Origin of the sequence: Pseudoalteromonas piscicida, assembly GCF_000238315.3 — a bacterium.
GTDB lineage: Bacteria > Pseudomonadota > Gammaproteobacteria > Enterobacterales > Alteromonadaceae > Pseudoalteromonas > Pseudoalteromonas piscicida.
This window is the reverse complement of sequence record NZ_CP011924.1, coordinates 2872501-2930171: the sequence shown is the minus strand read 5'-3', so window position 1 is coordinate 2930171 and position 57671 is coordinate 2872501. Positions and strand designations below refer to the sequence as shown.

Below are 57671 nucleotides of genomic sequence, written 5' to 3'. Positions count from 1 at the left end.
GATAGGTGGGAGGCTTTGAAGCAGAGACGCTAGTTTCTGTGGAGCCGACCTTGAAATACCACCCTTGTAGTGTTGATGTTCTAACTTAGGCCCCTGAATCGGGGTTGAGGACAGTGCCTGGTGGGTAGTTTGACTGGGGCGGTCTCCTCCCAAAGAGTAACGGAGGAGCACGAAGGTTTGCTAAGTACGGTCGGACATCGTACGGTTAGTGTAATGGTAGAAGCAAGCTTAACTGCGAGACAGACACGTCGAGCAGGTACGAAAGTAGGTCATAGTGATCCGGTGGTTCTGAATGGAAGGGCCATCGCTCAACGGATAAAAGGTACTCCGGGGATAACAGGCTGATACCGCCCAAGAGTTCATATCGACGGCGGTGTTTGGCACCTCGATGTCGGCTCATCACATCCTGGGGCTGAAGTCGGTCCCAAGGGTATGGCTGTTCGCCATTTAAAGTGGTACGCGAGCTGGGTTTAGAACGTCGTGAGACAGTTCGGTCCCTATCTGCCGTGGGCGTTTGAGAATTGAGAGGGGCTGCTCCTAGTACGAGAGGACCGGAGTGGACGAACCGCTGGTGTTCGGGTTGTGATGCCAATTGCATTGCCCGGTAGCTACGTTCGGAACTGATAACCGCTGAAAGCATCTAAGCGGGAAGCAGGCCTCGAGATGAGTTCTCACTTTGACTTAGAGTCAACTGAAGGGCCGTTGAAGACTACAACGTTGATAGGCGAGATGTGGAAGTGCTGTGAGGCATTAAGCTAACTCGTACTAATTACCCGTGAGGCTTAACCATACAACGCCAAAGTGGTTTAAGTGACAGAAGTTAATAGACTAAAGTAGACAAAAGAATTTAATAGCTTTTTCCGGATTTACATTGATGAGGGAGACTTCATTGATGAACAGAATTTCCTGGTGACTATAGCGTTTTGGACCCACCTGACCCCATGCCGAACTCAGAAGTGAAACAAAACAGCGTCGATGATAGTGTGGATTACCCATGTGAAAGTAGAACATCGCCAGGGCCAAATAAGAGAAACCCGTTGCAGCAATGCGACGGGTTTTTTGCTGTTTGGGGTATAGAAAACCTCGCGAGGTAAACTCGCTCCCACCACAGTATCAGCACAGCGCAATATGGTAGGGGGTGGTTCACCCACCGATAGGTTGCAATGAAAGTTTCCAGCCGATGATAGTGTGGATTCCCCATGTGAAAGTAGAACATCGCCAGGGCCAAATAAGAGAAACCCGTTGCAGTAATGCGGCGGGTTTTTTGTTGTTTGGGGTATAGAGGTTTTTCTATACCTAAGTGAATGCACTCCCAGCACAGTATTAGCACAATGCAACATGGTAGGAGGTAGTTTATCAGCCCAAAATCTTAATAATCTATTTCTTATTGCTTAGGGTCGTAGGTTATGCTTTGAGGCACAGACTTCGCTTCTTGTTAAATGCTACTCTAATTAATGCTATCAGCAAGTACACTTAAAATATGTCGAATAAAGAAACATTTGCGATTTTTTTTGAGCTGTATATACTTACAGTAAATAAACCACTGTATGGAACACCAGTTAATGCGTCCTCTAACAAAACGACAAGAACAAATCTTTGAATTAATAAAAGTATTCATAAAAGATACTGGCATGCCTCCAACTCGTGCAGAAATAGCTGATGCTTTGGGTTTTAAGAGTGCAAATGCAGCGGAAGAACATCTTAAGGCGCTTGCGAAAAAGGGAGTTATCGAAATGGTCCCTGGTGCAAGCCGAGGGATTCGACTTGTAGAGGATGAATCCGAACAACTTGGTTTACCTATTATCGGTCGTGTTGCTGCTGGTGAGCCTATTCTGGCAGAGCAACATGTAGAAAGTCACTGTAATGTAGATGCGAGTTTTTTTAAACCTAATGCTGATTATCTTTTGAGAGTTAATGGTATGAGCATGAAGGATATTGGCATTATGGATGGTGATCTACTAGCTGTTCACAGTACTCAAGTGGCTGAAAATGGCCAAGTGATAGTGGCTCGTGTAGAAGAGGACGTGACAGTTAAACGTTTTGAAAAGAAAGGAAAGAAAGTCTTATTGCATGCTGAGAATGAAGAGTTTAATGCGATTGAAGTGGATCTTGAGCATCAAAATTTCTCCATTGAAGGGTTAGCCGTCGGCGTTATCCGAAGTGCTGACTGGATGTAGTTTTTGAGAGCGAGCGTAGCGTTAAAGATAAAGTTGCGCTTGCTTTAACTATATTTTGTTTAAAAAGTGATAATTAACTTTTCTAACTATGTGAAAGTAGGATGATTATAGTGACTTTAATCATTTAGTAATATTTTTAGTTTTCTGATCTTTATACACTATTTTTCATCATTCTTCGTTTTAATCCCTATAGTCCCCAGTTTTGATTCTAAAGTCGGTCTTCTCAAAAATCTTGCAATTTGTTTGTTTTTTGACTAATTGGTTAATAGTCGTGCAGTAAGTCTATGTACAAATAGACAATATGACAGTCATCCAATAATAACAAAAGACAACCACGAGTTGTCTTGAAGGAGACGTCAAATGAAAATTTGTCGATTAGTTGTAGCATTCATCGCAGTGCTAATCGCCATGCCCTCACTTGCTAACAGCGCTTATAATATGAGGCAAGGTGTTACAGACATTAGTCATCAAGTGTATGAGCTTCACATGACCATATTTCTAATATGTTGTGTCATAGGTGTGATTGTGTTTGGGATTATGTTTTGGGCGCTTATAAAACACAGAAAGTCAAAAGGCGTTGTTGCAGCGCAATTTCATGAAAGCACCAAAGTGGAAATACTTTGGACTGCAATTCCCTTCCTGATACTCATTGGTATGGCAATACCAGCCACAAAAACGCTTATTGCTATGGAAGACACGAGTAAAGCTGATCTGACCATTAAAGTCACAGGTTCTCAGTGGAAATGGCACTATGAGTATATGGGGCACGATGTTGAGTTCTATTCCTTACTCTCTACTTCGAAAGATGAAATTAGTGATCTTAAAGAAAAAAATGAAAATTACCTGCTTGAAGTTGATAAGCATTTAGTTATTCCCACCGATAGGAAAGTTCGCTTTTTGATGACCTCAGATGATGTCATCCATTCTTGGTGGGTGCCTGATTTTGCGGTGAAGAAGGATGCCAATCCAGGCTTTATAAACGAGGCATGGACAAAGGTCAACGATGAAGGAATTTACAGAGGCCAATGTGCTGAATTATGTGGCAAAGATCATGGCTTTATGCCAGTCGTCGTCGAGGCTATAAGTCCTGATAAATTTGATAGTTGGCTTAACGATGCTAAAGCTGAAAAAGCAAAAGCAGAAGCTGAGTCACAAGCAGTAGCCCAACAAACTCTTTCGAAAGAGGAGTTAATGGAGGTTGGTGAACAAACTTACATGGCTTATTGCGCAGCTTGCCATCAACCAACGGGGCTTGGGCTACCAGGTGTCTTCCCTGCAATGAAAGGGAGTAAAGTCGTCACTGGAGATATTAAAGCTCATATAGATATTCTCCTTTTAGGCCGCCCAGGAACTGCGATGCAATCTTTCGCAAAGCAATTAACAATCAAGCAGATCGCGGGGGTTATCACCTATAAAAGAAATAGCTGGGGTAATGACACCGGCGATGTTATTCAGCCAAGTCAAATACAGCGTGAGATAGATGCATTAGAGGAGGGTAAGTAATGAGTGCCATCGTAGAAGAACATTCACAACATACAGCTCCCAAAGGCTTAAAGCGCTGGCTGTTTACCACCAATCATAAAGACATTGGAACACTGTATTTATTGTTCTCACTAAGCATGTTTTTAATCGGTGGTGCTATGGCGATGGTGATCCGAGCCGAGTTATTCCAACCAGGGTTGCAGCTTGTAGATCCGCATTTTTTTAATCAAATGACGACAGTACATGGACTAATAATGGTATTTGGCGCAGTCATGCCCGCATTTACAGGCCTTGCCAACTGGATGATCCCAATGATGATTGGTGCTCCTGATATGGCGCTACCTAGAATGAATAACTGGAGCTTTTGGATACTACCCTTTGCATTTGCAATTTTACTGATGTCGTTATTTTTGGAAGGCGGCGGGCCTGCTTTCGGTTGGACTTTTTATGCGCCACTATCTACAACGTATAGCAATGACAATACAGCATTTTTTGTTTTTGCGATCCATATAATGGGCATTAGCTCTATTATGGGTGCTATCAACGTTATCGTGACCATTGTCAATCTTAGAGCTCCAGGTATGACATGGATGAAGTTGCCTTTATTTGTCTGGACTTGGCTGATCACTGCATTTCTTCTGATTGCAGTTATGCCCGTACTCGCTGGCGCTGTGACTATGGTATTGACTGATAAGTTCTTTGGAACGAGCTTTTTTGATGCAGCAGGTGGTGGTGATCCTGTTATGTTCCAGCATATATTCTGGTTCTTTGGTCATCCTGAAGTGTACATCATGATATTACCTGCCTTCGGCATAATCTCTACGATAGTACCGACATTTTCAAGAAAGAAACTGTTTGGCTATGCATCAATGGTTTATGCAACCGCGTCGATTGCTCTGTTGTCGTTCGTCGTTTGGGCTCATCATATGTTTACTACGGGTATGCCTTTAGCTGGTGAGTTGTTTTTTATGTATGCAACTATGCTCATATCTGTGCCTACTGGCGTTAAGGTTTTTAATTGGGTAGCTACAATGTGGCGAGGTGCTATTAGTTTTGAGGTGCCCATGCTTTTTGCCATTGCGTTTATCGTACTTTTCACAATTGGCGGATTTTCCGGTTTGATGTTAGCAATTACGCCCGCAGATTTCCAATATCACGATACCTACTTCGTTGTCGCGCATTTCCATTACGTGTTGGTTACGGGTGCAGTATTCTCAATAATGGCCGCCGCATATTATTGGTTACCAAAGTGGACAGGTCACATGTTTGATATCAAATTGGCTAAATTTCACTTTTGGCTCTCTTTGGTTAGTGTGAACGTATTGTTCTTCCCTATGCACTTTGTTGGTCTTGCTGGCATGCCAAGGCGGATCCCTGATTATGCTCTACAGTTCGCTGATTTCAACGCGATCATTAGTATCGGAGGGTTTGCTTTCGGTCTTTCTCAACTGTTGTTTGTTGCAGTGGTTTATAAATGTATAAAAGGTGGAGAGCAGGCCCCAGGGAAAGTGTGGGATGGGGCTGAGGGATTAGAGTGGCAAGTACCATCTCCGGCTCCTTATCATACCTTTTCAACGCCACCGGAGATTAAGTAATGCAACATGGACGCCTGCTTAAGAAGCTAATTTTGTTGACGCTAGGTATGTTTGCTTTTGCCTTTGCACTGGTTCCTCTATACGACGTTTTTTGTGATGTCACAGGCCTAAATGGTAAGCCATCCATGGAAATCGCCAAGCAGAGCGAGTCAATTGCGCAAAGTCGACAAGTAGATGTGAGCTTCACAACGCATAGTCAAAGCCAGGCGCCATTTAAAGTCGATGCAGTCGAGCATTCGGTTAGAGTTCAACCCGGTAAGCTAACCGATGTCAAATTCATTGCAAAAAATTTGAGTGATAGTGAGCGTGTGTTGCAAGCGATCCCTTCAGTGTCTCCAGGGAAAGCGGCAAAGTATTTACACAAAATGGCCTGCTTTTGTTTTGATCAGCAACCAATGAAAGGCAAAGAAGAAGTTGAGTTTGTCTTGAGGTTCTATGTAGATACGGAGCTCCCAAGTGATGTTGAGGAACTCACGCTTTCATATACGTTGTTTGATATTACAGAGCGAGTTAGCAAACAAGACAGTGATGGACTGAATATGCTGGCCGCTCGAGAGGAGTTCAAATATGAACCATGAACAAGAAAAATATTACGTGCCTGAGCAAAGCCCATGGCCAATCGTAGGGGCTTTTGCGCTTTTCTTTATCGCGGTCGGCGCTGGCTTAACAATTATTCAACTTAAATCAACCAGTAATAGTGGAGTAATGCTACTGCTCGTTGGTATTGCTGTGCTGATCTATATGATTTTTGGTTGGTTCAGGAATGTGATCCAAGAATCTCAAACTGGATTATATTCTGCCCAAATGGATCGTTCGTTCAAGCAAGGAATGGGATGGTTTATCTTTTCCGAAGTTATGTTTTTTGCTGCTTTTTTTGGCGCACTTTTTTATGCTCGAATGATAGCTGTGCCGTGGTTAGGCGGTGCAAGTAATAACGCTAGTACCAATGAGGTTTTGTGGCCTCAATTTGAAGCTGTATGGCCATTGCTCACAACTCCAGATGGAACTGTAACTCAAGCTATGGGTTGGCAGGGACTTCCGCTGATCAATACGATTATTCTATTAGCATCATCAGTAACCCTTAGCTTTGCTCACGTAGCTTTAGAAAAAGAGCAAAGGGCGAAAGTGAAGGCGTTCTTAGGATTAACAGTACTACTTGGCGTCGCATTCTTAACCTTGCAAGTGGAAGAGTATATTCACGCTTACCAAGATCTGGGGCTAACTCTCCAGTCGGGAGTTTACGGTAATACGTTCTTTTTGCTGACAGGATTTCATGGTTTTCACGTCACACTTGGCGCGATCATTCTTTTCGTTATATGGATAAGGGTATTAAAGGGCCACTTTACCGCTAAGAATCACTTTGCTTTTCAAGCTGGGGCTTGGTATTGGCATTTTGTTGATGTTGTTTGGTTGTGCCTGTTTGTATTTGTTTATGTGTTGTAACAACGGGTGAAGAGTGTAGCTTTATAAAGCCAAATTGAGCGGCAAGACAGATTAGAAGTACGACAGCTATTGATGCATAAACTCTTTGTTGCAATAGCCTCGCCATCGACTCTTGTTGCTCTGACTTGAGCATGACTAGCATAGCTCTAAATAGATTTAGAAAAACGAGTAGTAGCAATACAACAATAATAATTTTAATCATAAGGGGTGTCCGATGGATTTAGGTGCACTTTTTAAAGGTAGATCAAAACCCCCCATATTGGCAGCATTAATCGTTGTTCTTTTATGTGGCTCGCTCTCTTATTGGCAGTGGCAAAGAGCGCAGCAAAAACATGTGTTGCAGCATAAAGTTGAGATTGAAAAATCGCTAGGCGTGGCTAATGAGCAGCAAGTAACATCCCAGCCGCTCACGCAATATGTTAATGCTGAAGTGTCGATTACAGGGAATTTTGTAGGCGATGCGGTTTGGTATTTAGATAATCAAGTCGTGAAAGGCCGAGTCGGTTTTGATGTAATTGGCATTATAAAAATTTCCGAAACTGATGAGTATCTAGCTGTTAATTTAGGTTTTGTGCCTCAGCAGGTTAGTCGCGTGCCTACCGTTTACTCTCTTCCAAGTGGCACCGTTTCTCTACCTGTCTATATCAAATCTAGTGCTAGTAAGCGGTTCACCTTAGCTAAGTCTGCGGCTGAGGAGACAACAAAACAATCTGTGATTCAGTATATTGATGTTGATTACTTGTCTGCGGAGTCAGGTAAACCTCTTTTACCTCTAATTGCCTACATGACTAAAAATAGACTTGCTGGGACTGAGCCCCATTATCAACCGGTCGTAATGTCACCGCAAAAACATGAAGCTTATGCATTACAGTGGTTGCTTATTGCCTTGGCCGCGCTAGTAATTGGCTGGAAACTTTCAAAAAAGGAGAATAAAGATGTCTAAAAGCGCGGCATGGTTTATAGGGCTGTTCGTATTCCCCTTACTATTGGCATTTGTTGCCTTGAAGGTCGGCTGGATACCACATAGTACGACTAATCACGGTGAATTTTTAAGTCAGGAGGTTCGCCAATCAGAGCTGGTTTTAGATACTGAGTGGAGTATCGTTTATCAGCGACCAAAGCAGTGTAATAAGCAATGTTCTTTACTACTAGATAGCTTACCTAATTTGTATTTAGCGCTGGGGAAAAACCAGCAGAAAGTATCGCTTGTGGTATTACAAGAGCGAAATGAAAAAGGTATTGAGTACGCTACTTCTTTGCCGATATACCTCAAGCAGTTAGACGACAACTATCTCTATTTGGTTGATAAAACAGGGTTATTTGTACTTAAATATGCACCAGTAGCAAGCTTAGAAGAAATGCGAAGTGTACAAAAAGGGCTACTGAGTGATCTGAAGAAATTATTGAACTACTCTCGTTCAAGTTAGGAGGTAAATATGTCCAAGGTAAGAATAAAAATCGCAATATTTGCCTGTTTCGTCGCAATAACGGTAGTGACACTTGGCGCCTTCACACGTTTAAGTGATGCGGGACTTGGGTGTCCAGATTGGCCTGGGTGTTACGGCTTTTTAACAGTACCAAATGAGACTCATGAACTATCTGCGGCGAAAGACAATTTTCCACATTTAGAAGTGGAAGCAGAAAAAGCTTGGATTGAAATGATCCATCGCTATTTTGCCAGCTTCCTCGGGTTACTTATTTTGGCACTTGCATGCATAAGGCTATTCAAGAAGCAAAAAACAAAAAACCCTAATCGTCACTACTACTTACTGCTATTGCTTGTGTTATTTCAAGGGGCACTTGGGGTGTGGACCGTGACGATGAATTTACAGCCAGTTATTGTGATGGGTCATTTACTAGGTGGGTTTAGTATTCTTGCATTGCTGGTGTTATTGGTTTTAAGGCTGAAATACACCACTATTACTGCTAGTGTAACTAGCCTTACCTGTCGTTTATGTTATGTGGCTCTTGGTGTGTTGATTATACAAATTGCGCTTGGTGGGTGGCTTGCAGCCAATTATGCTGCTCCACATTGTACAGGCTTGCCGCTATGTGACAATCTGCAACTTTTCTCTTGGCAGAGTTTATTTACGCTTCCTGAAGCTTCAGCGACTTATGAGTTTGGTGTTTTGCCATTCGAATCTAGAGTATCTATTCACTTTATCCATCGGATATGGGCAGTTATTACCGTTTTAATGTTACTTGCTGCATGCTGGCCACTGCTTAAAGCAAGTCAAAACCGAGTACTCCGACACTCAGCGCTTGTCGTTTTAGCTTTAGTTTCTATACAAGTTTTGGTTGGGGCTGCAATAGTACATTTTCAGTTTCCTCTATTGTTGACACTATTCCATAACTTCATGGCAGCTATGGTGTTATTAGCAATGGTGAGATTGTGCTTTTTTATCAGCTTGGCGCAAAAAGTAGGGGTGAAATATGCTTCAATTAACTAATTTTTCAGAGCTTCAAAAAGCAACTACGCTATTACAAGCCTACTTTGGCATGTGTAAGTTCAAAGTAGTATGTATGTTAGTTATTACTGCTTGGGTCGGGATGATGTTAGCACCGCAAAGTGATAAAACATTATTGGCACAGTTAATGAGTTTGTTTGGCATTGGTTTACTTTCAAGTAGTGCAGCAGCTGTAAATCATATCGTGGATAGAGAAATAGATAAAAAGATGGCGCGAACACGAAACCGACCGTTAGCGACAGACTCCGTTTCTGTATCATCAGCTTTAATCTTCGCGACGGGCCTCGCAATTTCAGGATATGCTCTATTAACTATTTTTGCCAATCAGTTATGTGCGCTACTTACCTTAGCCGCGCTATTCGGTTATGCCGTGGTTTATACGTTATTGTTAAAGCGCGCAACACCTCAAAACATAGTAATAGGGGGGTTAGCAGGAGCGATGCCACCTCTGTTAGGTTGGGTCAGTGAGACTGGTCAGCTTGGTGCAGAGCCTTGGTTGTTAGTAATGATCATTTTTGCTTGGACACCTCCCCACTTTTGGGCATTAGCTATTGCTCGTAAACGAGATTACGAAAAAGCCGAAGTCCCCATGTTACCAGTAACGCATGGAAACGAATTTACAAAACTCTGTGTGCTATTTTATACCATCATTTTGACTTTAGTCTGTTTGCTACCTTACCTAGTGGGAATGTCTGGTTGGATCTACTTGCTGGTCTCCGGCATAGCAAATGTCGCTTTTATTTACAAAGCCACAAAGCTTATGAGAACAAATAGTTTAGAGTATGCTATGAGGGTATTCTATTTCTCTATCTGGCATCTTTTGATAGTGTTCATTGCACTCTTTGTGGATAAAGCATTTATATGAAAAAATTTTTCTTAATTATCTCTATGTTAATTCTGTTTGGTTGTGGGCCTGCGCCAGATGTGTCGGAAAAAGTGGTTTGGTACCCTAAGCCTAAGGACGTGAAAGCGTTTGAATTAAGGGATCAATACGGTGAGGTAGTCTCAAATCAAGACTTTACCGATAAATGGAACTTGCTGTTTTTGGGTTACACTAGCTGTCCCGACGTGTGTCCTATGACGCTGTTGAAGCTAACTCACGTATATCAATCCGTAAAAAACAAAAGTGACTTACAAGTATGGTTTGTATCGGTCGATCCTAACCGAGATACTGAAGAGAGGCGTTTAGCCTACATCAAGCACTTTGATCCTAATTTTAAAGCGGTATCTGCCGATCATTCGGCTTTATTTCCTTTTGTGAGAGATCTCGGTTTAATCTACGCAATAAATCAGGAACAGACAGAAGAGTATTATGTTGATCATAGTGCGTCTGTAGCATTAATTAACCCTAAAGGCCAGCTTGAGGCTATTTTCAAACCTACACATACAGCTGGAGCTGTCCCTACAATCGATGACAAACTACTTCTCGCTGACCTTGAGAAGATCATCAATTAGTCTTATATCGGCACTGGTCGACCCCAGTGTCGCTGTACTATCTTACCTCTAACGCTTTAATTATTTGCGGATTTTTAATCAATCTTTGTGGCATTTTTACCATCACGGTCTAAGCTAATTTTATTACTCATTTTTACAAGGATAGTCTTCAGCTCATGTTGAAACTCCCACCTGAAATGGCGATTAACCATGTGGAAAGCCTGTACCATCAGATTTTCCAAGACTCTATGGAAACATCAGACATCACGATTGATATTAGTGAAGTGCAAAGAGCCGACACAGCGTCTATACAACTGCTCTGTGCCGTACAGAAACACTTGCTCTCTTTAGAACATAAAATTGTATGGCATGGTGAAAGTGATGCTTTAGCGCAGGCGGTAGATGAGTTGGGATTAACCCATTATTTATTCCATAGTATTGAAAATTAAGAGGTGAATATGAAAAAGATTTTAGCTGTGGATGATTCGGCGTCAATGCGCCAAATGGTTGGCTTTACTTTGAAAAAAGCAGGTTTTGATGTCACGGAAGCCAAAGATGGCAGTGAAGCGCTATCTATTGCCAAGCAACAAGGGTTCGATGCCGTGATCTCTGATGTAAATATGCCTGTAATGGATGGGATCACTCTTATTAAAGAGCTGCGCAGCTTACCCAACTATAAGTTCACCCCTTTACTGATGCTGACAACTGAGTCGGGGTTAGATAAAAAAACAGAAGGTAAAGCGGCGGGAGCAACAGGTTGGATAGTGAAGCCATTCAACCCTGAACAACTACTAGCGGTATTGAAAAAAGTCATAAGATAGATACAGAGAGGCGTCGATATGAGTATTGATTTAAGCCAATTTTTTGATGTCTTTTTTGAAGAGAGCTTTGAAGGTCTAGACATAATGGAAGCTGAGCTGCTGAATTTACAGCCAGGCCATGAAGACTCAGAAACGATCAATACTATATTTCGCGCAGCACACAGCATTAAAGGTGGCAGTGGAACATTTGGTTTTACTTCTGTCGCTAACTTCACGCATGTTTTGGAAACCTTACTCGATCAGATCAGGGATGGGCGTCGACAGTTGACCGCTGAACATGTCAATTTGCTGCTCCAATCCGTTGATTGTTTAAGGGCCTTATTAACCGCATTACAAGCCGAAGAAGAGCCAGATCTTTCCAATGCGAATGAGTTGAAAGTTAAATTTGAAGAGATTTTAGGTGGTAAAGAGAGTGCTAGCTCAGATACTGCCGATAGCACACCTCAAGGGCAAGAATCTCAAACCTATCAAATAGACTTTAAACCGCTCCCTCATTTGTTTAAAACCGGTAACGAGCCGCTTTATATGTTAAGTGAGCTGTCAGAATTGGGGGATTTAGAAACTCATGCGTTTTGTGATGCTATACCTGAGATTGATGACTTCAATCCAGAGGATTGCTACCTCAGTTGGAGGTTATACTTAACAACCAGTCATCCAGAATCGGCGATTAAAGAAGTATTTGAGTGGGTTGAAGATGATGCTGAAATTTCTATTACCTTATGTGGTGGTTTATTTGAAGATGATGTGAGTGTCTCCACAACGCCAGAACCAGAGAGTGAGAAGAAAGAAGCGTCGAGCAACGACACTCAAAATATTGATGTACCAAAAACACCCTCAGCGACAAAAGCTAAGCCTGAGGCTAGCAAGAAATCAGCAGAATCGACTTCGATCCGTGTTGGGATTGATAAAGTTGATTCGCTTATCAATATGGTAGGGGAGTTGGTTATTACCCAAGCTATGTTGACTCAATTAGGCGAGCAAGAACCGACTGAAAATACGCTTGCTGCGATGCAAGAAGGCCTCGCTCAATTAGCCCATAACACGCGCGATTTACAAGAAAATGTAATGCGTATCAGGATGTTACCTATTAGTTTTGTCTTCAGCCGATTTCCCCGTTTAGTAAGAGATACGTCACAGAAGTTGAATAAACAGGTTGAGCTAAAACTGCTAGGAGAGCAAACAGAATTAGATAAAACCGTGATGGAAAAAATTTCCGATCCTATGGTTCATTTAGTAAGAAACTCTTTGGATCACGGCTTAGAAACACCGGAAGACAGAATAAAAGCCGGAAAAGATCCCGTAGGTACGGTGACACTGAATGCTTTCCACCAAGGTGGAAATATTGTGATTGAAATCATGGATGATGGCAGAGGCTTGAATACCGAAAAAATAAAAAGTAAAGCAATTGCCAATGGCCTAATTCAAGCAACTGATGAGCTGACTATTGAAGAGGTTAATGAACTTATTTTTAGGCCAGGGTTTTCAACAGCTGATGAAGTGAGTGATATCTCTGGTCGCGGCGTAGGTATGGATGTTGTTCGACGAAATATTCAAGCATTAAACGGCAGCGTCGAAGTGACCTCTGCAAAAGGGGTTGGCTCGACATTTACGATTAGGCTGCCATTAACGCTGGCCATTCTTGATGGTCAACTGGTTAAAGTTGCAAAGCATACCTACATCATTCCACTTATTTCTATTGTTGAGTCTTTACAAATAGATATTAAAAAAGTGAGCAAAGTAGGTAATGGTTTAGAGGTGCTTCGGTTACGAGATGAATACATACCAATACTAAGGCTATATCAACTATTTAACCATGGTGGTGCAATAGAAGAGTTGGATAAAACACTGTTAGTAGTTGTAGAGAGTGATAATCACAAAGTGGGATTGTTGGTGGATGATTTACTAGCGCAACAACAGGTCGTTATTAAAAGTCTCGAAGCGAATTATCAGAAAGTAAATGGGATCTCAGGGGCGACAATTTTAGGTGATGGAAGAGTCTCTTTAATTGTTGATATTAGTGGTCTTATCAAACTGAGTGGCTTAAAGCGTCCAGGAACTCAAGAGTTATTAGTAGAACAAGAGTTAGATGAGGTGGTGTCATGATCACTGAAAAAGCCTCGATTAATGAACAAGTCATGCTTGCAGACAGAGATGACGATACACAATTTCTCACCTTTATGATGGCGGGAGAAGAATATGGCATGGATATTCTGGCCGTACAGGAAATCAGAGGGTGGGAAGAAGTCACTGCAATTCCAAATGCTCCTAAGTATGTGAACGGTGCGATTAATTTACGTGGCACGATAGTGCCAATCATAGATTTAAGGGTTCGATTCGGCTTACCGCAAATCGAATATGGAGCTCTAACTGTGGTTATCGTTGTCTCCGTTGTAATAAAAGAGGCAACAAAAATTATGGGGTTAGTTGTTGATGCGGTATCTGACGTATACAGCATCAACGAAGAAACAGCGAAGGATGTTCCAGATTTTCAAGACTCGGAAAATAGTCAATTTGTACAAGGACTTGTAAATGTTGGTGAAAAAATGGTCGTACTTTTAAATTTGAAAAAGATATTAGATCTTGAAGTAAAGCAGAATGAGCAATTGGTTGTCGGGGGATAACATGAGCGATCAAGCATTAGCAAGTCAACTCAACAATAGGGTTCTGATAGCGGGTGCCATAATATTTGTGGGCTTGGCAATTAGTGTTCAAATGTTGAATATTAATATGTCTACACAAGCCTATGTGGCGATGGTTATAGCAGCTGTTAGTGTGGTGCTGGCAATTTTACTACTTAAGCAAAGCGCAAACATTCTGCTTTCTAAGTTGCAAGATGTTGAGGAAATTGTTCCCGCGATCGAGAGCAAAGATGCTAGCTTGCTCAATGCAAGTAATGCGTCACGTCAATCATCTTTATACAAAGCAGTTGCTAATTTATTAAGTGGTGACGCGGTAGATAGTCAAGACCATAGCCATAGTTTGTTGCTAGCTTTAAAGGTCTGTCAGGCCAATGTTATGCTTGCAGATGCCTCTCTCAACATTGTGTATTTGAACGACTCCGTAACCAGTATGCTGCGTAAAAATCAGGCTAAGTTACAGCAAGAGTTACCTGGTTTTAATGTTGATAGCTTGATTGGTGCCAACATTGATACGTTCCATAAAAACCCGAGCCATCAGAGAGGCATACTAGCTAATTTGACCCGTCCATATGTCACACAAATCAAAGTGGCAGGTTTGACCTTTGATCTTATTGCCACGCCTGTTTTCGATGATGAAGGACAAAGGATCGCGACTTTAGTTGAGTGGAAAGACCTTACAAGAGAATTAGCGTTAGAGAAAAAGCAGGCGGATTTGGCGAGCCACAATGCTCGTATATCGAGCGCGCTGGACGTTTGTCAGGCAAACGTAATGCTAGCGGACGAAGGGTTGAATATTATTTATGTTAATGATTCGGTTGTGCGAATGCTCAGAGACAATCAAACGCAGCTTAGAAAATCATTACCGAACTTTGATGTGGATACACTTGTAGGGCAATGTATTGATGTATTTCATGCAAACCCCAGCCATCAAAGAAACCTCCTTGAGAAGCTGAGCGATGTATACAGCACAGATATCAAAGCTGCTGGCTTTACCTTTGGCTTAATTGCGACCCCGGTGTTTGATGAAGAGAAAAAGCGGATTGGTACCGTCGTTGAGTGGGACGACAAAACAGAGCGTTTAGTTCGTGAAGAGGAAGAAAAAACTGCCGCAGCTGAAAACTTGCGCGTCCGAAGAGCATTAGATAACGTTTCAACGAATACGATGATAGCAAATGAGCAGTTTGAGATCGTTTACTTGAATCGTGCAGTGAAAGATATGATGAGAAATGCTGAAAGCGATTTAAGGCGTGACCTGCCTAATTTTGATAGTAACCACCTTATGGGAGCGAATATTGATGTATTCCACCGTAATCCAAGTCACCAACGCAGTATGCTCTCTCGACTTGAAACCGAGTATAAAACGGAAATCGTTGTCGGCGGAAGAACCTTTGGCCTAGTCGCTAATCCGATATTTGATGGTAATAACGAACGCGTAGGCACCGTTGTCGAATGGGAAGATAGAACCAAAGAAGTCACAATTGAGAAAGAGGTGAATGGCCTAGTTCAGTCGGCTAATGGCGGTAATCTTAGTGTTCGTTTATCAGAAGATGGGAAAGATGGCTTCTACTTACGACTAACCAAAGGGTTAAATAATTTAGTGTCTACAGTTGATGAAACGGTTACAGATATGGGGGACATGTTAGACGCCTTAGCAACTGGTAATTTAACCAGACGTATTGAAGGTGAATACCGTGGGGCATACGAAAAACTTAAAAAAGATGCCAATACTACCGCTGAGAAGTTAACTGAGGTACTTGGCCGGATCCGTACTTCTGCAAACTTGGTTGCTAGTGGTGCTGATGAAATCTCCCAAGGTAACGCGGATTTGAGTCAGCGAACTGAAGAGCAAGCCTCCTCACTAGAAGAAACAGCTTCTAGCATGGAAGAAATGACGAGCACAGTTAGACAAAATGCAGATAACGCGAAAGTAGCTAATGAGTTGGCCGAAGAGACTTGTGATAAGGCGACCAAAGGCGGTGAAGTAGTCACACGCGCAGTTGAAAGCATGTCTGAAATTAATGATTCAAGTAAGAAAATTGCCGACATTATAGGCGTTATTGATGAAATCGCTTTCCAGACAAACCTATTGGCATTAAACGCAGCCGTTGAAGCTGCCAGAGCCGGAGAACAAGGTAGAGGCTTTGCAGTGGTCGCGGGTGAGGTCCGTAATCTAGCTCAGCGTTCTGCAGCAGCGGCGAAAGAGATTAAAGATCTGATCAGAGACAGTGTAAGTAAGGTTGAAGATGGTACGTTACTGGTTAATGAATCTGGTGAAACGCTAAAAGAAATAGTTGAGTCTGTTAAGCGGGTGACAAACATGATTTCTGACATTGCTGAAGCGTCGATTGAGCAGAGTTCAGGTATTGAGCAGGTTAATAAAGCAGTGTCACAAATGGATGAAATGACGCAGCAAAATGCTGCCTTAGTTGAAGAAGCGTCAGCCGCAGGGGAGTCGATGGCTGAGCAAGCAAATGATATGAGAAGATTATTAAACTTCTTCACTCTTGATGAATCTTCACACCGTAGCTTAGAAATGTCTGAGTCACCGAAGAACTATAAAGCGCCAGAAAAGCAATTACCAAAACGGACAATGAACTCTAATAAGCCCCCTCAGCAAAACACGAAAAGTAATCAGTTTGCAGATGACTCGGAAGAGTGGGAAGAGTTTTAGGGTTAGGCAATAGATCAATTCCGTAGTGGGGGTTGGCTGAAGGAATACGACGATGCGAGAGTTTCTGTTGACCGATAAGGATTTTTCCGAAATTTCGGCTCGAGTCTATGACACATGCGGCATAGTACTCGGGCCGCATAAAAGGGAAATGGTTTACTCAAGGTTGGCAAGGCGCATAAGAGCCAATGGGCTAAAATCATTTGAGGCGTACTTGTCGTTTTTGGAAGAAAATCAAGATGTTGAATTTAGTCATTTTATCAATGCAATTACGACCAATTTAACCTCATTTTTTCGGGAAAATCATCACTTCGAATTTCTAACAAAGAAAATAGTTCCCGAAATTATTGCCAGACACAAACACGACAGAAGAGTCCGGATCTGGTCTGCCGGGTGCTCCACAGGTGAAGAACCCTATAGTATTGCGATGACCATTGCGAATGCTTTTCCTAATGGTTGGGATGTCAAAGTACTGGCAACAGATTTAGATTCCAATGTCTTAGGCAAAGCGAGTCTTGGAGAATATACGGCAAATAACGTCACGGGTTTAGACGAAGATAAGCTCAAAAAATGGTTTCTTAGAAGTGCTGATGGAGCAATGTATAAAGTGAAGCCTAAATTGCAATCCTTCATCCATTTTAAACGACTTAATCTTCTAGAACCATGGCCAATGAAAGGGCCCTTTGATGTTATTTTCTGTCGTAATGTTTTGATTTATTTTGATAAAGAAACAAAAGATAAATTGTTTGAGCAATATCATGACATGTTAGTTCCCAATGGTTACTTACTTATAGGGCACTCCGAAACGATGGGAAAAGAGCACCTAGAATTTAAAAATTTAGGTAAAACCATTTATCAAAAAGGCCAGTTGAATGAGAGAGTTTAGACCCGTTCTCAGAGGCTTCGAGCATGTAAAACGCTTTTGGGATTCAGGGCGTGCCAAAGTCGTTGCAAAAGTACTTCCGGGGGAGTTTTATGTATCTAAGCAGGATGAACTGATTTCGACTGTACTAGGTTCCTGCATTGCCGCTTGCGTATATGATGAGAAATTGGGGATAGGTGGTATGAATCACTTTATGTTACCTGGAGCAAAGGCACTAAGAGAAGTGCATGCGGATGACCTAAATTGCCGTTACGGTAACTGGGCGATGGAGTATCTGATAAATGAAGTACTCAAAAATGGGGCGTCTAGAAGCAATTTAAAAATTAAACTTTTTGGCGGCGGAAAAATTATTAGCGCTATGACTGATATCGGAGAAGGTAATATCAGGTTTGCTCAAGCCTATGTGGAAGAGGAAAGTTTAAATTTGATTTCACAGGATGTAGGCGGCCCCTGGCCAAGAAAAGTTATCTTTCATCCTCAAAGTGGCAAAGCGCAAGTGAAAAAGTTACGAACCATGCACAATAACACAATTGAACAACGTGAAGTGCGTTACTTACATGACATTGAGGCTCAAGACAATAAAACGGATATTGAGCTATTTTAGGTGTGAAATATGATCAAAGTTCTGATTGTTGACGACTCGCCGTTAATTCGTGGGTTGTTAAAAGAAATTTTAGGTCAGGCGGATGGTATTAAAGTCGTTGGCACCGCGGAAGACCCTTATGAAGCTAGAGAGCTCATTAAGTCTACTTCGCCTGATGTATTAACTTTGGATATAGAAATGCCAAAAATGAATGGCATTAATTTTCTTAAAAATTTAATGCGCTTAAGGCCTATGCCTGTTGTGATGATCTCTACGTTGACCCAAGAGGGCTCACCCGCCACGATAGAAGCACTAGAATTAGGTGCCGTTGATTTTATTTCTAAGCCCACCAGCAATGTTGCTGATACCTTAATGTCTTATTCCGATTTGCTGGTTAAGAAAATTAGAGTAGCGGCCGGTGCAAGAGTGAGGGCTTTTAAAGCACCAAAACAGGAAAGCGAATTAGAAATTGGCCGTAATTATACATTTTCTCGTAATACTATTTTAGCCATAGGCGCCTCAACTGGAGGAACTGAAGCTATCAGAGAGGTGCTTATGCGATTACCAACACACGCCCCTCCTGTTGTTATCACCCAACATATCCCACCAGTTTTCAGTACCTCATTCGCGCAAAGAATGGATCGCACCTGTGCGGTATCAGTCAAAGAAGCGGAAGATGGTGATGTTTTATTACCTGGTCATGTTTTCATAGCACCGGGAGACAAACATCTTAAGGTGGCACACACTGCAACCGGATATGTTTGCCGATTAGATGATACTGAGCCTGTTAATCGTCATAAACCCTCAGTTGAGGTGTTATTTAACTCCCTTGTGCCAATGGGGAAGCATGTTTGTGCTGCTATGCTTACGGGAATGGGTAGTGATGGAGCAAAAGCAATGCTAGCTTTGAAAACCACTGGTGCCAATACATTTGCACAAGATGAACTTAGCTGTGTGGTATGGGGAATGCCTAGAGCGGCGTACGAGCTTGGCGCAGTGCAAAGCCTAGTACCTTTGAGTAAAGTGACTGAAACCATGCTGAGCGCGGTTAAAAAGTAGGGGTAAGAGCTAATTTGCTCCTACCCAAAGCTGTCATTTTTCAATAACCCAAGGTTGTGAAAACCAATAATATCGTCCTGTGTCTTTGATTGAAGGTGCCGTACAGTTATATCGAGACCGTCCTATGGATAGTGCTTTCGGGGTTTGGATACGTACGCTGGTTTCTGATAGCCACGTCAGCTCAGCTTGTCCAACACCTGAAACGTAGCATGCAAATTGACTCTGATGAAAATCCTTATTGTTAAAATGCAACGTGATTGCTGGGGTTTTATTGTTCGTAACGCTATCAAGGTAATCTAATTTTTGTAGAGAGAACGCTTTGGTCTCGAGCTTAGTTTTTAATGTTTCTAAGTTGCTGTAGTTTCCTGATGCGGGAAAGCGAGCGATACGTGTAAAATCTGAAGAAACACCAACCGCACCAGAGTGTTGGCCAATACCAATAAGTCCAAGCTCTGCTACTAGCTTTTGCAATTCATGGTTAAACTCACCGTAAGGGTATGCGAGGTAGGGGTAATCGTGGCCAATTTCTTCTTTAATACGCTGTTGTGACCATGTGATATCGTGCTCAACACGTGCACGCCACTGCGCCGCTGTTTCATTTTTTAGTTTGAGGTGGAGGTAATCGTGCTTAGCACTATGATTTGCGATAATAGCCCCGCGTTTTGCTAATGACCTCAGTTCATCCCACGTCATGACATAGCTTTTCTTTTCGTCAATAAGTTGAGGGTTGACGAAAATAGTATAGGGAAAGCCAAAAGATTCCAGGATCGGGGCCGCCGCAGTGATATTATTTTCATAGCCATCATCAAAGGTGATAGCTAACGTCTTTTCTGGTAGAGACTTACCCGACTTTAGGCTATCTAACAATTGTGGTAAAGGTATCACCGAAAAACCATGTTCTTTAATGTGGTTAAGATGAGATTTAAAGGTTTCTTCACTCACGCTGGTGACCGCTGGGAGTTTCTCACTCACGTGATGATACTGTAAGATAACCGCACCCCAACTATTTGCTGAGAATAGGGCCAAACCAAAAATAATATGTTGTATCAATTTCTTAAATGCCATAAAGCGCAACATCTGAGCCTCTTACTACTTGCAGGTCCGATGATACTATCAAATATTACGGTGCCACTGTTAGGATTAGTCGATACAGCAGTCATTGGTCATATGGGGGATGCGCATTTTTTGGCTGGGATAGCGCTAGGCTCTAGCGCTATCTCGGTACTATTTTGGCTTGCAAGTTTTCTGCGAATGAGTACTACAGGAGTGATCGCTCAATCAAGCGGCCAGCAAGACCATGACAAGCTAGCACGTTCACTATTTACCAGCATGCTCATTGCGCTGCTCTTTGCCGTGAGTTTGATTCTATTATCTCCTCTGCTGGTCCAAGTTATTGCTCAACTTTCAAATGCTTCTAGTGAAGTATTTGAGCAAGCAAAATTATATTTTCAAATCCGTGTATTTAGCGCGCCTGCAGCAATGTTAAATCTTGTGTTGCTGGGCTTTATGCTTGGAATGCATTACGGGCGAGGGCCATTCTATCTGGTGTTGTTCACGAACATAGTGAATATAGCTTTGGATATTTTATTTGTTGTCGGATTTGAGTGGGGAGTAGCAGGCGCAGCTTGGGCTTCACTGATTGCAGACTATTCGGCATTAGGCTTATCTTTGTTTTTGAGCGCATTGGTCGCAAAGCGCTACGGTATTTCGTTGAAATTCACTCTACCAAAGCGCGCGCAGTGGCTCAGTTTACTCACCTTGAATCGTGATATTTTTATTCGTTCCTTGATCTTACAACTCTGCTTTAGTTTTATGACTTTCTATGGCGCAAGACTTGGTGAGATCACGCTAGCGGCCAATGCTGTCTTACTGAATTTTTTGATGTTAGTTAGCTTTGCGATGGACGGTATCGCTTATGCTGCCGAGGCAAAGGTCGGCAGAGCAAAAGGACAAGGCTCGTTGGGGCAATTGCAATTATGGGTAAAAGTAAGCCTGTTTTGGGGGGCTGCATTTGCGCTTTTATACAGCGCTATTTTTTATCTAGCTGGTGGCTGGATCATTAACTTATTAACCAATATCCCCGAAGTGATAACGTTGGCAGGTACTTATTTACCTTGGTTGGTGCTATTACCTTTGATTGCCATGAGTTGCTTTTTGTTTGACGGCATCTTTGTTGGGCTTACTCGTGCTAAAGAAATGCGAAATAGCATGTTAGTTTCTGCGGTATTCGGTTTCTTCTTGCCTTTTTTGATTGCCTTGCCACTCGGTAATCATGCGCTCTGGCTTGCGATGAGTTGTTTTATGGGGTTGCGTGGATTGACCTTGGCATATAAATATCATCTGCTCGCTCGAGAAGCTACTTTACTCGAATAATGGGGCTGTGTTAAGCAAATGGGTCGTTATCTTTTAGGGCTTGGCGGCGTTTTTCTCTGGCTTCTATCACTTGAGAAAAGCGATTAGCAAAAATACCAATATAACCGTAAAAGGCACAGCATAAACCAGGAAGTAAAAGCACTAAACCTGCGATTTGAAAGCGATGATCTTGATAATAACCCAGCGCGATAAAAGCACCCGCGAGTAACACAATAACAAGGCCAAAAAGGAAGAACTTGAGACTTCGCTTAGGGTGAGACCCTAAGCGATAAATGAGGGGTTTGCTCATTAATAGTAAGAGTGTTCGCCGCGCGCGTGCTCCGTGATGTCACGTACGCCGTTGATTTCTTCAAACTTAGCGATCATCTCTTTTTCGATGCCTTCTTTCAATGTGACATCAATCATTGAGCAGCCGTTACAACCACCGCCGAATTGAAGTACAGCAATACCATCTGCGGTAATTTCTACTAGACTAACTTGACCACCGTGATTGGCCAGTTGTGGATTTACTTCTGTCACTAGCATGTGCTCTACGCGCTCAGCTAGGCTCGCATCATCACGTAATCGTTTAGCTTTGGCATTTGGTGCCTTAAGCGTCAACTGACTCCCCATTTTATCGGTAACGAAGTCGATATCGGCTTCTTCTAAAAATGGTGCGCTTTCTTCATCAACGATGGCTTCAAAACCATTAAACGGTAAGCGGATATCGCTTTGTTCAACGGCATCTGCTGGGCAATATGACACGCCACACTCAGCTTGAGAGGTGCCTGGATTAACCACGAAAACTCTAATATTAGTGCCTTCAGCCTGATCGGCTAATAGTTTCGCGAAATGGCTTTGGGCAGAATCTGAAATATGGATCATAATTCGCTCTATACTTGACTAAATTACTCGGTTAATACGTATCATAATCTCCTCGTCGTGTTGTCGCTAGTGTTCGGCGTAAAAATTTGGCAATCGGCGGTGCGCTTGTTAGCTTGAAAAGTAATCGGAATTAAAGGACATTATCATGCGGTTAATAAGCTGTATTATCGTGCTGTTGAGCTTTAGCTTGCAGGCCAAGCCCATTGCCTATTATTTTGGCGATGAAGTAAAATTTGATCCCACAATAACTACGCCAAAACAAGCGTTTGGATATGAAGTTGGGCAGTGGCATTTGCGCCACGATCAAATCGTTAATTATCTACATACCCTTGCAAGTGAAAGCCCAAGGCTGAGTGTCGAAACAATCGGATTTAGCCATGAGCGACGTCCTTTATTACTCCCAAAAGCGAGCTCGCCACAAAACCAACAAAACTTGGCGCGTATTCAGCAAGACCATATTGCTTCATTGAGCAGTAGTCAAAACCGTTCAGACCAGCCAGTTGTTATGTGGATGGGCTATAGCGTACACGGTAATGAGTCTTCAGGCAGCAATGCAGCGGTACTTATGGCATATTATTTAGCTGCGGCGCAGGGCGAGTCTGTTACACAGCTTCTTGATAATGCGGTGATATTGTTAGATCCAGCCTTGAACCCTGATGGCTTATCACGCTTTGCTACATGGGCAAACGCCAATAAGAGCATGTCTCTATCAACTGATCCTGCACATCGCGAGCATAATGAGTCTTGGCCTTCTAGTCGTACTAACCATTATTGGTTTGACCTCAATCGTGACTGGTTACTACTACAACATCCTGAGTCAAAAGCACGGATCAAAGCATTCCACCGTTGGAAACCTAACGTACTGACCGATTTTCATGAAATGGGCCCAAATAGTACGTATTTTTTTCAACCTGGGATCCCATCAAGGACTCACCCAATTACCCCATTACAAAACGTAGCGCTAACCAACGAGATTGGTAAGTTTCATGCCAAAGCCCTTGATGCGCAAGGGGAGTTATATTTTACTCAAGAGAGCTTTGATGACTTTTATTATGGCAAAGGTTCTACGTACCCCGACGTAAATGGTGCGGTTGGCATTTTGTTTGAACAAGCAAGTAGTCGAGGGCATGCACAAGAAACTCAGTATGGCGTGTTGAGCTTTCCTGAAACGATTAAAAATCAGGTTACGACGAGTCTCTCGACATTTCAAGCCAGCACGACACATAGACGCGCTTTACTTGACTATCAGCAGCAGTTTTATCAACAAGCGAATGAGCTTGCGAGTAAAGATGAAATCAACGGTTACGTTGTTGCACGGGGAAAGGATAATTACCGTTTTCAAGCGTTTGTGGATTTATTGAAACAGCATCAGATAGAGGTGAAATATCTCTCAAAAACCAAAGAGGTGGATAACACTGAATATCAGCAAGGGGATTTATACATTCCGCTAGCCCAGCCGCAATATCGCTTGATAAAAGCACTATTTAGCACACAGACGCATTTTAAGGACAACACTTTCTACGATGTTTCAGGTTGGACGATGCCGTACGCTTATGATTTAGATTTTGCCGCAGTAAAAAGTGGCTGGGGTTTAAAGCTTCAAGGTGAATCGAGCACTGAATCAAATATATTGGCTCCCGTTGCAGGAAGTTATGCCTACACCATAGAATGGCATCATTACCTAGCGCCACAATTAGCAAATCGCCTCTTACAGGCTGGAGTGAAAGTGGCAGCTGCAATGTCACCATTTTCAGCATCAACCACCTCAGGCTCTCATGACTTTCAGGCCGGTACATTGGTGATAGCAAGTGGTATTCAACAGCAAGCGGACTGGTTTACTGAGCTTGAAACAATCGCCAGAGAGCTTTCACTTCCAGTATATAGTGTGACTACAGGCATGACACGAAGTGGCGTCGATTTTGGGTCAAGACAAATGCTGCAGCTGCAAAAGCCAGAAGTCCTCATCATAGGTGGTGCGGGTGTAAGTCAATATGAAGCGGGTGAGCTTTGGTATCATTTGGATAGGCATTTAAAACTTGCTCCGTCGATTGTGGAAAAGCAGCATATCGAGAAACTCGATCTTACACGCTACACCCACATTTTATTGGCTGATGGTAAATATGGAGATTTAAGTGACAAGAGCAAAGCTAAGCTCTTGAGCTGGGTCGCTAAAGGCGGTGTGATTTGGGGGCAAAAGCGTGGTGCGCAGTGGCTAATCGAACAGCAGCTACTAGACGCTGAAATGGTTTCAAGCAAAGAAATGCGAGCCCAGTTTGACAGCAAAAATCTCACCTTTGCAGATCAAGATAGCCTGTCGGCAAAACAGCGGATTGCCGGCGCGATTTTTGATGCGCGTTTGGATTTAAGCCATCCTTTGTCTTTTGGCTTTGAGAACCGGGAATTGCCTGTCTTTAAAAATAGCACTTGGGTGATGCATCGTAATAATAAGCCATTTATCGAGTCGTTGACGTATACTAAAAAGCCTTTATTGGCAGGGTATGCTGATAATATTAACGTTGAACAGATCGCTGGTTCCTCTGTCTTGATAGCGTCAACGTCTGGACGTGGGGTGGCTGTAGGAATGACTGACAATCCTGTATTTCGTGGCTTTAGGTTCGGTTCTAGCCGACTGCTAAATAACGCGTTGTTCTTTGCACACGGCATAAGATAAGGTCCAGAACATTTAGCAAGTTGATTGATATCTGTTCTAGCTATATCAATCAAATAATACGCTTTTAAGCGTCGAATGGTGTGAGGCTGATAGCCATCGCCCACACCATTTTTGCCCCATTTTGTTTACACACTTTTGCCGCTGCATTCATGGTCGCACCCGTTGTGATCACATCCTCAAGTAATACTATATTTTTTCCTTCAACAGATTGGTTGAGCACAAAGGCATTGTTTAAGTTACGTTTTCGTTTAGCTTTGGTCAGCTCCGATTGTGGCTTGGTGTGTTTTGCTCTTTTGAGTATTGTCTGGCTGAGTGGTAGCCCTTGCCAAATCTGCTCAACTTGATTGTAACCTCGTCGGATTAACCGTCTTCGGTGTAGTGGCATACAACAAACAAGGTCTACGGGGAAAGCATCCTCTTCACTGAAGCGCTGCCATAGTGTTTGAGCCAGCAGGTTCAAGGCACATTGATACGCTTTGCTATGGTTAAACTTTACTCCTTGCAACCATGTGTTTATAGGCGTACGGTACCAACTCGCCACGGTTAACCCATCGCAGTCTTCAAGGCTAACCATGCGTTGGATATTGGGGTAATTAAGTAAATTTATCTCTTTATCCATAAAGTCTAAACAGGCGTGTAAGCAGTATGAACAAAGCAAGGTTTCTGTTGTGCTTTGTTCACAGCATACACAAGGCTGACACCACTTTTTAGGTAATAACCGATTAAGTTGGATCATTGCTTTCCATCCCGGGTTAGCTATCATGGCGTCAAGTTTGGTATAGAGAACAGATAAATGCAAAATGAAGTTGTGCTGCTCCATGGTTGGGGGATGAACAAAGCGGTGTGGCAGTTATGCGAGGAAGCTTTAGCACCTACAACACCAATTAAAGCGGTAAACCTTCCTGGGTTTGGTGGTACACCAAGCGCGGAGGGCGATTATTCTCTTGAGCGTAACGCTTTACTTATTGCTGAGCAGCTGATGCCACAAAGCGTATTGATAGGCTGGTCTTTGGGGGGCTTATTTGCATTGTATTTAGCTGCTCATTTTCCAGACAAAGTTAGCAAGGTTATTTTGGTCGCTTCAACGCCATTTTTTTGTGAGCAAGCTGATTGGCCCGGAATAGCCCCTAAGGTGCTAAACAACTTTGAGACTCAACTGCAAACCAATAGCGCAAAGACGATAGAAAGATTTTTAGCTATTCAAGCGATGGGCAGTGAATATGCCAGAGAAGACATCAAACAACTCAAAGCGCTACTAGGCACACTGCCGGAAGCGGAGGCGAAAGCACTAGCTGGTGGACTGGAGATATTGAAATCGCAGGACTTACGTGATGAATTTTCACGGCTGCAACTCCCCACAATAGGCATATTCGGCCGTTTAGATTCTCTTGTTCCACAAACGGCTGTAGAAAAAATGCAGGTACTCAATCCAAATTTTAAGGCTCATACGCTTGCAAAGGCCTCTCATGCGCCTTTTATCTCTCATAAAGAAGCTTTTTTATCACTCCTTAAATCAATTATTTAGAAATTTAGAATAATAAAGCGGCAAAAAATTGCCGCTTTTACTTTTCTTTGTTGATATTTTGCGCAATAATTAGTCAGTAAGAAAAGGTTTATCTAGGTGCGAATATGCCAATAGGTGATGTGTTAAATAATGGAATTGACGGTTATAACCGCGCTGCTCAGGGGATTGCCCAAGCAAGTGCTGATATTAACCGCGCTGCCATCGATCAACAAAGTGATTCTGAACGTGCATCTGGGCGGCAGTTGCAGGGTGCCAGTGCCGGTGAAGCTGTGACGGCTCCAGTGAGCGAAACCCCAAGCTTGACCGAATCAGTGGTAGCCTTAAAAGTTGAAGAGTTTAACGCGAAAGCCAATGTGCAAACTATTCGCACTGCAGATGAAGTGCTAGGTACGTTGATTGATATTAAAGTGTAATGAACATAGTAACGCCACCACCGGCGATGAATTTAAACACTGCCAACGTGTACACCGAAACGGTTGTACGCGATAATCAGCTGCGTGAAGCGATCCCAAAACCTGCACCAACTAATCCCTCATTTACTGAAAACCGCAACCTTTCCGATTCTGAAAAAGGCCGCTCTTCTAACGTAGACGATGCAAAAGTTTACGGTTCTGATGGTAAAACAGAGCAAAGCAAAACCATTCAAGGCAAAGAGGAAGGTGAAAAAGGCGAAGGCCAAGAAAAAGAAAAGAATGAACAAGAGCAGCAACAAACAGAGCAAGATGAGCAGGTCGTTCAAGAATTAAAATCTCGAGATAGAGAAGTAAGATTACATGAGCAGGCTCATGCCAGGGTAGGCGGGCAATATGCCGGATCACCGAGTTACGAATATCAGCGCGGTCCTGATGGCAATAACTACGCTATTGGCGGCGAGGTGATGATCGACGTTGCGCCGCTTGAAGGTGACCCACAGGGCACAATTGAAAAAATGCAAACGGTGAGAGCGGCAGCGTTAGCACCTGCAGAACCATCGGGCGCTGATAGGGCCATCGCAGCAGATGCTACTCAAAAACTCTCGGCGGCGCAGGCTGAGTTGGCAAAAGCTTCTATTAGTGGTGAAGAACAAATTGATAGCAAGCGGGTGCAAAATATTCAAACTCGTCGCTTGAGTGGTGAGCAGGCAAAAGCAGAGAGTGAAGAAGAGCAAGCCAAGCTGAAGCAGGATGCAGATCCTTACGCTGTCGCGATGCCAATTGAAGCTGATCCTGAAATCCAAGCAAGATCGCTCAGGATCTCAAACTTTTATCAACATGTAGCGATGCCTAATCAACCCGCATCGCTATCAGTGCAAATTTAACCGTAGGTATTGGCCTTCTCCTCCGCGGGTCATTGCAGTGAAAACGAGTTAAAACCCCCGACAAACGAAAAGCGCGACCAAGGCCGCGCTTTTCTTTGTTCATTGCATTGTTGAACCTGAACTCGGGATAACAACTCGTTCTCTAGCAGCTGTTATCCCTTACTACTGCGTTAAATTTGTTTGCAATAGGCCAGCTATTGACGCACAAATTTGCCTTGTATTAAGAAATAACTCCTAGCTAGAGCGATATTACGCTTTTGAACTTAGTGAGTTTAGTGGATTAACTTACTTCTTATCCCAAGTTCAGGTTATTGAGATTACTTCTTCAGCTTTGCGAAGGCTTCTGCAAACGCATTACCCATCGCAGCGTTACCTGCATCTCGTGACTTTGGCTTAGAAGACTTAGGCGCCGGTTTTCCTTTGTGCGGCTTAGCGTTTTGTTTTTGCGCTGGAGCTTGAGATATTTCATCGTTTAAGCGCATGGTAAAGCTAATGCGTTTACGAGGCACATCAACCTCAATCACTTTGACCTTAACGATATCTCCCGCTTTAACGACTTCACGCGGATCGGAAATAAACTTATCCGTGAGTGCTGAAATGTGAACAAGTCCATCTTGATGTACACCTACATCCACAAAAGCCCCAAAATTGGCAACATTAGAGACCACACCTTCTAAAATCATACCGACTTTAAGATCTGTGATTGTCTCAACACCAGCTTTAAACTGCGCCGTTTTAAATTCTGGGCGAGGATCTCGGCCTGGCTTATCTAATTCTTTGATAATATCAGTGACCGTTGGTACCCCAAACTTATCATCTACATAGTCGTTTGCCACAAGGCCATTCAAGACTTCGCGATTACCGATAAGGGTATTCACTTCTAGATTTTGTTTTTTACAAATCGCTTTGACAACCGGGTAAGCTTCTGGGTGCACTGCTGATGCATCCAGTGGATCGTCGCCATTGGCGATACGTAAGAAACCAGCTGCTTGTTCAAATGCTTTAGGTCCTAATCGCTCAACTTTTTTAAGCGCTTTGCGATCCGTGAAAGAGCCATTTTCGTCGCGGTATTTTACGATGTTGCTGGCTAATGTTTTATTCAAACCCGAGACGCGCGTTAATAATGGTATCGATGCCGTATTCACATCTACACCTACTGAGTTTACGCAGTCTTCGACCACAGCCGTTAGTGTTTGTCCTAACTGGCTTTGAGAAACATCATGCTGATATTGGCCAACACCGATTGATTTAGGTTCGATTTTCACAAGCTCTGCTAACGGATCTTGTAATCTTCTTGCGATAGAAACTGCACCACGTAGAGATACATCAAGATCTGGAAATTCGTTTGCGGCAAATTCAGAGGCTGAGTACACCGATGCGCCAGCTTCACTCACCATGATTTTGTTGAGCTTTAATTCGGTAGCACTTTTTAGCAGTTCTGCGGCCAGTTTGTCGGTTTCGCGAGACGCGGTTCCGTTACCGATAGCAATAAGCTCAACTTTGTATTGGCGGCACATTTGCTCTAGTGTCTTCAGCGACTTATCCCACTGGTTTTGAGGGGCATGAGGGTGGATAGTACTGGTTGCAATCAGTTTGCCTGTGGCATCGACAATAGCGACTTTACACCCGGTACGTAATCCCAGATCGATACCCATTGTCACTTTTGCACCAGCAGGCGCAGCCATCAGCAGATCTTTTAGGTTTTTCGCAAAAACTTCGATAGCGTCTAGCTCTGACTTTTCACGCATTGACCCTAAGAATTCATTTTCCAAGTGCAGGGCGATTTTAATTTTCCATGCCCACTGGACCACTCCCATTAACCAATCACTGGCAGCTTTACCAGAGACAGCTAGGCGGTAATGATCGGCAATGATCTGTGCACAAAACTGAGCTGGGTCCTCTGCGCTTGGTTCCGGGTTGATAGATAACTGCAAAAAGCCTTCGTTACGGGCTCTTAGCATCGCCAGCGCGCGGTGTGATGGAATTTTATTTAGCAGCTCATTATGTTCAAAGTAGTCACGGTATTTGCTTCCAGCTTCTTCTTTACCGGCAATGACTCTTGCTTCGATTTGCGCGTTGTCTTTAAGGTGTGCACGGAGTTTAGCAAGTAGCTTTGCGTCTTCTGCAAAACGCTCCATGAGAATAAACTTAGCGCCATCTAAAGCCGCTTTGCTGTCTGCAACGCCTTTGCTTTCATCAATGAAAGGAGTCGCTTGTTGCTCTGGGTCCAACGTTGGATCTGCAAATAAAGCGTCAGCTAAGGCTTCTAAACCTGCTTCTATCGCGATTTGGCCTTTTGTTCTGCGCTTTGGTTTGTATGGGAGATATAAATCTTCGAGTACGGTTTTGCTGTCGGCGGCTTGTATTTCTGCATTTAACTCAGCAGTGAGTTTACCCTGCCCATCGATGGTTTTTAAAATAAACTCGCGACGTTCATCGAGCTCTCGTAAGTAACCTAACCTTTGCTCAAGCAAGCGCAGTTGAGTGTCATCTAAGCCACCCGTTACCTCTTTACGGTAACGTGCAATAAATGGAACGGTTGCCCCTTCGTCTAGCAAACTAATAGCAGCATTAACTTGCTGTTCTCTGGCGTTAAGCTCCGTTGCTAAACGTTGTGTGATATTGCTCATGCAAAATCCTTATACTCTTCTTAATCGGTCTTTGTTGCCTAGATTATATTCACCTCAGGCAAACAAAATTTAGCTCAATGTTATCATTGTTCGGTGTTTCTGCGATATTCGATTTGGTTGATATACCAAAGTCTTCGGCCGTGCGGTGTGGTGACCGTAATTTCATCATCGACCTGTTTGCTTAGTAAGGCCCTAGCCATTGGCGCATCAATGGAGATGTAGTCATTGCGTTCATATATTTCATCAGGTCCAACAATACGAAATGCACGAACCTCGCCTTCTTCGCTTTCCACTTCTACCCAAGCGCCAAAAAATACTTTACCTTCTTGTTCGGGGCTGTATTCCACGACTTTTAGTTCGGGCATACGCTTTCGTAAAAAGCGCACCCGTCTATCTATTTGCCTTAATAAACGTTTATTGAAGGTGTAGTCGGCATTTTCGGAGCGATCGCCTAAACTCGCTGCCCAATTCACAATTTTGGTGATCTCTGGGCGCTTTTCAAACCACAGGTGATCATGTTCTTGCTGCAGTTGGCGGTATCCTTCGGGCGTGATCAAATTCGTTTTCATGTTTCTCAGGTGTTTTGGGTTAAACCCTTGTAATGTTCGGTAACAATCTAGTATCAATGTATGGTGTCGAAAAGCACCAAATTCAATTATATTTAAGCATAATAATATCATGGTCCATTATCGCCATGAGCGTTAAATGAACAGGATGATGATTTGTGCACGAAATGTCGCAGATCAGCAAGCTTTAGTAAATTAATAAATAGAAGAAATATAAATGGGAAATGAAACCACCAAAGTGCTCGTAGTTGACGACGATATGCGTTTGCGCAGTCTTTTAGAGCGTTATCTCGTAGAGCAGGGATTTATCGTCCGCAGTGCAGCCAATTCTGAACAAATGGACAGACTACTTGAACGCGAAAACTTTCACTTGATGGTGTTAGACTTGATGCTTCCTGGAGAAGATGGTCTTTCCATCTGTCGTCGTTTAAGACAAAAAGAGAATGAGATCCCAATTGTCATGTTGACGGCGAAAGGTGATGAAGTTGACCGTATTATTGGTCTTGAGCTTGGCGCGGATGATTACATTCCAAAACCTTTCAACCCAAGAGAACTGTTGGCGCGAATAAAAGCCATTCTTCGTCGTCGTGCCAAAGAAGTACCAGGTGCGCCTGCTGCAGAAGAAAATGAAGTGAGCTTTGGTAACTTTACCCTTAATTTAGCGACGCGAGAGATGCAACATGGGGAAGCGACGATTTCACTTACCTCAGGTGAGTTTGCGGTACTTAAAGCACTGGTGAGTCACCCTCGAGAGCCGCTTAGTCGAGATAAGTTAATGAACCTTGCTAGAGGGCGTGATTATAGCGCACTTGAGCGTAGCATTGACGTTCAGGTTTCGCGCTTGCGTCGTATGATTGAAGATGACGCCTCTAATCCTCGCTATATACAAACGGTGTGGGGTCTTGGATACGTATTTGTGCCTGACGGCGTGAAGTAGCCAGCATGTTACCTCGTAGTGCATTCGGGCAAACCGTCTTCTTTGTCGGCGCGTTACTATTAATAAATCAAGTCGTGTCTTACATTACCGTTACCTTATATGTCTTCAAACCAACTTTTGAACAAGTGAATCTGATGCTTGCTAAGCAGGTTAAAACGGTTTTCATTGATTGGGAAGATGGTGTTGAAGTCGACAATACGCTATCTCGCAAATTTTTCGAGATAACGGGTATTGAGGTGATGACGCAAAGAGAGGCCTATGTAAATGGGCTGGGGCAGGCCAAAGAATATACATTGCTGTCTCGTAGTATGTCGGAGCAACTAAATGGTTCTGCGCGAGTCAGGATAAGCCAAGGAGATCCGGTTGTTTATTGGGTCGAAGCACCGCAAGCGCCTGGGTATTGGGTAAGAGTACCGCTTAGCGGACTCAGTGAAACAAAAATGGAGTTTTTAGTTTTTTACCTCTCCAGTATTGGTTTTTTAAGTGTGTTAGGGGGGGTGGCTTTTTGCTAGGCATCTAAACAAACCGCTAAAATCTCTACAAATTGCAGCTAGTCGAGTAGGCGTCGGGGACTTTTCAACACGTCTTGTCGAAGAAGGGTCAACAGAAGTTATTGAGGTGACTCGGGCATTTAATAAAATGTCTAAGGGATCGCAGACCTAGAAAGTGATAGACGACTGTTAATGGCTGGTGTGTCGCACGATTTACGTACGCCCTTAACCCGAATTCGTCTAGCAACTGAAATGATGTCGGATGAAGAAGACTACCTGCGCGAGGGGATAATCGACGATATTGAAGACATGAATGCGATTATCGACCAATTCATTGAATACCTCCGTCATCACAACGGTGCGGAAATGTCGGCAGACGACGTTAACACGGTTATTGAAGAAGTCGTTCATGCAGAGCAGCAGCATCAGCGACCAATTCACTTGCAAGCAGAGGAATACTTACCAGCTGTGATGATGAATGCCGTCGCGTTAAAGCGAGTATTCACTAATATGATTGAAAATGCGATCCGTTATTCTGAACAAGATATTGAGGTGACGACAGAGTATAGCGCCAAGCACCGTGCTGTTATCGTAAAAGTAATGGACAGAGGGCCAGGTATCCCAGAGTCAGAGTTGGAGTCTGTATTCGAACCATTTAAACAGGGAGATCAGGCTAGAGGGAGTGAAGGGAGTGGCTTAGGGCTTGCCATTATCAAACGTATCGTGACTACACACGGCGGTAACGTAAGACTACGAAATCGAGATGGTGGTGGTCTGATCGCGGAGGTATCACTGCCAGCTTATCGGGGAAAGCTTGAGGAAGCATGATTTTCAAAAAGAGTAGGCGAGCAAGTTGAGCACAATAAAGCATAGGGATTTAAGCTATCAAAAGGGAATGTTAGATACACCGTATTTAAACCAATTGAAACGAGTGATAGCGACAAGCTTTTCCAATGTCGATGTAGAGCATTACTTTGCTCTGTACTTTGAAAAAGGCGAAAGCACAAAGCGCAGACTCCGGTTGTTTTTATCAGGCGGTGACATTGTCGGCTATTGCTTATTGACCTTTGATGATAGCAACAAGGATGTTTGCATTGTTGGCGCTTCAGCTGCTTTTTTACCTGACTTTAGAGGGAAAAACAGTACCTTTAGGTTTTCTCTTATCGAAGTATTAAAACGTTATATACGTAACCCACGTAGAAAACTGTTATATGCAGATACCATGCTCAGTCCCGCCATGTTCAGGGTCATGGCAAAAAATATCGCCGAAGTTTATCCAAATAACTTGCCTCAAAATAGCGCGATAGCAACGCTCTATGACACCATTAACCCGAGTGGCTTGGTAAGTTCCTATAACGGTCTAAGATGTTTGAAGGCTGTTGGACGCAAAACCAATTACAGCGAGGCTGAAATTACACGCTTTAGAGAAAGCAGCAAAACTGAGATTGCACTTTACTGTAGTGTTAACCCTGACTTTGATAAGGGGACTGCGCTTGTGACTATCATTCCAATCACATTGAAACAATTTGTTTTAACCTTTAAAAAGTTGGTGCTAAATAAGCTTTGGAATACGTCGGAATAGGGCTAATTTTCGCCCTATTGAGGGACTTGGCAATCGCTTTATTAGCAGATATCTACTGAACGACAAAGTCCCATTGACTCACAAATCGCAGGGTGAGTATCACAAATTTGCCAACTGCCACAATCAACTCTAGAGCCAAAAGTCGCGCCCGCGGCAGCAATTTTTCTGGTCGCCTGGTTGTTTAGATCTTTCGCTTGCAGCGATTTTAGTTGTTTCTTTTTTAATTGTAATTTCATGGTTTTCCTTATACGTACTGTTTGAATTATCAGCAATATATAAGCATGTATGTACCTAAATGTTAATACTAAGTTTGTTGAAAGATATTCATGTGTAAAAATTAGGCACAAAAAAACGCCCAAACAAGGGGCGCTTTTGATAAAGGAATCTTTCTTAGATTAGCCGCGAGGACCTGCCGCTTTGATTGCTTCAGAAACATCGTATTTAGCGAAGTTTTCTTTGAAGTCAGCCGCAAGTTTAGCTGCATATTCAGCATACTTAGCTTGATCTTGCCATGTATTTACTGGATTAAGTAGCTTGCTATCAACACCTTCCACTGCCACTGGTACATCTAAATTTAGTGCCTCAATGTGCTGTGTCTCAACGCCCTCTAATGTATCGTTTACGATTGCATCAATCACGGCGCGAGTTGTTGGAATGTCAAAACGCTTACCAATGCCATAAGGGCCACCAGTCCAACCTGTGTTTACTAGGTAAACTTTAGCGCCAAACTCACGCACGCGTTTCATTAGTAGCTCAGCATACACGCCTGCTGGACGAGGGAAGAAAGGAGCACCAAAACAAGTTGAGAAAGTTGATTCGATATCAGAGGTTGAACCAATCTCAGTTGAGCCTACTTTCGCCGTGTAACCACTAAGGAAGTGATAAGCCGCGGCTTCTTCGCTTAGGATTGAAACTGGAGGTAATACGCCGCTCACGTCACAAGTTAAGAATACAACAGCACGAGGCTCGCCCGCGCGGTTTTCAACTTTACGCTTTTCAACATGCTCAAGAGGGTAAGCTGCACGCGTATTTTGCGTTAAGCTTGAATCGGTATAGTCAGGAGTACGCGTTTCATCTAGCACGACGTTTTCTAAAATAGTACCAAAACGGATTGCATCCCAAATAACAGGCTCGTTCTTTTGTGACAGGTCGATACATTTCGCATAACAACCGCCTTCAATGTTGAATACGCTACCAGGCGCCCAACCGTGCTCATCATCACCGATAAGAAAACGCTTAGGATCCGCAGAAAGAGTAGTTTTACCTGTTCCTGATAGACCAAAGAATAACGTTGTGTCGCCAGCTTCACCTACATTTGCACTACAGTGCATAGGTAGCACACCTTTTGCTGGTAGTAAGAAGTTTTGTACAGAGAACATCGACTTCTTCATTTCACCGGCGTAATGCATACCTGCGATAAGCACTTTGCGCTGTGCAAAGTTAATGATAACGGTACCATCGCTGTTTGTGCCATCACGCTCAGGATCACAAACAAAAGAAGGTACGTTCATCACCTGCCATTCAGGTAAATCAGTTTTGTTATAAGAGTTAGGTTCGATAAACATGTTTTTAGCGAAAATGTGGTGCCAAGCAGTTTCAGTCGTTACAACGACTGGTAAATAGTGCTCTGGATCCGCACCGACTTCTAAGTGAGAGACGAAGTGGTCATTTTCAAGAACGTGCGCTTCTACGCGAGCCCATAAAGCATCAAACTTAGCACCTTCGAATGGGCGGTTTACGTTACCCCATTGGATGTCATTTTCTGTGCTTGATTCTTTTACGATGAAACGGTCGTTTGGTGAACGTCCAGTACGACGACCAGTTTTTGCAACAAAAGCTCCATTTGCGGCTAAAGTGCCCTCGCCACGACGGATAGCGTGTTCGACAAGTTCAGCTGCGGTTAAATCGACAAAACGAGTAGCGCTTGAAGTCATGTTTATACCTAAAAAGTGAGAGTTGAACGGGATAGCTCTGGGGTACTCTTGCCCTTAGCTAAATTTATAGTAACAGATGAAATTGAGATATTCGAGCCTTTAGAGTGCTTAAAATTACATAAAAACGTCAAAAAACTTGAATAATTTCAATGATACCGGTGTCATAACTTTTGTATGTTTTATGACACCGGTATCACCCAATAGCCATAAAAAAACCGCCAAAAATGGCGGTTTCATTTTGTAATTAAGGGCTAAAGCGCAACTTAATTAAATAACGATTTAATATCTTGCTCGTTAAAAACGTAGTTTTTCAAGCAGTAATGACAGCTAATATTTACTTCGCCGTGTTTTTGCAAGTCTTCCATCAAGGCCTCTAATCCGACATTGGCCAGCGCATTCTCGGTTTTTTCACGGCTACATCCACATACAAACGAGATGGCTTGTGGTTCAAAAAGTTGAGGATTGTCTTCGTGATACAGTCTTGTTAGTACGGTATTGGCGTCTAAATCTAGTAGCTCTTCATCTTTAATCGTGTCGCTTAGTGCTTCAAGATGTTGGAAATCGGCAACAGACTTTTCTTTATTGACTGGCAGTACTTGTAAAAACAGACCTGCAGCTTTCACTTTATCGCTAACTAGGCTTGTTGCGAACCATAGGCGGGTTTTCAATTGCTCAGATTGTTCGAAGTATTCTTCTAAACATTCGGCAAGTGATTCTTTAGAAAGAGGAACTATGCCTTGATAGCGTTCGCCTTTTGTTGGTGTAATGGTGATAACCATATACCCTTTGCCCATTAGCTCAGGTACAGATGATCCTGAAACCTCAGATTGCAGCCTTGCCACGCCGCGCATCTGTTGTTTGTGATTACCATTGATCACCGCATATTTTACTGGACCATCACCTTGAAGCTGAACCGCAATGTCACCTTCAAATTTTAACGTAGCGGTCAGCAAACTTGTTGCAACTAATAACTCGCCTAATAGCTGTTGCACAGGCTCTGGGTAGTTGTGACCGCTAATGATGTCAGTAAAAGTCTGTTCTATTTGTACAAGCTCACCACGTACGTCTAGCTTGTCGAAAATATAACGATGAAGTAAATCAGTCTGCATCAATGAAAATCCTAGTTTGATTTCAATTTAAGTAATTCACGGCGTTGTTTCTTGTCCGGCTTAGTGGCAGGACGAGGCGCAAACAAGCTATTGTTTTGGCGCGCCAACGCGTTTTGCGTTCGTTTTTCAATACTTGCTTCAGACTCTTCATAAAGAGTTTGAGCAATAGGAGCCGCTTGTCGCTTTTCCATGATTTTGAGTATGGTTACTTCTTTCTCTTCATATCCTTGGGCCAACTTCACTACTGCGCCGACTTCAACCGTTTTACTTGGTTTACAGCGCTGACCGTTGTAATGTACTTTGCCACCTTGGACCATATCGCGAGCAAGCGCTCGTGTTTTGTAGAAGCGAGCAGCCCATAACCACTTATCAATACGAACTTTCTGTTCAGATTGGTTGTTTTCCTGTTGGAGTTTTGTCACAATTCGTTAACTATTTGCTAGTGTGAAATTTAACCTAACAAATTTAGCATATTTCGTTATGCAAACAAAGTAGATGACAGGCACTAAACTTGTGAGTTAATCGCACTTTACCTAAAAAATGAACTAATATGTGTGTCTATGTTCCAAGGTTAAGTTTAGATTCAGTTAATTGGCCTACGGTGTACCTATTTAATTAAAAGTTTAACAAATGCACGCTTGTTGAAAAAATTTCGAGGCGGTACACTGGGGCGTTCAAGAGAATAAGAAAAGTATTATATGGAATTACAGTTACAACAGCTTCAGAAGTTTTGGCTTGGTTTGCCTCATGCAAAATTGAGTCGTATCATTGTTGTCCTGTCGGTTGTTTACGTTGCGTTTCTCTTTTCGCAATTATTTTGGTTGTTATGGCCTGTGCCACAAACTCAACCCTTGCTCCCTGCATCACAACTGTATAGTCAATCAAATAGCGGTATCACAAGCCAAGGAATTGTCGCTCAAAATTTGTTTGGTGAGGCAAATGCTAAGCTTGATACCAAACCGCAGCCCGTGGTTTCTGATGCTCCGGAAACAACGCTTAACGTTAGGCTAACTGGTATCGTCGCTGTCAGCCAAGATGATGGTGCAGGCCTTGCTATTATTGAATCTCAGGGGCGTCAAGAGACCTATTCCGTTGACGCGCCAATCACAGGCACTCGCGCAAAGCTTGCTCGGGTACTACCTGATCGTGTGATTTTAGATGTTAGTGGGCGTTTTGAAACGTTGATGTTAGATGGCATAGAGTTTAGCCGCACTGTGGCGATGCCAACTAAGCCAAAGAAAATCGTCAACAGCACAACTTCACCTACCTCACCTCGAAATGAATTAGCTAATCGTCGCCAGGAATTGCTCAGCGATCCAGGTAAATTATTTGATTATATTAAGATTGCTCCGGAACAGCGTAACGGCGAAGTTATTGGCTATCGTCTCTCACCTGGAAAGGATCCTGAATTGTTCGAACAGGTGGGGCTAAAAGCGAATGATTTAGCAATCGCAATTAATGGGTTTCAGCTCACGGATATGAAACAGGCTATGTCAGCTATTAATGAACTTAGAACGAGCACAGATGCGAACATCACGATCGAACGAGACGGTCAGGTGATGGATGTGCAGTTTAGCCTGTAAAGTTACTAATTTTGGAGTTTTAGAATAATGGGTAAAAAGCTACACCTCACAAAAACCAAAAAAGGGTTAGCTAAGTATGCAACGCTCTTGATTGCTGCTGGTATTTCACTTTCTGTTTCTGCGGTTGAATATGCCGCGAACTTCAAAGGTACCGATATTAATGAATTCATTAATATCGTTAGTGATAAGCTGAATAAAACTATCATCATAGACCCTAACGTGCGCGGTAACATCAATGTTCGCAGTTATGAGTTGATGGATGAAAAGCTGTATTATCAGTTCTTTTTAAACGTGCTTGAAGTATATGGTTATTCAGTTATTGAAATGGATAGCGGTGTGCTTAAGGTGGTTCGTAGTTCTGATGGTAAAAAGTCGAACGTGCCTTTGGTATCTGGTGAAGAACTAGGAAATGGTGACATAATGGTAACACGCGTTGTGCGCGTGAAGAACGTTAGCGTGCAAGAGCTTGGTCCACTTATTCGTCAATTCAGTGACCAAAAAGATGGTGGTCACGTAACCAATCTAAATTCAGCAAACGTGATGATGCTAACCGGACATGCGTCCTCGGTTAATCGCCTTGTTGATATTATCAAAACGGTTGACCAAGCGGGCGATAAGCGTGTTGATATCGTTAAGCTGAAGCATGCCACTGCCGAAGACGTTGTTAAAGTCGTTGAAAAGATTTTTCAAGACTCAGGGAAAGGTGGTGTACCAGACTTCCTTATCCCGAAAATTGTGTCAGATACCCGTACCAACAGCGTCATTGTTAGTGGCGAATCACAGGCCCGTAGCCGCGCGGCTGAACTCATCAAGCGTTTAGATGATGAACTACAATCTCAAGGCAATACTCAGGTTTTCTATCTGAATTACGCAAAAGCGGAAGATTTGGTTAAGGTTCTTCAAGGCGTGAGTAAATCGATTGAAGAAGAGCAAGCCGCAGGTCAGCAAGCAAGAACTCGCAGTAGTAGCAAAAATGAAACTAGCATTGAGGCGCACGAAGACTCTAACTCGCTGGTGATCACGGCGCAGCCAGATACCATGCGCTCATTAACTCAGGTGATTAAAAAGTTAGATATTCGTCGAGCTCAAGTACTGGTTGAAGCGATCGTTGTTGAGGTTTCTGAAGCTGATGGTATTAACCTTGGCTTACAATGGATCTCTGAAAAAGGCGGGATGCTGCAGTTTAATGATGGCAACACTGTTCCGATCGGTTTACTAGCTGTGGCTGCTGAACAAGCACGTGATAGAGAGATTAAAGGAACTATCGTTGGAACAGACGATAATGATGTATCTAATACCACCACTACCGAGCGCGGAGATTATAGCGGTTTGGCAGGCCTACTGAAAAATATCAATGGTCTGGCGGCAGGTATTGTGAAGAATGACTGGGGTGCAATCATTCAAGCGGTAACCACGGATACCAACTCAAATATTCTAGCTACACCGTCTGTTACCACTATGGATAACGAAGAAGCCTCAATGATCGTCGGTGAAGAAGTACCGATCGTGACTGGTTCTACTGCAAACGACAATAACTCAAACCCATTCCAAACGGTAGACCGCCAAGAAGTGGGTATCAAATTAAAAGTAACCCCTCAGATTAACGATGGTACAGCGGTTCAACTGACGATAGAACAAGAAGTATCAAGCGTGAAAGGTGCAACGTCGGTGGATATTCGAGTGGCTAAACGTGCTATCAATACCACGGTTATCGCTGATGATGGCGGCATGGTTATCTTAGGTGGTTTAATTGACGAAACCGTTCAAGAAAGTGTTTCTAAAGTACCACTATTAGGTGATATTCCAGTGTTAGGTCACCTATTTAGATCAACAGGGACTAAGAAGGAAAAGCGTAACTTACTCGTCTTTATCCGTCCGACTATTGTACGTGATAGCCGCAGTATGAACGAGATTAGCCATTCAAAATATAACTTTATCCGTGGTGAGCAGCATAAACAAAGAGAAGATGGTATCGAGTTAATGCCATTTGAAGATACGCCAATCCTTCCTAAGTGGGACGACAAGCTTACTTTGCCACCGACGTATGAAGAGTTCTTGAAAGAACAAAACAGAAAAGAGCGTGAAAATGATTGATGAAAAAGTCACGCCAGATTTAGGAGCTGAAGCTGAAGAGATGGCAGCGCAGCTACAAAGCGCTGAGCCAATAGTAGGCGAAGTAGCTGAAATGCCTGTCGTACCGACGATTTCATTGCGTTTACCATTTTCATTTGCACGTCGAAAAGGGGTGTTACTCAGCCCTGATGGCGATCAGGCTAAGCTTTTTCACAAAGGCACACTTGATCTTGAAACGCTGATGGAAGTACGCCGTGTTGCAGGCAAAACATTACGTCTAGAGGCGTTAGATGAAGACCGCTTTGAGCATATGCTTGAAGCGTCTTATCAAAGAGACAGCTCAGAAACACAACAGATGATGGAAGACATCGGCAACGAGATGGACTTGTTCTCGCTTGCTGAAGAATTGCCACAAACAGAAGATCTGCTTGCTGCGGATGATGATGCGCCTATCATCAAGCTCATTAACGCCATGTTGAGTGAAGCGATAAAAGAAGGTGCGTCGGATATTCATATCGAAACCTTTGAACAAGAACTGGTTATTCGCTTTAGGGTTGATGGCGTACTGAAAGAAGTATTGAAGCCAAATCGTAAGTTGTCTTCATTATTAGTGTCTCGTATCAAAGTAATGGCTAAGCTCGACATCGCAGAAAAACGTGTACCGCAAGATGGCCGTATTAGTCTGCGGATTGCGGGGCGAGCCGTGGATGTGCGTGTATCGACGATGCCATCAAGCTTTGGTGAGCGCGTGGTGCTGCGTCTACTAGACAAAAATAATGCGCGATTAGATCTTGAAGATTTGGGCATGACCCAAGCAAACCGCGACGCGTTTGCAGAGATAATTGCTAAACCGCACGGTATTATACTGGTTACCGGTCCAACGGGTTCAGGTAAGAGTACGACCTTGTACGCCGGCATGACACAAATCAATTCTAGGGATCGTAATATTTTAACGGTTGAAGATCCGATTGAATATGAGATCCCAGGCATTGGCCAAACACAAGTAAATCCAAAAGTGGATATGACATTCGCTCGAGGTTTACGTGCGATCCTACGTCAAGATCCCGATGTGGTGATGGTTGGTGAGATCCGAGATTTAGAAACCGCGCAAATTGGTGTTCAAGCATCTTTGACCGGCCACTTGGTACTATCCACACTACACACGAATACGGCCGCCGGTGCTATCACGCGTATGGAAGACATGGGGGTTGAGCCGTTTCTTTTGAGTTCATCACTGCTAGGCGTGCTGTCACAGCGATTGGTAAGAACGCTTTGCCCTAACTGTAAAGAAGCGCATTTAGCGGATGAACGAGAATGTGAACTGCTGGGGGTGGCCAAAGACAGTGGCACGCAAATCTTCCGTGCAGTCGGCTGTGAAGAGTGTAACTTCAATGGTTACAAAGGTCGTACGGGTATTCATGAGCTTCTCATCGTTGATGAGCCTATCCGTGAACTTATTCATAACGGTAAAGGTGAGCAAGCGGTAGAGAAGTATATTCGTAAGCGTACGCCAAGCATCCGACAAGATGGCTGTTCGCGAGTACTTGCTGGTCAAACAACCTTAGAAGAAGTAATGCGTGTAACGCGTGAGGAAGGCTAATGGCAGCGTTTGAATACCGCGCCTTAGATGGTAAAGGCAAAGAGAAGAAAGGAATCTTAGAGGCGGATACGGCGAAGCAAGTTAGGCAAATGCTGAGAGAAAAAGCCATGATGCCACTTGAGGTTTTGCCTGCTGCTGAGAAAGATAAAAACCAAAGTAGTGGTGGTTTTACGCTTTTTAAAGGCTACCGTCCCTCGGTATCAGACCTTGCCTTGATCACGCGCCAGTTGGCGACCTTGATCCAATCTTCTTTACCTGTTGAAGCTGCGGTGATGGCTGTAGCTGAGCAATGTGAAAAGCCAAGATTAAAGCGTATGCTGATGGCGGTAAGATCAAAAGTCGTTGAAGGTTACACACTGGCAGATGGTATGTCGGAGTTTCCTCACGTATTTGATCACTTGTACCGCTCAATGGTTGCTGCTGGAGAAAAGTCAGGGCACTTAGATGAAGTACTAAATCGCTTGGCCGATTACACTGAGCAGCGTCAACATATGCGTAGCCAAATTACGCAAGCGATGGTGTATCCCATTATTTTGGTCATCTTTGCTATCGCGATTGTTTCCATTCTATTGGGGACGGTAGTACCAAAGATCTTGAAGACCTTTGAGAAATCCAAGCAAGCACTGCCTTGGACAACTGAGTGGGTTATGGCTGCCAGTAATTTTGTACAAAACTACTGGATGATTACGTTGGCAGTGGTTGTCATTGGCACCTACGCGATTAAAAAAGCATTACAAAAACCTAAGATCCGCTTTTGGTACGATAGCAAGCTGCTGAGTTTACCGGGTCTTGGAAAGGTAACTCGCAGTGTGAATACTGCACGATTTGCGCGTACCTTAAGTATTCTCTCATCGAGTTCTGTTCCGCTACTTGAGGGTATGAAAATCTCAGGCCAAGTACTAGAGAACGAAAAAATCAAAGCCTCCGTTGCAGAAGCGGCGACTCGGGTGAGTGAAGGTGCAAGCCTTAGAGCGTCGTTGCAACAGACCAAAATGTTCCCACCTATGATGCTGCACATGATTGCCAGCGGTGAAAAGTCGGGTGAATTAGAACAGATGCTTGAGCGTGCAGCGAATAACCAAGAAAGAGAATTTGAAAGTATGGTAAATGTCTCGCTGAAGTTGCTAGAACCTGCGATGATAGCGACGATGGCAATTATTGTACTGTTTATAGTTATGGCGATTCTTCAGCCGATTATGGCGATGAACAAAGCCGTAGGATTGTAGTCAAAAAGGAAAGGCCATCGCATGTTTTTGCATGGTCATCAATAACAGCATTGAGGTAAACATTGTGAAAAAACAATCAGGTTTCTCACTACTAGAAGTGATGGTGGTACTTGTTATCATCGGTATGATCTTATCTATCGTTGCACCTAACGTGATGGGTCAACAAGAAGAAGCTGCAAAAGAAAAGGCACGTCTAGATATTCGTCAAATTGAAGACGCAATGAAGATGTACAAGTTAAAAAACAAACGTTACCCAACCACAGAGCAAGGCTTGGAAGCGTTGGTAACGCAAACCAATATTGACCCGGTACCAAAACGTTTCCCTGAAGGTGGCTTTATTTCTAAGCTTCCAGAAGATCCATGGGGCAATCCTTACCAATTAGTCAGCCCAGGTGAAATGAGCCAAATCGATATCTTTTCAATGGGTCCGGATGGCGAAGTTGGAACTGATGATGATATCGGTAACTGGGATACGGAAGACGAACGTTAATCTATGTTAGCACCTCTGCATAAACCGGCATTAGCTAAGGTAAAGGGCTTCAGTTTACTTGAAGTCCTTATTGTCTTGGTGATCATTGCTTTTTCAGTAAATCTCATTACTTATACCGTCAGTGATAGTGATGAGGAAGAGCTCGAAACCATGGATATGCGTGTGCAGGGGACGATTAATCTTGCGTCAGAATTTGCAGTACTAAATCAGGTTGAGCTTGGTTTTCACCTAGATAAAGGTGTGATTGAGTTTTTGGTTTTTGACGGTGAGAAGTGGCGAACTTTCGAAGCGGACGATATCTACAAACCAATTGAACTGCCAGAGCAGTACAAAGTGGAATTGATCTTAGAAGATCTGCCGTGGTCTCAAGATAACTTACTTGAGCAAGCAAATTGGCGAGAATTGATGAGTGGCGGTGACGACGACAATTTACTTGAGCTTAAAAAGCTCAAGATCCCGCAAGTACTTATTTTATCTTCCGGTGAAGTCAGCGCATTTAGATTAAGTGTGGAAAATAAAGAGCTGCAGGAGCCAATATTTTTTGTCGAAGGCGAATTTATGGCGCCAGTGGGGCTGAAGCGGGAACCTGAAGAATGAGCGCTAAAAAAAGCTTAGGCTTTACCTTACTTGAAGTCATGGTTGCGCTAAGTATTTGTGCTGTCGCTGGTATTGCTGCAATGCAAGCAACAAGCGAACATATAAATCATATCAGCTCGCTTGAAGAGCAGACCTATGCGTCGTGGGTGGCAGAAAATCGCTTGGTATTTTTGCGCGCGCAAGGCGATGACTGGCATGGGAAGAATGGTAACAAAGGCGAAGAGGAAATGGCCGGGGTCACTTGGTATTGGCAACAGCATATCCAACAAACGGCAGATCCTAGCTTTGTAAAGCTCACCGTGCACGTTTTCCGCGAGCCTGAACTCAAAAACTCAGTGTATGACATCACCACTTTTATGTACCGGAGTAAGTAGTGACAGTGCATACACCTCAGCGTGGTTTCACGCTAATAGAAGTATTGTTAGCACTGGCTATTTTAGCGGTAGTGGTGACAGCGACTCATCAAATTTTAGATTCAACGTTGAAGGCCCAAGCGGCTTCAGCGGAAAAAATTGCCGAAATTGAAGGTCTACAAACGACTTTCCGCTTGATGGATCAGGATTTTAATCAGATCACTAAGCGAGAAGTCAGAAATGAAGCAGGGGATTTTAGCCCAACTTATATCATCCATGGCCGGTATGAGCTTGAGAGCCAATATGATGGTATCGCTTTTGTTCGTGATGGTTGGACTAACCCTATTAGTTTATTGCCACGTTCTGAACTGCAGGCCGTGGGCTATCGGGTTATCGATGACAAGCTTGAGCGTATTTATCGAGTATATGTTGACCAGCTTGATGGAACAGAGCCCCGCGCGCAGGTCATCTTGGAAGATGTAGAAGAGTTAAAGTTTGAATTTTTGGATGACAAACTAAAATGGCAAGCTGATTGGAAGTCTAAATCGTTACCTAAAGCGGTTAAAGTGACGTTGCAAAGAAAAGACTCGGATCCAATAAGCCGTTTATTTTTAACGCCAGGCAGTGGTGTCGCTGATGATAAGGGGCAACAGCCATGAAGCAGCAAGGTGCAGCACTCGTCATCGTACTTTTCATCGTTGCATTGGCAGCGACAATTGCCGCTGAAATGGCGAGTAGTTTAATGGTGCAGGTACAAAAGGCCTCGAATATTCAAACTCAGCAACAAGCCAAGTGGTATAGCTATGGTGCTGAGGAATTAGTCAAAAGAGCGTTGATACAAGCAAAAAAAGATGATCCTGATACCGTTAATCTAGACCAGCCTTGGGCTCGTGAAGAAGTGCCTTACCCTGTTGATCATGGTACGTTGAGCGGCAAAGTTACAGACTTACAGGCATGCCTAAACCTGAATGCCTTGAGAGCAAAGTCACAAACAAATGGAAATAACCAAGGTGGTCAGCAGATTGGTGGAAAGAATACAAACCCAGCCCATGCAGCGCTATTGGAACTTTTGAAGAATATTGAGGATTTGCCGAGTAACGAGAGCGAGGAAGCCCTTGCTGATAGTGTCTACGATTGGCTTGATGAAGATAGCATTACTTATCGCTCAGGGGCAGAAGAAGACGAGTATATGTCTAATCAGACTCCTTATTTAACGGCTAATAATTTGATGGCGTCTGTTAGTGAGTTACGCGTGATTAAGGGCTTTAACCCGCTGGTGATGGAAAAGATTAAGCCTTATGTTTGCGTGATCCCTGGAAGTGAGGAGCTCGCGGTAAACGTCAATACGATATTGCCAGAACAAGCGCTTTTACTCAGTGCGCTTATACCTGGTTTATCGAAGTCAGGTGCTGAAGCTATTATTTCTGCAAGATCAAAAAAAGGTTTTACTGATATTAATGAATTTTACACGGAAGTCGCGAATCAAGGGGTCAAAGACCCTAATAAGACTTCCAAAACTTTTACGATTAACAGCAATTATTTTCAGTTGCGAGCAACAGCTGTGTTTGATGAGCGACGCTTTTCTCTCACATCAATTATAGAAACAAAAGATGGTAAAGCGTACGTGCTTGCTCGTAAATTTGGAGGCGTAGAGTGACAGAACAATTATTGATCCGTGTGGATCAGTCACACCAGGCGACAATACACTGGTTAGTGTGGTCAACAGAACAACAACAAATTATTGCCAGTGGTGAACTAGAAGGGAGTGAACAGCTTGGTAGCCTTGCCGAAAAAGCGCAAACGAGACCGGTTGTATTGTTACTACCAGCGACTGCGGTACAGTTACGCACGCTAGAATTACCAGCAAAATGGAATAGGAAACTAGAGCAAGCCTTACCGTTTATGCTTGAGGAACATGTTGCGACCGACATCGATGCGCTATTTATCGCGATTGGTAAACCGGGCATGAAAGCCGACACACATACTATAGATGTTGCGATTTGTGATAGCAGTTGGCTACAAAGCTGGTTTAGTGCTTTCGATGATGCAGGGATCAGTGTAAGTAAAGCGCTACCGGATGCTCTATGTTTGCCGCTTCATGAAGAGATGACTAGTGCCGTGCAGTTAGGTCAGCAATGGCTATTCAAACACAATGCTTGGCAAGTTGGCACTGCTGAACTTAGCTGGGTCAATGAGTACCTCACCATTGCGGGTGTTAAGCAGCTGGCGCATTTTAGCCCGGCAATCGATTTCTCAGAAACGATAACGCTTACAGCGCAACAACAAGATTACGATTTACCTTTAGCCATCTTCGCGAAATCGCTATCAAACATTGATTTTAATTTGCGTCAAGGTCGGTTCGCTGCGAAGAAAAAGCAGCCGCAGTGGTGGCGTGACTGGCGCAGTGGACTAATAGCGGCGAGTGTGGCAGTAGTGAGTTTTATCGCAATTAAAGGCACTCAGCTGTATGTGATAAGTCATCAAGCTAATCAGCTAGAAACCCAAGCGGTCGCTATGTATCAACAGGCATTTCCAAATAAAGTAGTACGTCCGCACTTATTGAAAAAACAGATCCAAAATGAGCTTGATGCGTTATCTGGCACGGAGCAGGGCGGTTTGCTCGAATTAACTAATCACTTTGTGGCGATTTATGAAGAGGTCGATGCTTTCGCTCCTGAAACGCTGCGTTATGACAAACGTAGGAATGAACTCAGAATTAGAGCGCGCGCAAAAGAGTTTCAGGTATTTGGTCAGGTCAAAGCAATTTTAGAGCAACGCGGTGTAAGTGTTGAACAGGGCGCCCTGAACAATGATGGTGACTTTGTGGTGGGTGAAATTCGCATTCGAGGTGCAGCATGAAGCAGCAAGTAGTAAACTATTGGCGTGGTTTAAAAGAGCAAGAACAAAAACTGTTGATTGTTGCTGGCGTTATTTTTGTCGTTTTTGTTCTAGTAATGGGTATATTCAAACCTTTGAATCAGGCTGTCAGCGATGCCGAAGCTAAGCTAAAACGTAACCACGAACTCGTAAATTGGGTTGGTCAAAGCGTGAGTAAGCTGAAATCTAGCAGTCCCGCACAGGTGATTAGCGGCGGCAATATCAGCCAGATAGTCAATAACACCCGTGGCCGCTTTCAAATTGATATCAGCAAAATGCAACCTAGTGGCGAAAGCTTGCGTTTAACCATCGATGATGTGGAATTTAATAAACTTGTTGCTTGGATAGATGAACTGACAAATAAGCATGGAGTAAAAGTAGAAAACCTAGACCTTACACAAGGGAATTTACCTGGCTTTGTGCGTGTTAGTCGCTTGGTTTTAGAGAAATAATTATGAAAAAAACACTATCTCTACTCATTATATTTTTACTCGCATTTATTATTTTTAGTGCTTTTACTATGCCTGCAGCGGTGTTGCTGCAAGTTTTTAAAGGCCAATTGCCAGCTAATTTGCAGCTAGGTGCAGTAAATGGTTCTGTTTGGCATGGTCAAGTGAGCGGTGTGAGATTTAATAACATTCAATTGAATCAGGTTAAGTGGGAGCTTGAACCGTCGTCATTACTACTCGGTGAGTTGGCAGGCAATGTACAGTTTGGTAATGCGAGAGATAAAAATGAGATCTCAGGAAAAGCTAATTTCTCATCGAATTTAGTAAGTAAATCCGTGACGGTAAATAATGCCTCACTTCGTTTCAGTGTTGAGCAGGCTATGGACCAAGTAACTCTGCCATTGCCGGTTGATGCCAAAGGGCGCGTTATTGTCAATGTGAAGGAGTACCAAAGTGGTGCACCGTACTGCGAAGGACTAAATGGTGAGATAAGTAGTCCAAATATTGATGTTAAAGGCATGAATGGTTGGTTTAGTATCGGCGACCTTAGTGGTCAGCTCGATTGTAAATCAGGAGATATTGCCGTGGTTGTTGACCCTGAAAATCGTCTGGGCTTACAGGCTGATGCGACACTAGCTGCCAATTTCCAGTTTCGCGTGTCTGGTAATGTCAAGCCAGATGCAAGTCTACCAAAAGAAGTACACGATGCTGTTAAGTTTTTGGGTAGACCGGATGGCGAAGGTCGTTACCCAGTAAATTTATAATATACTTCTGTCATATCAGACTTTAGTTATACCAATTTGCTTAATTAAGTGACCTATTTTGAGGCGAGAAAATCTTGTCGATAACACCGCTACCGCGTCCTGCTATCGCCAAGGTACCTACATCCATGTAGGCAAGGCGAAAATTTTGCTATTTAGTTGTTCTAAATGAGAAATTTTTAACGCAGTTAGCGTAAGATTTGCTCCTTCAAATTGAACAAGTATTAAGACCAATTGGTATTAATCTAATCTCAGGTTAGTTATTAATATAAAAGCATTTTTGTAGGCGCTGAGACGGCGCCTAAGTTCAAGGCAACACTATGCACGACTTCTCTTTTACTGCAGCTGATCAGCTGAATTTAGAAAACTACTTTTCTGCGCGCAAACTTTCTATTGATATTGCTTTTTTACAAGGATATCTATTTGCTACCTGTATAGACCCAAACGGTATCGAGGTAGATAAGTGGCTTAAGACTTTAACCAACGCAGATCCCGAACTAGATGAGAGTATTGCATTTGCATTGATGGCTTTACATCATAAGATTTCTGAACAGGTATATGAAACTGAGTTTCAATTGCCTTGGAATGGTGAAACACCACTTGAGCAAAAAATTAATTGGGCCGAAGGGTTTTTAATGGCGGCGACGCCCTTTTACGAGCAATTGATGTCCAGTCCGCTCGCCGACGATATTAAACAAGCTTTGCAAGTGAGCACAGAACAACTGGGGCTTTTTGCACTTGGTGAGCAACAGTTAACGATTTACTGTGACAAAGTAGGACAGTCACTGACCGAGTTTCAACTAACTCAAGCGCAATTGGCTGACGAGTTTGCTGCTTCCTATGCTGAGTTAGTCGAAGTTGCCGCAGTGAATAGCGGACTATTTGAATAATCAAAAATGCTTTACGCGAGATCTAACTCGATAAATGTGCAACCCTGTTTGCATTGTGCCACAGCTCTATTTGATGTCGATTGGCTTAAACTGAGTGCAATGGGTTGCTGACAGCTTGGGCAATTGACAACACGACCCTGACTAAGCTTTTTGATGAGTGCTTTTTGATCGTTAAAGGATTTTGCCGACTTTTTATTTAATTGACTAAAGTCCATTATAATCCCTTTGCTTCATGAATGGCTTGCTCTGCAATTTCACAGATTTTGACAAGATCGGGGCCGTAAAAATACAAGTTATAGTCGTTTTCTTTACAATACTTGAGGTGGAAAAGCCTTACTTTTTCATCTGTTGCAAGGGCTTCATCAATATAGCGCTTTTCGTCATCTGTCATGGTAATTGCTTTTACGACGTTGGCTCTGGCGATTCTTGCGGCCGTACTGCGTTGTACTTTGCTGGACTCGCTTAGCACTTCAACGCCTTGACCGAGTAATCTATCTCTTGGCTCTTTAATCAATGGATGATCCACAGTAAACAGAGCAACGACTATAATGGCTAATACTAAGAATTTTTTCATAATCTGACGCTGATTTGATCTAGCTAACAAAAATCTTGTTCCTAGTGTAATAAACTTGTCTGTCAGGTCGCAACAAGTCTCTCATCATTTATGGTGGGTTTTAGCTCAACTTACTATTAATCATAGAGTTTCAAAGCGTATAATAGTAAGCGCTAAACTATGTCATGGGGCACATTGCAATAGTTTAGCCTGTATTTTTAAAGGTCACTGTAGCAAGTGCATCTCGTTCCAAAGCACTAAGGAGCTTCCATGGAGAACGAAAGAATCAAGGTTAAAAACATACCGTCTGAAGTAAAAATTCAAAAGCCAATAGGTGGCACTGAAGGGAAATCGCTCAATAGCTCTACGCCCGATCGTTTTAATCCTCGTAATCGCATATATGTCCGGGCGGTGTCTGGCCTACATCAACTGCTAAGAAGGCGTATCGGCTTTATTGGCATGTTGGCATTTATGGCTTTACCTTGGTTAAACTTTCACGGCCATCAAGCGGTGTTGTTCGATATTTTTGAGCAGAAGTTTAATATTTTTGGTATGACACTATGGCCACAAGATCTGACTATCTTTGCTTTTATTCTGATGATAGCGGCATTTGCTCTGTTCTTGGTGACTACCTTCTATGGCCGGGTATGGTGCGGCTACACCTGCCCGCAAACCGTTTGGACGTTTATTTTTATTTGGTTTGAAGAAAAATTTGAAGGAACAGCAAACCAACGGAAAAAATTAGATCAGAGACCGATGGATTTTGACAAGTTTTGGCGAAAAACGGCAAAACACGGTAGCTGGATACTCTTTTCACTGTATACCGCAATTACTTTTGTTGGTTACTTTACCCCAATCCGCTCCTTGATCCCTGATTTACTCACTTTTTCTGCAGGCTTTTATTCCGTCATTAGCATTATTGTGTTTACCATTTGTACCTATGGTAATGCTGGCTGGATGAGGGAAATTATGTGTTTACATATCTGTCCTTACTCTCGCTTCCAATCAGCCATGTTTGATAAGGATACATTTACCGTCGCCTATGATAGCGAACGAGGTGAAAGTCGAGGTCCTCGAGGACGCAAGCAAGATCCAAAAGCACTAGGTCTAGGAGATTGTATTGATTGTAATCTGTGTGTTCAGGTGTGTCCTACCGGTATCGATATTCGTAATGGTTTGCAATATGAATGCATCAACTGTGGTGCGTGTATTGATGCCTGCGATGGTGTTATGGATAAGATGAACTACCCGCGCGGATTGATTGCTTACACTACAGAGCGCAATTTAGAATCATCCAGCGAAAAGACCAAACCAGTACGTGGTAAATTAATCGGTTATTTAATGATTCTGGTCGTTATCACGGGTGCATTAGTTGCGAACATTGCGATGCGTAAGCCGATGGATCTTGATATTATTCGGGATAGAAATCAGCTTTATCGTGTCAATATTGAGGGATTGGTAGAAAATACCTATACCTTGAAAGTGATAAACAAAGCGCAAGTTGAGCAGAAATTTTCTATTGCAATAACAGGTCTAAGTAATTATCAAGTGATCGGTAAGCAAGAGGTGCACTTAGCTGCAGGCACGACATTAGATGTGCCACTCTCTGTTGTGATTGATCCATATGATTTGAAAAAGCCAGTCACTGAATTTGAGTTTGTGCTTATTAACCAAGACGATCCTGAAGAGCGGTTGGCGCAGCCGACCAATTTCTTCAAAGGAAGATAATAGAGTAAGGTAAAAGCGAGGTATAAAACCTCGCTTTTTTATAAACATTATGAACGATTTTAGTTTTAACGCGTTGACACCGGATCTTATTTTAGATGCGATTGAGGCACTTGAGATATATCCGACAACGGGATTATTGGCCTTAAACAGCTATGAAAACCGTGTTTATCAATTTGGTGCTGAGGACGGCAAGCGTTATGTGGTGAAGTTTTACCGCCCAGCGCGTTGGACGGATGAACAAATTCTAGAAGAGCATGAATTTGCATTGGCAGCGAAGGAAGCTGAAGTGCCTGTTGTAGCGCCTTTACTTATTACTGGACGTAGTCTGCATTTTTATGAAGGTTATCGCTATACGTTGTTTCCAAGCGTTGGTGGACGCCAGTTCGAGCTCGATAATCTAGACCATTTAGAAATTTTAGGCCGTTACCTAGGGCGCTTGCATTGTCTGTCGGCTGAGCGAGCATTCGAGCATAGACCACAGCTCAATACCCAGCGTTTTTTGGTTGATGCGCAACAAACACTGCTAAAAAGCCAGTTAGTGCCTAGTCATCTACATACTCCATTTGTTACTATTCTTGAGCAAGTTATTAACAAAGCAACCTCAAAGTATCAAGTTGCCAAAACACTTCGGCTTCATGGGGATTGTCATGCTGGAAATTTATTGTGGTCTAGAGATCAATTGATGTTGGTGGATCTTGACGATTGTCAGCAAGGCCCTGCAATACAGGACTTGTGGATGATGTTAAATGGCGACCGCAACGAGCAATTGGTACAGTTAGATACCCTACTTATGGGTTACGAAGAATTTATGCCGTTTGATTCAAAAGAGCTTGCGTTAATTGAGCCGCTACGTGCCATGAGAATGGTGAATTATATGGCTTGGTTGGCACAGCGCTGGCAGGATCCTGCATTCGAACGGAACTTTTCTTGGTTTGCGACAGACAAATACTGGGAACAACAGATCTTAGCGTTAAAAGAGCAATTTGCTGCATTAGATGAACCAAGTTTGAGCCTATTTCCTTAAAATTAGAGAGAGTAACATGCTAAAAAAATTAAAAATCGCACTTATTGCATTACTTTTGCCCATTGCTGCGATGGCTTCAGACTTTACCGAAGGTGAGCACTACACAACCTTAACAACCGAACAGAGTGAATCAGAGAAAGTTACCGAGTTTTTCTCCTTTTACTGTCCGCACTGTTTCCGCTTTGAGCCAATTGCTAAAGCGATTGAAAAGAATTTACCTGATGGGGCGTACTTTGAAAAAAGCCATGTGAACTTCCTGCGAGGCGTTCCTACAGAAACGCAGAGCAACCTAAGCTATGCCTATATTATTGCTGATCAAGCAGGCAAAGCGGATGTGATTGCTGAGAAGATTTTTAATGCTATTCATGTTGAAAGAAACAAACTGTTAGACATTAAAGATTTGAAAACGCTAATGGAGTTAAATGGGATTTCTGCTGAAAAGTTTGATCAGGCTGTAACGAGCATGCCAGTAGTGAGTGCTGAAAATAACATGCTTAAAGCACAAGAAAAGTTTTCTGAAGCGGGGGCGCTTACAGGCGTTCCAACTTTTATCGTAAACGACAAATACAGAATCGAAATGAAAGGTATCAAGAGCCAAGAGCAGCTTGATGAATTGATCGCATATCTATTAAAAAAATAAGGACTGGAGAAAGTTAGTATGTTGAAAGTATTAAAAGGCTTAGCGGTTGCACTAATGCTTCCTCTTCTTGCTCAGGCTGCGCCATTTGAAGAAGGTGTACATTATGAAGTTATTGCCGAGCGTGGCACGAAAAAGCCTGAGGTAATGGAGTATTTTTCTTTTTATTATCCAGCCTGTAACGCAATGGAAAATTTAATCGTTGACGTTAAACCAAAGCTAGATGAGGGCGTTAAGTTTAAAAAGAGTCACATAGATTTTGTTGGTCCAAGAGAGCCTGAGATCCAACAGGTGTTGGCGCAAGCACTTGCAACTGCAGAAGTGCTACCTCAAAAAGACAAGATAATTGCAGCCATGTTTAATCACATTCATGGCAAGCGTGCAAAAATCAATGAACTTGCTGATGCAAAAGATATCTTTATTGCGCAAGGTGTTGAAGAAGAGAAATTTGATAAACTTTATGCTAGTTTCTCCGTTCGTACCAAAACATCAAAAATGCAGCGTATGCAGAAGACCCTTTCTGATAAAGGCGCGCTAACAGGGGTACCAATGTTCGTGGTAAACGGTAAATACAAGCTATTGCTTCGTGAGTCTGGTACGACTAAGCCTGAGCAAATTGCTGCTTTGGTGAATTATTTAGCAAAGAAATAAAACCTAATTTGTATTAGACTAGCCCTGCAATTGTTGCGGGGCTTTTTTATGTTTAAGATTTTAGTTTCTAGTTGTTTATTAGGTTATCCGGTGAGGTATGACGCCTCTTCACAAAGCCTTCAAGACAATACCTTACAGTATTGGCGGCAAAAAAATTGGGTCTTACCGCTATGCCCTGAAGTATCAGGTGGTTTACCAACACCTCGTCCATCGGCTGAAATAGTAGATGGTAAAGTTTTGAGTAAACAAGGGGATGATTTTACCTCTGCGTTTGAACTCGGTGCTAAAAAAGCGCTAGCGGCTTGTCTTCAGCACGATATAAAGTTTGCGTTGTTAAAAGAGTCCAGTCCGTCTTGCGGTAGCAATCTGATTTACGATGGTAGTCATACAGGTAAAAAAATAGTAGGGCAGGGGCTGACGGCGTCTTTATTGCAGCAATCCGGTATTCAAGTCTTTAGCGAAACTCAACTGCCAGCACTTATCAAAGCGATGGCAGCCAGTCGTAATCGTTAGAGATCACTTTCGCACTAAGTAAACGCCAGATTCAATATGATGGGTATAGGGGAACTGATCGAAAATCGCCATACGTGCGATTTTATGTGTTTCACATAACAAGGCTAAATCACGCTCTAACGTGTCTGGATTGCATGATATATAAATAATGTTGTCGTAGTTGCTAACTAAGCGACAGGTCAATTCATCCATACCAGCACGAGGCGGGTCGACAAGAATCGTTTGGCAATCATAGGACTGTAAATCAATACCATCTAATCGAGAAAACTTCTGCCCTTTCATGGCTTGTGTAAACTCTTCACTCGACATACGAATAATATCTAAGTTATCGACTTTGTTTGCTGCAATATTAAATTGTGCAGACTTTACTGATGATTTAGAGATCTCAGTAGCCAGCACTTTATTGAATGAACCAGCCAGTGCAATTGAAAAGTTACCGTTACCACAATAAAGCTCAAGTAGATCGTTGCTTAGCGGTTCACTAATGGACTGCGCCCAAGCTAGCATTTTCTGATTCACTTCCGCATTCGGTTGCGTAAAGCTGTTCTCAACCTGCTGATAAATATATTCTTTACCGTTAACGCTTAGTTTTTCAGTTACATAGTCGTTGCCAAACACAACCTTTTGTTTTCTAGCACGACCGATAAAATCAACTTTATAGGTTTGCTGCAACTCGGTTCTTAATGTCTGCATGGCAGTTTGCCACGCTTCATCTAACTGCTTGTGATAAAGCAAGCTGATCAGTACTTCACCGCTCAGCGTAGTGAGATAGTCGATCTGAAACAGTTTACGACGCAATATTTCGTTGCCTTTCAGCTGATGTATCATCACCTGCATCATTTCATTGACAAGCGGCGCACCAGGATCAAAGCTATCAACACGGATCTTTTCTTTTGTTTGCTGGTCAAACATGATATGAAACAGATCTTCACCCTCATGCCATACTCTAAATTCACAGCGCTGACGGTAATGGCGAGTTGCAGATTCATACACTTCAAGTGCAGGTGCATCAAACTGTGCAAATTGTGTTGTGATACGCTCAGCTTTATCTGCTAACTGTTGCTCGTATGCTGAATCATCAATTTTTATTACTGCCATGCTAAAACCATCTATGTTGAATTAAGAGGCGCTATTTTAGGGAGCGTTGCTAATTTGTCCAGTCTAGCATCACTGATGCGTCTGGTTTGCTGTTTTTTTAATCATTATACTTTAGCTTTGCGCAAATATGCCGATAATCTAACTAATATATTGGAGGGCATACCATGAAAATCGGGCAATTAAATCAGTTGCTCAATCCAGCGATGCAGCATAAGCCTGGAAAGAGCAAAGGGATAGGACCAAATATCCAAATTAATTCAGACAGCTATGCGGGGAATAAATCTAAGCTAGCGGCTAAAATTCTTGATGATAAGCTTGCAGAAGCGTTGGGGATTGAGAAGCCGACACAAGATAAAAAAGACAAGCCACTATTTGATTTTGAATCTATTGTCAAAAATGTACTCGATTTTGTTCAGGGTGCAGTGAAGAAAGCCAAAGTCGACGGCAAAAATGATGACGAATTGAAATCCATGCTCGATGGGGCACGTAAGGGCGTGCTACAGGGGATTGATGAAGCCAGCGAAGAGTTAAAAGGCATGGGCGCTTTCAATTCCGACATCGAAGATGGTATTGAAAAGTCACGAGAAGGGATTTTTAAAGGTTTAGATGATTTTGAAAAAGAATTGTTTGAAGAAAAGTCGCCAAAGGCATTAGCGATCAGTGCCGCACAGTTTGCGAGCCTCTCTAATCAGGCTGAATATGCATTTACAACAGCTGAAGGAGATGAAGTCGTTATTTCATTCTCCGATGCGTATGCTCAGGGGGCCGCTGCGAGTGTTGCGCAAAAAGGTAATGACTATGGCATGGCATATGGCACTAAGTCCTCTCACGAAGTCAGTTTCTCAATTAAGGTTAATGGTGAGTTGAACGAAGAGGAGCAGCAGGCAATTAACGATATGATGGAAGATATCCGCAATGTCAGTGATTCCTTTTTCGGTGGTGAATACGATGAAGCGTTCGATTTAGCAAAGTCGCTTAGCTTAAACTCTGATCAGATCACTAATTTCACGATGGATCTAAGACAAAGTAAAACGTCAGCTGCGATTGCTCAATATCAGCAAGGCAATCCAATGAAGGAGTTAGAGAAGGCATTTATGCCACTGAATAAGCAGTTAGCAGATATGCAAGAACAAGCTAAGGGACTCAATGCCGATAAGGAGTTGCCAAACCTGCTTGCTTGGATGAATGAAGGTCAGTCGAGACTAAATGAGTTTCTGGATTATGCTAGTAGCTTTTTTAGTAAACTGAATGAACTAAATAAAGAGCAAGTAGAGCAAAAACAAACAAGCTAAGCCAGTTTATTTTCGCGAGGACTCATGGCAAACTTCATACTTCTT

General features: G+C 43.0%; 58 protein-coding genes, 2 rRNA genes and 1 pseudogene (1 of these 61 running past the window's edge). 47 read left to right on the top strand and 14 right to left on the bottom strand.

The features are described 5' to 3' along the window. From PPIS_RS13685 to PPIS_RS13655, 7 genes are all read left to right on the top strand, one after another. A 23S ribosomal RNA gene (locus PPIS_RS13685) occupies positions 1-790 on the top strand (it extends 2094 nt beyond the left edge of the window). Positions 791-905: 115 nt separating this feature from the next. Then, positions 906-1019, top strand: a 5S ribosomal RNA gene (rrf, locus tag PPIS_RS13680). A gap of 543 nt (positions 1020-1562) precedes the next feature. After that, positions 1563-2177, top strand: coding sequence for a transcriptional repressor LexA (gene lexA / locus PPIS_RS13675; RefSeq protein ID WP_010378434.1), 615 nt, complete (start codon positions 1563-1565; stop codon positions 2175-2177). A 360-nt stretch (positions 2178-2537) separates the two neighbouring features. Next, positions 2538-3680, top strand: a complete 1143-nt coding sequence (gene coxB / locus PPIS_RS13670) for a cytochrome c oxidase subunit II (RefSeq protein ID WP_010378435.1) — start codon at positions 2538-2540, stop codon at positions 3678-3680. Next, positions 3680-5254 carry a cytochrome c oxidase subunit I gene (gene ctaD / locus PPIS_RS13665; protein WP_010378436.1) on the top strand — a complete coding sequence of 525 codons (1575 nt, stop codon included), beginning with the start codon at positions 3680-3682 and terminating at the stop codon, positions 5252-5254. The genes coxB and ctaD overlap by 1 nt, the downstream gene beginning before the upstream one ends. Then, a complete protein-coding gene (locus tag PPIS_RS13660; RefSeq protein WP_010378437.1) occupies positions 5254-5832 on the top strand; it encodes a cytochrome c oxidase assembly protein in 579 nt (192 codons plus the stop codon). Before ctaD ends, PPIS_RS13660 begins: the two co-directional genes overlap by 1 nt. Further along, positions 5822-6697, top strand: coding sequence for a cytochrome c oxidase subunit 3 (locus PPIS_RS13655; protein WP_010378438.1), 876 nt, complete (start codon positions 5822-5824; stop codon positions 6695-6697). The genes PPIS_RS13660 and PPIS_RS13655 overlap by 11 nt, the downstream gene beginning before the upstream one ends. Here the strand turns inward: PPIS_RS13655 and PPIS_RS25800 are convergent. Then, entirely contained in the window at positions 6603-6899 is a 297-nt protein-coding gene (locus PPIS_RS25800; protein WP_081629166.1) for a DUF2909 family protein, read from the bottom strand. The two genes, PPIS_RS13655 and PPIS_RS25800, sit on opposite strands and share 95 nt — an antisense overlap. Before the next feature lie 12 nt (positions 6900-6911). Between PPIS_RS25800 and PPIS_RS13645 the strand changes: the two genes are divergently transcribed. From PPIS_RS13645 to PPIS_RS13585, 13 genes are all read left to right on the top strand, one after another. Beyond that, positions 6912-7640: an SURF1 family protein gene (locus tag PPIS_RS13645; protein WP_010378439.1), complete on the top strand. Its 729-nt coding sequence runs from the start codon at positions 6912-6914 to the stop codon at positions 7638-7640. Then, positions 7633-8124: a hypothetical protein gene (locus PPIS_RS13640; RefSeq protein ID WP_010378440.1), complete on the top strand. Its 492-nt coding sequence runs from the start codon at positions 7633-7635 to the stop codon at positions 8122-8124. The genes PPIS_RS13645 and PPIS_RS13640 overlap by 8 nt, the downstream gene beginning before the upstream one ends. 9 nt (positions 8125-8133) lie before the next feature. Next, positions 8134-9147 carry a COX15/CtaA family protein gene (locus tag PPIS_RS13635; RefSeq protein WP_010378441.1) on the top strand — a complete coding sequence of 338 codons (1014 nt, stop codon included), beginning with the start codon at positions 8134-8136 and terminating at the stop codon, positions 9145-9147. Continuing rightward, complete coding sequence (gene cyoE, locus PPIS_RS13630) at positions 9131-10030, top strand: heme o synthase (RefSeq protein WP_019647585.1); 900 nt, start codon at positions 9131-9133, stop codon at positions 10028-10030. Before PPIS_RS13635 ends, cyoE begins: the two co-directional genes overlap by 17 nt. Further along, entirely contained in the window at positions 10027-10620 is a 594-nt protein-coding gene (locus tag PPIS_RS13625; RefSeq protein WP_010378443.1) for an SCO family protein, read from the top strand. The genes cyoE and PPIS_RS13625 overlap by 4 nt, the downstream gene beginning before the upstream one ends. 155 nt (positions 10621-10775) lie before the next feature. Beyond that, positions 10776-11048: an STAS domain-containing protein gene (locus PPIS_RS13620; protein ID WP_010378445.1), complete on the top strand. Its 273-nt coding sequence runs from the start codon at positions 10776-10778 to the stop codon at positions 11046-11048. Between the two features lie 9 nt (positions 11049-11057). After that, on the top strand, positions 11058-11420 hold the full coding sequence (locus tag PPIS_RS13615; RefSeq protein WP_010378447.1) for a response regulator: 363 nt from the start codon (positions 11058-11060) through the stop codon (positions 11418-11420). A gap of 18 nt (positions 11421-11438) precedes the next feature. Then, positions 11439-13523, top strand: a complete 2085-nt coding sequence (locus PPIS_RS13610; protein WP_010378448.1) for a chemotaxis protein CheA — start codon at positions 11439-11441, stop codon at positions 13521-13523. Next, complete coding sequence (locus PPIS_RS13605) at positions 13520-14041, top strand: chemotaxis protein CheW (RefSeq protein WP_010378450.1); 522 nt, start codon at positions 13520-13522, stop codon at positions 14039-14041. Before PPIS_RS13610 ends, PPIS_RS13605 begins: the two co-directional genes overlap by 4 nt. 1 nt (position 14042) lies before the next feature. Continuing rightward, on the top strand, positions 14043-16730 hold the full coding sequence (locus PPIS_RS13600; protein WP_019647586.1) for a methyl-accepting chemotaxis protein: 2688 nt from the start codon (positions 14043-14045) through the stop codon (positions 16728-16730). Between the two features lie 52 nt (positions 16731-16782). Continuing rightward, on the top strand, positions 16783-17613 hold the full coding sequence (locus PPIS_RS13595; RefSeq protein ID WP_010378455.1) for a CheR family methyltransferase: 831 nt from the start codon (positions 16783-16785) through the stop codon (positions 17611-17613). Continuing rightward, positions 17600-18214 (top strand): chemoreceptor glutamine deamidase CheD, encoded by a 615-nt coding sequence (gene cheD, locus PPIS_RS13590; RefSeq protein WP_010378457.1) that lies wholly within the window; start codon positions 17600-17602, stop codon positions 18212-18214. Before PPIS_RS13595 ends, cheD begins: the two co-directional genes overlap by 14 nt. Positions 18215-18223: 9 nt before the next feature. Beyond that, entirely contained in the window at positions 18224-19252 is a 1029-nt protein-coding gene (locus tag PPIS_RS13585) for a protein-glutamate methylesterase/protein-glutamine glutaminase (protein ID WP_010378458.1), read from the top strand. Positions 19253-19285: 33 nt separating this feature from the next. On the opposite strand, the gene PPIS_RS13580 is transcribed toward PPIS_RS13585, so the two are convergent. Further along, a complete protein-coding gene (locus PPIS_RS13580) occupies positions 19286-20329 on the bottom strand; it encodes a polysaccharide deacetylase family protein (protein WP_010378460.1) in 1044 nt (347 codons plus the stop codon). Here PPIS_RS13580 and dinF point away from each other — a divergent pair. Continuing rightward, on the top strand, positions 20294-21625 hold the full coding sequence (dinF, locus tag PPIS_RS13575; protein WP_145957343.1) for an MATE family efflux transporter DinF: 1332 nt from the start codon (positions 20294-20296) through the stop codon (positions 21623-21625). The genes PPIS_RS13580 and dinF overlap by 36 nt on opposite strands. Positions 21626-21635: 10 nt before the next feature. Here dinF and PPIS_RS13570 read toward each other — a convergent pair whose 3' ends face one another. Then, entirely contained in the window at positions 21636-21914 is a 279-nt protein-coding gene (locus PPIS_RS13570; RefSeq protein ID WP_010378465.1) for a hypothetical protein, read from the bottom strand. Then, a complete protein-coding gene (gene nfuA / locus PPIS_RS13565) occupies positions 21914-22489 on the bottom strand; it encodes a Fe-S biogenesis protein NfuA (RefSeq protein ID WP_010378467.1) in 576 nt (191 codons plus the stop codon). The genes PPIS_RS13570 and nfuA overlap by 1 nt, the downstream gene beginning before the upstream one ends. A gap of 145 nt (positions 22490-22634) precedes the next feature. Here nfuA and PPIS_RS13560 point away from each other — a divergent pair, with 145 nt between their 5' ends. Continuing rightward, positions 22635-25160 (top strand): M14 family metallopeptidase, encoded by a 2526-nt coding sequence (locus tag PPIS_RS13560; protein ID WP_010378469.1) that lies wholly within the window; start codon positions 22635-22637, stop codon positions 25158-25160. Positions 25161-25224: 64 nt separating this feature from the next. Here PPIS_RS13560 and PPIS_RS13555 read toward each other — a convergent pair whose 3' ends face one another. Beyond that, a complete protein-coding gene (locus PPIS_RS13555; protein WP_010378471.1) occupies positions 25225-25896 on the bottom strand; it encodes a ComF family protein in 672 nt (223 codons plus the stop codon). Between the two features lie 57 nt (positions 25897-25953). On the opposite strand from PPIS_RS13555, the gene bioH reads away from it, so the two are divergent. The 3 genes from bioH to PPIS_RS13540 all read left to right on the top strand — a co-directional run bounded on the left by bioH (position 25954) and on the right by PPIS_RS13540 (position 27982). After that, a complete protein-coding gene (bioH, locus tag PPIS_RS13550; RefSeq protein ID WP_010378473.1) occupies positions 25954-26685 on the top strand; it encodes a pimeloyl-ACP methyl ester esterase BioH in 732 nt (243 codons plus the stop codon). 104 nt (positions 26686-26789) lie between these two features. Beyond that, positions 26790-27098: a hypothetical protein gene (locus PPIS_RS13545; protein WP_010378475.1), complete on the top strand. Its 309-nt coding sequence runs from the start codon at positions 26790-26792 to the stop codon at positions 27096-27098. Then, on the top strand, positions 27098-27982 hold the full coding sequence (locus tag PPIS_RS13540) for a putative metalloprotease CJM1_0395 family protein (RefSeq protein WP_010378477.1): 885 nt from the start codon (positions 27098-27100) through the stop codon (positions 27980-27982). The genes PPIS_RS13545 and PPIS_RS13540 overlap by 1 nt, the downstream gene beginning before the upstream one ends. Before the next feature lie 317 nt (positions 27983-28299). On the opposite strand, the gene PPIS_RS13535 is transcribed toward PPIS_RS13540, so the two are convergent. Both PPIS_RS13535 and greB read right to left on the bottom strand, forming a co-directional pair. Continuing rightward, a complete protein-coding gene (locus tag PPIS_RS13535; RefSeq protein WP_010378478.1) occupies positions 28300-30612 on the bottom strand; it encodes a Tex family protein in 2313 nt (770 codons plus the stop codon). Positions 30613-30695: 83 nt separating this feature from the next. Continuing rightward, positions 30696-31181 (bottom strand): transcription elongation factor GreB, encoded by a 486-nt coding sequence (greB, locus tag PPIS_RS13530; protein WP_010378480.1) that lies wholly within the window; start codon positions 31179-31181, stop codon positions 30696-30698. A gap of 214 nt (positions 31182-31395) precedes the next feature. Here greB and ompR point away from each other — a divergent pair, with 214 nt between their 5' ends. The 3 genes and pseudogenes from ompR to PPIS_RS13515 all read left to right on the top strand — a co-directional run bounded on the left by ompR (position 31396) and on the right by PPIS_RS13515 (position 34188). Then, entirely contained in the window at positions 31396-32115 is a 720-nt protein-coding gene (gene ompR, locus PPIS_RS13525; RefSeq protein ID WP_010378483.1) for an osmolarity response regulator transcription factor OmpR, read from the top strand. Positions 32116-32120: 5 nt separating this feature from the next. Beyond that, positions 32121-33434: pseudogene (gene envZ / locus PPIS_RS13520) on the top strand (two-component system sensor histidine kinase EnvZ). A 25-nt stretch (positions 33435-33459) separates the two neighbouring features. Next, positions 33460-34188: a hypothetical protein gene (locus PPIS_RS13515; RefSeq protein ID WP_248694217.1), complete on the top strand. Its 729-nt coding sequence runs from the start codon at positions 33460-33462 to the stop codon at positions 34186-34188. Positions 34189-34229: 41 nt separating this feature from the next. Here PPIS_RS13515 and PPIS_RS13510 read toward each other — a convergent pair whose 3' ends face one another. The 4 genes from PPIS_RS13510 to hslR form a co-directional block, all read right to left on the bottom strand. Continuing rightward, complete coding sequence (locus tag PPIS_RS13510; RefSeq protein ID WP_010378488.1) at positions 34230-34424, bottom strand: hypothetical protein; 195 nt, start codon at positions 34422-34424, stop codon at positions 34230-34232. Positions 34425-34583: 159 nt separating this feature from the next. Further along, the gene (locus tag PPIS_RS13505) at positions 34584-36122 is read right to left on the bottom strand and encodes a phosphoenolpyruvate carboxykinase (RefSeq protein WP_010378491.1); all 1539 of its coding nucleotides are present in this window, start codon (positions 36120-36122) and stop codon (positions 34584-34586) included. Between the two features lie 263 nt (positions 36123-36385). Further along, positions 36386-37231 carry an Hsp33 family molecular chaperone HslO gene (gene hslO, locus PPIS_RS13500; protein WP_010378493.1) on the bottom strand — a complete coding sequence of 282 codons (846 nt, stop codon included), beginning with the start codon at positions 37229-37231 and terminating at the stop codon, positions 36386-36388. Positions 37232-37242: 11 nt separating this feature from the next. Further along, the gene (gene hslR / locus PPIS_RS13495) at positions 37243-37653 is read right to left on the bottom strand and encodes a ribosome-associated heat shock protein Hsp15 (protein ID WP_010378496.1); all 411 of its coding nucleotides are present in this window, start codon (positions 37651-37653) and stop codon (positions 37243-37245) included. 276 nt (positions 37654-37929) lie between these two features. Between hslR and gspC the strand changes: the two genes are divergently transcribed. The 13 genes from gspC to PPIS_RS13425 all read left to right on the top strand — a co-directional run bounded on the left by gspC (position 37930) and on the right by PPIS_RS13425 (position 50130). Continuing rightward, entirely contained in the window at positions 37930-38814 is an 885-nt protein-coding gene (gene gspC / locus PPIS_RS13490) for a type II secretion system protein GspC (RefSeq protein WP_010378497.1), read from the top strand. A gap of 27 nt (positions 38815-38841) precedes the next feature. Further along, positions 38842-40908, top strand: a complete 2067-nt coding sequence (gspD, locus tag PPIS_RS13485; protein ID WP_010378499.1) for a type II secretion system secretin GspD — start codon at positions 38842-38844, stop codon at positions 40906-40908. A gap of 91 nt (positions 40909-40999) precedes the next feature. Then, a complete protein-coding gene (gspE, locus tag PPIS_RS13480) occupies positions 41000-42487 on the top strand; it encodes a type II secretion system ATPase GspE (protein WP_171039519.1) in 1488 nt (495 codons plus the stop codon). Beyond that, on the top strand, positions 42487-43713 hold the full coding sequence (gspF, locus tag PPIS_RS13475; RefSeq protein WP_010378505.1) for a type II secretion system inner membrane protein GspF: 1227 nt from the start codon (positions 42487-42489) through the stop codon (positions 43711-43713). The genes gspE and gspF overlap by 1 nt, the downstream gene beginning before the upstream one ends. A 64-nt stretch (positions 43714-43777) precedes the next feature. After that, positions 43778-44203: a type II secretion system major pseudopilin GspG gene (gspG, locus tag PPIS_RS13470; RefSeq protein WP_026001105.1), complete on the top strand. Its 426-nt coding sequence runs from the start codon at positions 43778-43780 to the stop codon at positions 44201-44203. 3 nt (positions 44204-44206) lie between these two features. Continuing rightward, positions 44207-44800: a type II secretion system protein gene (locus PPIS_RS13465; protein ID WP_010378511.1), complete on the top strand. Its 594-nt coding sequence runs from the start codon at positions 44207-44209 to the stop codon at positions 44798-44800. Beyond that, positions 44797-45174, top strand: a complete 378-nt coding sequence (gene gspI / locus PPIS_RS13460; RefSeq protein ID WP_010378513.1) for a type II secretion system minor pseudopilin GspI — start codon at positions 44797-44799, stop codon at positions 45172-45174. Before PPIS_RS13465 ends, gspI begins: the two co-directional genes overlap by 4 nt. Then, positions 45174-45812, top strand: a complete 639-nt coding sequence (gspJ, locus tag PPIS_RS13455; protein ID WP_010378515.1) for a type II secretion system minor pseudopilin GspJ — start codon at positions 45174-45176, stop codon at positions 45810-45812. The genes gspI and gspJ overlap by 1 nt, the downstream gene beginning before the upstream one ends. Continuing rightward, positions 45809-46810 carry a type II secretion system minor pseudopilin GspK gene (gene gspK / locus PPIS_RS13450; protein WP_010378517.1) on the top strand — a complete coding sequence of 334 codons (1002 nt, stop codon included), beginning with the start codon at positions 45809-45811 and terminating at the stop codon, positions 46808-46810. Before gspJ ends, gspK begins: the two co-directional genes overlap by 4 nt. Beyond that, a complete protein-coding gene (gspL, locus tag PPIS_RS13445) occupies positions 46807-48012 on the top strand; it encodes a type II secretion system protein GspL (RefSeq protein ID WP_010378519.1) in 1206 nt (401 codons plus the stop codon). Before gspK ends, gspL begins: the two co-directional genes overlap by 4 nt. Continuing rightward, positions 48009-48482, top strand: a complete 474-nt coding sequence (gspM, locus tag PPIS_RS13440) for a type II secretion system protein GspM (RefSeq protein WP_010378522.1) — start codon at positions 48009-48011, stop codon at positions 48480-48482. The genes gspL and gspM overlap by 4 nt, the downstream gene beginning before the upstream one ends. Positions 48483-48484: 2 nt before the next feature. Next, the gene (locus PPIS_RS13435; protein WP_010378525.1) at positions 48485-49243 is read left to right on the top strand and encodes a type II secretion system protein N; all 759 of its coding nucleotides are present in this window, start codon (positions 48485-48487) and stop codon (positions 49241-49243) included. 317 nt (positions 49244-49560) lie between these two features. Continuing rightward, on the top strand, positions 49561-50130 hold the full coding sequence (locus PPIS_RS13425; RefSeq protein ID WP_010378527.1) for a UPF0149 family protein: 570 nt from the start codon (positions 49561-49563) through the stop codon (positions 50128-50130). An 11-nt stretch (positions 50131-50141) separates the two neighbouring features. Here the strand turns inward: PPIS_RS13425 and PPIS_RS13420 are convergent, their stop codons facing one another. Both PPIS_RS13420 and PPIS_RS13415 read right to left on the bottom strand, forming a co-directional pair. Beyond that, the gene (locus PPIS_RS13420) at positions 50142-50345 is read right to left on the bottom strand and encodes a hypothetical protein (protein ID WP_010378528.1); all 204 of its coding nucleotides are present in this window, start codon (positions 50343-50345) and stop codon (positions 50142-50144) included. Continuing rightward, positions 50345-50704 carry a hypothetical protein gene (locus PPIS_RS13415; protein ID WP_026001103.1) on the bottom strand — a complete coding sequence of 120 codons (360 nt, stop codon included), beginning with the start codon at positions 50702-50704 and terminating at the stop codon, positions 50345-50347. The genes PPIS_RS13420 and PPIS_RS13415 overlap by 1 nt, the downstream gene beginning before the upstream one ends. A gap of 249 nt (positions 50705-50953) precedes the next feature. Between PPIS_RS13415 and ccoG the strand changes: the two genes are divergently transcribed. The 5 genes from ccoG to PPIS_RS13390 are packed head-to-tail and all read left to right on the top strand — an operon-like array spanning position 50954 to position 55236. Beyond that, on the top strand, positions 50954-52411 hold the full coding sequence (gene ccoG / locus PPIS_RS13410) for a cytochrome c oxidase accessory protein CcoG (protein WP_010378532.1): 1458 nt from the start codon (positions 50954-50956) through the stop codon (positions 52409-52411). A gap of 49 nt (positions 52412-52460) precedes the next feature. After that, on the top strand, positions 52461-53435 hold the full coding sequence (locus PPIS_RS13405) for a serine/threonine protein kinase (protein WP_010378535.1): 975 nt from the start codon (positions 52461-52463) through the stop codon (positions 53433-53435). Positions 53436-53451: 16 nt separating this feature from the next. Further along, positions 53452-54075, top strand: coding sequence for a thiol:disulfide interchange protein DsbA/DsbL (locus PPIS_RS13400; RefSeq protein ID WP_010378537.1), 624 nt, complete (start codon positions 53452-53454; stop codon positions 54073-54075). A gap of 18 nt (positions 54076-54093) precedes the next feature. After that, positions 54094-54723 carry a thiol:disulfide interchange protein DsbA/DsbL gene (locus PPIS_RS13395; protein WP_010378539.1) on the top strand — a complete coding sequence of 210 codons (630 nt, stop codon included), beginning with the start codon at positions 54094-54096 and terminating at the stop codon, positions 54721-54723. A 48-nt stretch (positions 54724-54771) separates the two neighbouring features. Then, positions 54772-55236 (top strand): 2-thiouracil desulfurase family protein, encoded by a 465-nt coding sequence (locus PPIS_RS13390; protein WP_010378542.1) that lies wholly within the window; start codon positions 54772-54774, stop codon positions 55234-55236. 3 nt (positions 55237-55239) lie between these two features. On the opposite strand, the gene trmA is transcribed toward PPIS_RS13390, so the two are convergent. Further along, positions 55240-56334 (bottom strand): tRNA (uridine(54)-C5)-methyltransferase TrmA, encoded by a 1095-nt coding sequence (gene trmA, locus PPIS_RS13385; RefSeq protein ID WP_010378545.1) that lies wholly within the window; start codon positions 56332-56334, stop codon positions 55240-55242. 164 nt (positions 56335-56498) lie between these two features. Between trmA and PPIS_RS13380 the strand changes: the two genes are divergently transcribed. Continuing rightward, the gene (locus PPIS_RS13380) at positions 56499-57626 is read left to right on the top strand and encodes a DUF5610 domain-containing protein (RefSeq protein WP_010378547.1); all 1128 of its coding nucleotides are present in this window, start codon (positions 56499-56501) and stop codon (positions 57624-57626) included. The last annotated feature ends 45 nt before the right edge of the window (positions 57627-57671 follow it).

Bases quoted from the DNA above. Each gene is read 5' to 3' on its own strand.
- PPIS_RS13560 (WP_010378469.1), top strand. From the start codon at position 22,635: ATGCGGTTAATAAGCTGTATTATCGTGCTGTTGAGCTTTAGCTTGCAG.
- PPIS_RS13540 (WP_010378477.1), top strand. From the start codon at position 27,098: ATGAACATAGTAACGCCACCACCGGCGATGAATTTAAACACTGCCAAC.
- greB (WP_010378480.1), bottom strand. From the start codon at position 31,181: ATGAAAACGAATTTGATCACGCCCGAAGGATACCGCCAACTGCAGCAA.
- PPIS_RS13545 (WP_010378475.1), top strand. From the start codon at position 26,790: ATGCCAATAGGTGATGTGTTAAATAATGGAATTGACGGTTATAACCGC.
- PPIS_RS13570 (WP_010378465.1), bottom strand. From the start codon at position 21,914: ATGAGCAAACCCCTCATTTATCGCTTAGGGTCTCACCCTAAGCGAAGT.
- PPIS_RS13535 (WP_010378478.1), bottom strand. From the start codon at position 30,612: ATGAGCAATATCACACAACGTTTAGCAACGGAGCTTAACGCCAGAGAA.
- PPIS_RS13655 (WP_010378438.1), top strand. From the start codon at position 5,822: ATGAACCATGAACAAGAAAAATATTACGTGCCTGAGCAAAGCCCATGG.
- ctaD (WP_010378436.1), top strand. From the start codon at position 3,680: ATGAGTGCCATCGTAGAAGAACATTCACAACATACAGCTCCCAAAGGC.
- PPIS_RS13580 (WP_010378460.1), bottom strand. From the start codon at position 20,329: ATGTTGCGCTTTATGGCATTTAAGAAATTGATACAACATATTATTTTT.
- cheD (WP_010378457.1), top strand. From the start codon at position 17,600: ATGAGAGAGTTTAGACCCGTTCTCAGAGGCTTCGAGCATGTAAAACGC.
- PPIS_RS13645 (WP_010378439.1), top strand. From the start codon at position 6,912: ATGGATTTAGGTGCACTTTTTAAAGGTAGATCAAAACCCCCCATATTG.
- PPIS_RS13615 (WP_010378447.1), top strand. From the start codon at position 11,058: ATGAAAAAGATTTTAGCTGTGGATGATTCGGCGTCAATGCGCCAAATG.
- PPIS_RS13625 (WP_010378443.1), top strand. From the start codon at position 10,027: ATGAAAAAATTTTTCTTAATTATCTCTATGTTAATTCTGTTTGGTTGT.
- PPIS_RS13620 (WP_010378445.1), top strand. From the start codon at position 10,776: ATGTTGAAACTCCCACCTGAAATGGCGATTAACCATGTGGAAAGCCTG.
- PPIS_RS13390 (WP_010378542.1), top strand. From the start codon at position 54,772: ATGTTTAAGATTTTAGTTTCTAGTTGTTTATTAGGTTATCCGGTGAGG.
- PPIS_RS13405 (WP_010378535.1), top strand. From the start codon at position 52,461: ATGAACGATTTTAGTTTTAACGCGTTGACACCGGATCTTATTTTAGAT.
- PPIS_RS13585 (WP_010378458.1), top strand. From the start codon at position 18,224: ATGATCAAAGTTCTGATTGTTGACGACTCGCCGTTAATTCGTGGGTTG.
- gspD (WP_010378499.1), top strand. From the start codon at position 38,842: ATGGGTAAAAAGCTACACCTCACAAAAACCAAAAAAGGGTTAGCTAAG.
- gspC (WP_010378497.1), top strand. From the start codon at position 37,930: ATGGAATTACAGTTACAACAGCTTCAGAAGTTTTGGCTTGGTTTGCCT.
- PPIS_RS13635 (WP_010378441.1), top strand. From the start codon at position 8,134: ATGTCCAAGGTAAGAATAAAAATCGCAATATTTGCCTGTTTCGTCGCA.
- coxB (WP_010378435.1), top strand. From the start codon at position 2,538: ATGAAAATTTGTCGATTAGTTGTAGCATTCATCGCAGTGCTAATCGCC.
- PPIS_RS13600 (WP_019647586.1), top strand. From the start codon at position 14,043: ATGAGCGATCAAGCATTAGCAAGTCAACTCAACAATAGGGTTCTGATA.
- PPIS_RS13465 (WP_010378511.1), top strand. From the start codon at position 44,207: ATGTTAGCACCTCTGCATAAACCGGCATTAGCTAAGGTAAAGGGCTTC.
- ompR (WP_010378483.1), top strand. From the start codon at position 31,396: ATGGGAAATGAAACCACCAAAGTGCTCGTAGTTGACGACGATATGCGT.
- PPIS_RS13640 (WP_010378440.1), top strand. From the start codon at position 7,633: ATGTCTAAAAGCGCGGCATGGTTTATAGGGCTGTTCGTATTCCCCTTA.
- PPIS_RS13555 (WP_010378471.1), bottom strand. From the start codon at position 25,896: ATGATCCAACTTAATCGGTTATTACCTAAAAAGTGGTGTCAGCCTTGT.
- gspF (WP_010378505.1), top strand. From the start codon at position 42,487: ATGGCAGCGTTTGAATACCGCGCCTTAGATGGTAAAGGCAAAGAGAAG.
- PPIS_RS13415 (WP_026001103.1), bottom strand. From the start codon at position 50,704: ATGAAAAAATTCTTAGTATTAGCCATTATAGTCGTTGCTCTGTTTACT.
- PPIS_RS25800 (WP_081629166.1), bottom strand. From the start codon at position 6,899: ATGATTAAAATTATTATTGTTGTATTGCTACTACTCGTTTTTCTAAAT.
- PPIS_RS13400 (WP_010378537.1), top strand. From the start codon at position 53,452: ATGCTAAAAAAATTAAAAATCGCACTTATTGCATTACTTTTGCCCATT.
- hslO (WP_010378493.1), bottom strand. From the start codon at position 37,231: ATGCAGACTGATTTACTTCATCGTTATATTTTCGACAAGCTAGACGTA.
- PPIS_RS13605 (WP_010378450.1), top strand. From the start codon at position 13,520: ATGATCACTGAAAAAGCCTCGATTAATGAACAAGTCATGCTTGCAGAC.
- PPIS_RS13660 (WP_010378437.1), top strand. From the start codon at position 5,254: ATGCAACATGGACGCCTGCTTAAGAAGCTAATTTTGTTGACGCTAGGT.
- PPIS_RS13610 (WP_010378448.1), top strand. From the start codon at position 11,439: ATGAGTATTGATTTAAGCCAATTTTTTGATGTCTTTTTTGAAGAGAGC.
- bioH (WP_010378473.1), top strand. From the start codon at position 25,954: ATGCAAAATGAAGTTGTGCTGCTCCATGGTTGGGGGATGAACAAAGCG.
- PPIS_RS13505 (WP_010378491.1), bottom strand. From the start codon at position 36,122: ATGACTTCAAGCGCTACTCGTTTTGTCGATTTAACCGCAGCTGAACTT.
- cyoE (WP_019647585.1), top strand. From the start codon at position 9,131: ATGCTTCAATTAACTAATTTTTCAGAGCTTCAAAAAGCAACTACGCTA.
- gspM (WP_010378522.1), top strand. From the start codon at position 48,009: ATGAAGCAGCAAGTAGTAAACTATTGGCGTGGTTTAAAAGAGCAAGAA.
- lexA (WP_010378434.1), top strand. From the start codon at position 1,563: ATGCGTCCTCTAACAAAACGACAAGAACAAATCTTTGAATTAATAAAA.
- PPIS_RS13435 (WP_010378525.1), top strand. From the start codon at position 48,485: ATGAAAAAAACACTATCTCTACTCATTATATTTTTACTCGCATTTATT.
- gspK (WP_010378517.1), top strand. From the start codon at position 45,809: ATGAAGCAGCAAGGTGCAGCACTCGTCATCGTACTTTTCATCGTTGCA.
- PPIS_RS13510 (WP_010378488.1), bottom strand. From the start codon at position 34,424: ATGAAATTACAATTAAAAAAGAAACAACTAAAATCGCTGCAAGCGAAA.
- ccoG (WP_010378532.1), top strand. From the start codon at position 50,954: ATGGAGAACGAAAGAATCAAGGTTAAAAACATACCGTCTGAAGTAAAA.
- trmA (WP_010378545.1), bottom strand. From the start codon at position 56,334: ATGGCAGTAATAAAAATTGATGATTCAGCATACGAGCAACAGTTAGCA.
- PPIS_RS13380 (WP_010378547.1), top strand. From the start codon at position 56,499: ATGAAAATCGGGCAATTAAATCAGTTGCTCAATCCAGCGATGCAGCAT.
- nfuA (WP_010378467.1), bottom strand. From the start codon at position 22,489: ATGATCCATATTTCAGATTCTGCCCAAAGCCATTTCGCGAAACTATTA.
- gspI (WP_010378513.1), top strand. From the start codon at position 44,797: ATGAGCGCTAAAAAAAGCTTAGGCTTTACCTTACTTGAAGTCATGGTT.
- PPIS_RS13595 (WP_010378455.1), top strand. From the start codon at position 16,783: ATGCGAGAGTTTCTGTTGACCGATAAGGATTTTTCCGAAATTTCGGCT.
- PPIS_RS13420 (WP_010378528.1), bottom strand. From the start codon at position 50,345: ATGGACTTTAGTCAATTAAATAAAAAGTCGGCAAAATCCTTTAACGAT.
- PPIS_RS13425 (WP_010378527.1), top strand. From the start codon at position 49,561: ATGCACGACTTCTCTTTTACTGCAGCTGATCAGCTGAATTTAGAAAAC.
- gspE (WP_171039519.1), top strand. From the start codon at position 41,000: ATGCCTGTCGTACCGACGATTTCATTGCGTTTACCATTTTCATTTGCA.
- PPIS_RS13395 (WP_010378539.1), top strand. From the start codon at position 54,094: ATGTTGAAAGTATTAAAAGGCTTAGCGGTTGCACTAATGCTTCCTCTT.